Genomic DNA, 43,218 nt, shown 5'->3' with positions numbered 1-43,218 from the left:
GCACGCGCGAAAACCTCATGCAGGGGGCCACGCAGATCAAGCTGATGGCAGGCGGCGGCGTCACCTCAGCATATGATCCGATCCACACGATCCAGTTCACGGACGACGAATTTAAGGCCGCTGTCGAGGCGACGGAAGCCTGGGGCACCTATGTGACCACGCACGCGATCAACAATGAAGCCGTTGTTCACTCTATTGAAAACGGCGCAAGAAGCGTCGAGCACGCTCATATGTCCACGCGCGAGACGTTGCAGCTCTTCAAGGACAAGGACGTGTGGCTCAGCATGCAGCCCTTCCTTGACGACGAAGACGCACCTGCCCTGAACGAGTTCCAGAAAGCCAAGTACAAGTTCGTCACCGACGGGACCGATTTTGTCTATCGCACCGCCAAGGAACTGGGCCTCAAGATCGCCTTCGGCACCGACACGCTGTTCAGTGCGGACCTCGCGAAACGGCAGGGGGCCGTGCTTGCCAAGATGCAGCGATGGTTCACTCCCTACGAGACGCTCAAGATGGCCACCTGCGACAACGCCGAATTGCTGAAGATGTCGGGTCCGCTGACGCCGTATCCGCTCGGCCCGCTGGGAGTCATCGAGGAAGGTGCCTATGCAGACATGATCCTCGTGAACGGCAACCCGCTGGAAAATCTCGACCTGATCAGCGACGCGAAGGCGAACTTCGGCATGATCATGAAGGATGGCGTCATCTACAAGTACGACATGGAGTAACGGAAGATGCTGTTTAGGACACTTATCGCGTCTTCCCTTGTCCTCGCGGCTTCGGTCGCGGGGGCACAGGAAGATCCCGCTGGCCCGATCTTGATCACCAACGTCAACGTCTTCGACGGACTGAACGAAGAGTTGATCGAGAATGCCAACGTCGTCATCGATGGAAACCTCATTACGCAAATCACGACCGATGAGGTTGCGGTCGCTGGCGGTCAAGTCATCGACGCTGGCGGGCGTACCATGATCCCGGGGCTCACGGATTCGCATTGGCACATGAGCCTTGCCGAACTGCCACAAACCGCAGCCCTCTTCGGAGATGCCTACGAAGTTGGCGCCCGCACGGTGATCGCGGCAGAGCGCACGCTGATGCGCGGCTTCACGACGGTTCGCGATCTGGGCGGCAACTCCTTTGCCGTGCACAAGATGATCGAGAAAGGTGAGGCCGTTGGTCCGCGTATGCTGGTCTCAGGTCCTCCGCTCAGCCAGACGGGCGGACATTACGACTACCGCCTGCCTTATGAAGTCCCGGCGCCGGTGGGCGACACACTCGACTTCTGGGGACGAAATGGCCTCGTGGTGATCGCCGATGGTGTTCCGCTGGTGCAACAGCGCGCGCGGGAAGTCTTCCGCATGGGAGCCACCCAACTGAAGATGGCCGTGGGCGGAGGCGTGGCATCGGTGTTTGATCCCCTCGATGTCCGGCAATACTCGCTGGACGAGGTAAAGGCCGCCGTCGATGTCGCGGAAAGCTACAACAGCTATGTTGCCGTCCACGTCTTCACTGACAATGCCGTGCAGATGGCGATCGAGGCCGGCGTCAAAAGCATCGACCACGGCTTCCTTCTGGGGCGCGAGACACTGGAACTGATGAAGGAAAAAGACGTCTGGCTGAGCATCCAGCCGTTGCTGGACGACGAGGACCGCATGACCTTCCCCAATCCTGAATCCACCAAGAAGTGGCTTCAGGTCACCAGCGCGACCGAGACCATCTATCCGATGGCCAAGGAGATCGGGGTGAAGATCGCTTTCGGCACCGACGCTCTGTTCGACAAGGCAACGACAGACCGTCAGGGCAAACTTCTGAGCAAGCTCGAAAAACTTGGGTTCACGCCTTTCGAGGCGCTGAAAATGGCCACATCGGACAATGCCGAACTCTTCGAACTGGCCGGTCCGCGGCACCCGTATCAGGAAGGTCCGCTGGGTCAACTCACCGAAGGCGCCTATGCCGACCTTATTCTTGTCGATGGCAATCCCCTGAAAGACCTCAGCCTCGTCGCCAATCCTTGGGACAACTTTGATCTCATCATGAAGGATGGCGTCATCTACAAGTACGACATGGAGTAGCGCCTGTTTTTTGGCTAGACTCAAACATCTTCGGATCGTTTCGGCGACTTTGGTCGCCGGAATGAAAATGCGCCGAAGCCGCTGGCTGGCTCGACGGGCCCCACTGCGGCATCCAGTGTTGCTAGTTCGGGTCGAGGACGAACGAATAGCTTCCTGCCACTTTGATTGAAACGAGAGCCATTTCAACAGGTCCAACTCAACGCCACCTCAACCGAAATACGCCGTTTTTCTCCGTCGTTTGCCCCCGAAAGCCGCCCAACGTCACCCAGCGCCGAGATAGGAAATTCGCGAAATCAAAGGCTTGCCGCACAAGTGGCTGATTTTTATAAGTTATTGGAATCTATCAATTATCGGCTCATAACCTGAAGGTCGTAGGTTCAAATCCTACCCCCGCAACCATCGATACCTGCCTACCCTGGGAGGCGCTGTTCAAGCGCATCTCAGAGGTGGCAATAACAGACTCCGCTCTCTCGATTTCCTTTCTTTGCTGGTTAGTCATCTGATCAAGCCGACGAGGCTTGGCATGGGGGGCACTTGGCCCCGCCATGCTCAAGATCGCAGCAAGATCACCCTTCATATCAGCGACCAACGCGGAGCGATCCGCATTGGGAGTTAATATGATCTCGTCCACCAACGTCCGAATGATCTTCGCACTCTCTGCGCGATGCTCATCGTCGTTGAGTGATTCCATCAGGCTTCGGATCGCATCTGCATATCGATGCGCCATGTTTGGGTGGATAAAGACTGGCACCTCTTCCTTCGCATCGAGAGTCGCTTCCAGAGCTTCCTTCCGCTGTTGAAGCGCGGAGACTTCATCCTTCAGGAACTTGACGTCCATCCCGTCCAGGATCGCCTGCATGTACTTCTTCATGTCACGTTCGATCTTAGCGATCTCCCGACGGTTCCGTTCAATCTCCGCGTTCTGTTCCATCCGACTACGATTCACGTGTTCGGTGTACTCCTTGCAGAAAACATCGACCAAAGCCGGGTTCATCAGCCGTGAGCGAAGGGCATCAAGCACCAGATACTCGATATGGTCCTTGGCAATCGTCGTCCGGTTCGCACAAGTGCCTTTGTTGCGTGACGTAGAACACCCGTAGTGAGACCGCGAGATCATCGACATGCCGCCGCCGCACTCACCACACTTCAACAGGAACGACAGCAGATTCGCCGGGCGACGTTGATTGCCATAGCCCTGCCGCTTGTTCAAAACGCCTTGATACTCTTTAACCTTGTCCCAAAGTCCTTGCTCGATTATACGCAGCTCCGGCATCTCGACGGTGATCCAATCCGACTCTGGATTGAGCCGCGCGACCTTCTTCCCAGTGCTCGGGTCTTTCATATAACGCAGACGGTTCCAAACCTGTCGCCCGATGTAGAGCTCGTTATTGATGATCCCCGTCCCACGTTGGCGATTGCCGTAGATCGTGCTTGCACCCCAACCTTTCCCTGAAGGACCCGGCACGCCATCCTTATTCAGATCGAACGCGATCTTCCTGGGCGACTTACCCTTCACATATTCTTCGAAGATGCGGCGGACGATTGAAGCTTCATATTCATTGATCGTTCGCTCGCCTGTGATGCGCTCACCGCGTTCGTCCAGCGATTTCACGGTGTCATATCCATAGGATTTCCCGCCCGCGCTCTTTCCGGCAAGTACGCGCCCTTCAAGCCCACGGTGCGTCTTGCGGCGAAGCTCTTTCAAGAACATCGAGTTCATCGTGCCCTTGAAGCCCACCATCATATCATCGACTTCCCCTTCGCTGCGCGTCACCAGACGCACATCACAGAAGCTCAGCTGCTTGTAGATATGGGCGGTATCTTCCGTGTCCCGGCTCAAGCGGTCCAGAGCTTCAGAGACTACGATATCGAATTGACCATCGCGCGCATCGGCCAAGAGTTTTTGAATGCCTTTGCGCGTAATCATGCTGGCACCAGAGATGCCAGCATCCGAATAACAGTCTACAACCGTCCAACCCGCATTGTCGGCATATTGTCTGCAAACTCGAACCTGATCTTCAATTGATCTTTCGTCTTGCAGTTCAGATGAATATCTTGCGTAAATAACAGCGCGTTTCATAAATCACTCTCCTTTTGTTGATCTGCCATTTTACGCGCAACCTCATTTCATCGTTAGTTTTTTCTGATCCTTATCCGCAGAAATTCTTGCCAGGTGCCGGACCAACTCCAAAACACGTTCGTCCTGACCCTTCGACGCTTGATCGAATTCGGTTCTGCATGTCCTTATTGGCTCTCTGGCTTTTGTATTCATTACCCCAATTAACCTTGTCTTTTCTTTCCATAATATCATTATTGGCTTTTACTCCGCAAATTTCTGCGGGGGTTCCAAAGAATAGCCATCCGAAAAGAGACAGGATCATGAGCCAGAGTCCTCGTGCTTTTTGTGTCGTGATCGGCTTCGCCGACACCCTTCACATGGGCACGCTTTCTTTGCTTATCTTGCTATGATATGTAGCAGATACAATCATTTGAGCAAGCATGAGCAACATGCGCGAGCAGGGTTTCACAGGACGGCTTGAAGAACGAAGGGCGCTCAGAAGCGCACTTCAAGCCCTTCATGCCCAGAGAATAAGTGATCAGCGTATCGCCGACCTTCTCTCCGCCTACCTCGAAGGCGACCGCATCCCAGGCTATCCCAAGGCATCCACAGCGCCCGTATCGCGCCCGACGATCCAACGTATCCGCGTTTCCGACGACCGCACCCTGATCAGCATGCGGCCATCGACAGTCGGGACGCTCTACACATTCCTTCGTCACTGCGCAGAGCTTCCGACCGAGTTGTTTGATGACAGCATCCGCATCCATTCATCCCACGCCTACGCGCCGCTCCTAGAGGCGCTGGAACGCCATGTCGGTGCCAATGACGGGCCGCTCTCCAACGCATCTCTCAGGAGCCTGGAGGGCACGTTCCATCTCTATCGCAAGGCGTGGACGTCGCCGTCATCGCCGACGTACCTCCGATGCGTCCTGCGCTTCGAGTGGGTAGGTGACGCGCTCTTCTATACCGAAGAGCAGCGCTTCACTGACACGGTTGCCCGTGTCCCCGTGGACGAGATCGATCAGGGCGTCGTTATGCCCTACGGGATGAACGTCGTGTTGATCGGCAGGGGGCAGTCCAAGGACCTCCTGAAGTTCTTCTCGATCCACGAATTCGAGCCCTTCCCTGACGGGCATCTTCATGTGCATGCCTTCGCGGGCAACTTCATTGCCGTCTACAGCAAGGGGCCGCACCCCGGCTTCCGTGCCTACGCCCAGCGTGTCGTGGACAGTGACGAGGCGTCCTGCGCCTTCATCACCGAAGATGAGATGGACGAAACCATCCTCGGCCATCTGACACGGTAAGCGCGCGGTACTACCATCGCGCCCGTGGTACTACCGGGCTTGTGGGCCGCAATCTCGGCAACCAAGAATCCCGAGAGGGTGGAGAGCGAGGCGGTACTACCAAGCGGTACTACCAACCTTCCCAGACCTGTCTGGTACTACCAGTTTTCTGCCACTTATCTCTGGCCGCAAGATGTGTACGGTAGTACCGCACCATCTTGGCAAGGGGACCCGCTGCGCGCCCCCGTTGCATCCCCCCGGCTGTGGCTCGACCTGGGCCTTGAACCCAAACCGAGCCAGCAAAACGTATCGCCGTTTCATCACTCGCGGGAGACTTCGCTCTCCCTGCACCCATCGACCAAGGGGCTATCGCGACCCCTTGGAACCCACTCGCAGGACTTGGAGACATCCCTCTCCACCTGCACCGAACCATGGACAATCTGACGCCCGATTGATCACCGATCAGGGGAGCGTTCCTGCTACCCCCGATACCCCCATGACCACCGTTTCACCGCTGGACCAGATCAGGGGCTATCGCGCCCCCTGAACCCACTCGCAAGGAGACATCAGCTCTCCCTGCACCCATCGACTTGGAGGGTGTTCCTGCCCCCAAGACCCCTGACCATTTCATGGAGACCAATCCTGCGCAGATTGGATGGCGTCTACATACCCGCATGGAACATGACCGGGTTCCCGCACACTGCGCCGACAATATGTAAATATGGTTGTGACTTGCGCACAGATCGACCATATCTAGTGCTAAACCGCAACGTCGGGTGCGAGTCGGTCGTTCTGGCCTTCCGCCGACGTGAGCCATCAAGAAGCATCTGTCACGGGGGATGGAGCAAGTGTCGTCGGACGTATTCGTGGGAAAACGCGAACGACTCCGCTCCGGCAAGCCCGCCCGTGTCCTTGATCTGTTTGCTGGCTGCGGCGGTCTCTCGCTCGGCTTTCACTCTGCTGGCTTCAAGATCGTGGGCGCTGTGGAGTTCGATCCAGACGCGGCACGCTCGCACGGGCTCAACTTTCACCCCGGCCAAGCGGCCCATGCCCAGGCCATCGACATCACGGAAACAGGTCCCGACGCGCTGGCTGCAAAGCTGGACCTTGGCCAGACCGATCAAGCGGTCGATATCATCATCGGCGGGCCACCCTGTCAGGCTTTCGCGCGGGTCGGACGTCCGAAGCTTCGCGAGGTGGACGAGCACCCCGAAGCCTTTCGACACGATCCACGTGCGCGGCTCTATCAGGAATATCTGCACTACGTCGAAGCCTTCAAACCCATCGCCGTCCTCATGGAGAATGTGCCCGACGTACTCAATCACGGCGGTCAGAACCTCGCGGAAGAAATCTGCGAAGTGCTCGAAGCGAAGGGTTACGTCGCAGGTTACACGCTCCTGAATGCAGCCTTCTATGGCGTTCCGCAGATGCGCGAGCGCATGTTCTTGATGGCGTATCGCCGTGAAGTGGTGGATCGGATCGTCTTTCCCGAGCCGACCCATTGGGTGCAACTGCCACCTGGATATGAAGGCTCGCGCGCCGTTGCCTTGAAGTTTCTCAAGAAAGACGGGCTCCTTGAAGATGCTTTCGATTATCTTCCGCCGCCTGAAGCCACGCCTGATCTGACGCCAGCCGTGACGGCGGAGCAGGCCCTTGGTGACTTGCCGCCAATCGACGCCCGTAAGGAATTGGCCGAGGGGCGGCTCAAGCGCGGCGCGCGGCGCTTCGATCAGGTTATGCCCTATGGCGAGGCAGCGAAGCTTTCCGCCTATGCGCAGCTCATGCGATCCTGGCCGGGCTTTGAAGCAGGCAACGGCCTCACCGACCATGTGATCCGCTACCTGCCACGCGATTATCCGCTCTTCGCGCGGCTCAATCCGGGCGATCAGTATCCAGAAGCCTTCCAGCATGCCAATGCCATGTTCGAAGAAGCACTCGCCGCCCGAGCCGCAGAGGGCAAGCCCTTGCGCAAAGGATCAGCGGCCTATGAAGCGCTCAAGAAATCTATCGTCCCGCCCTATGATCCAGGCAAGTTCCCCAATAAGTGGCGCAAGATGTGGGCAGACGCGCCCGCACGGACTTTGATGGCCCATCTTGGAAAAGACAGCTACAGCCACATTCATTACGACCATGATCAGGCGCGGACGATTTCTGTTCGCGAAGCAGCCCGCTTGCAATCATTCCCTGACGGCTTCACCTTCTCAGGCACAATGAACCCCGCCTTTAGGCAAATCGGCAATGCCGTGCCGCCGCTCATGGCAAAAGCAATCGCAATGCAAATGGCCGCAACCCTGAAAGAATCCGAAGAGAGTGATTATGGACATTGCGCAGCGGCAGGACCTCTACAGGCAAGCGCTTAAAAAAGAGCCTGGCGCAACAGCCAAGACAAGCTTTCGGGATGCCTTTGGCGTATCCAACAGCGCCAAGATTATCGGGCGCGGGCTTTTCTGCTTTAATCTGAATCTCGAAAATCTCGCTGCCGACGTCGATCAGCTTGTCGTCCACTGCCTCTTGCGCTTTCCGCCCGAGGACGAGATTTACTTCTCGATCTTCATCAAATCGGACATGCCACAACTGCGCGCGCGGCTCGCCGAGATGAAGGCCGTTGGCACGTCGAAGCCATGGAAACGCAAGGGAAGCGAAGACGACGACGAAGACAGCGCACAGGCCGAGGCGGCACAGTCCGCAGAGGCAGGCTCAGACACGACCGCCGCTGCAAGCGAAGACGACGGCAGCTCTGAGGGCGGTGACGGAGCTGGCGGCGCAGCCGCCGCGCCTGTCTCACCCGATGGGCTCGACTACGCCGCGACCAACAACAACGTCAAAGGCTATCTGGCGCAAGACGGGCAACTCTATCTGCGCAATAAGAGCTTCTTCGATGAAATGCCCGAAGACCTCAGCACGATCAGCCGTCCGGTCAAGATCGAGAAAATCGTCTTTGGCATCTATCCCCCCGCAGCCGCCGCGCGCCGTTCCCTTCTGGCCCGCGAGTTTGTTGGCTATCTCGGAAGCCTGATCGGGCGCGAGCGCATCCATGAAGTGCGAACGGTTTGGCCGGAAACCAATGCGGTCAGCCCCGAGATGGCGCGCATGCCGACAACCCTGGCGCTGGCCGATATTGACAAGGCCGTGAGCGACCTTGGCGGCTTTTATCCCAATGGTGAGCTGACCCGCTATCATGCCGGACTCAACTTCCTCACGCACAAGCACTTCGTGATCCTCTCGGGCCTGTCTGGCACTGGCAAGACGCAGCTTGCCTTGCTCTACGCCCGCGCGATCCACGGCAAAGACAAACGCGACGCCGACGATCCCTTCTTGTTCGTCTGCCCTGTCAGACCGGAATGGACCGATCCCACGGGACTCACAGGGTATTACGACGTTCTGACTGACCGCTATGTCGTGCCGCCCTTCCTTGAAGCGGTCCTCGTGGCGACCGCGTTCAGGGATTCCCCTGTTTTTGTCATCCTCGATGAAATGAACTTGGCCCGCGTCGAGTACTATTTCTCCGACGTCTTGTCCGCTATCGAGACAGGCGAAGCGCTCCCGCTCCATTCCAATGGTGTGCCGCTCGAAGGCACGACGGGCAGCAGCATCCCCGCTTCTTTGCCCCTGCCACCCAATCTCTACATCACAGGCACGATCAATATTGACGAGACCACCAATCCCGTCAGCGACAAGGTTCTGGACCGTGCCATCCTGATCGAGATGAACGACGTCGATGTGGACGGCTACATCACCAAGATCGAGGCCCAAGAGCCCGCTCTTGCCCCGGCATGCGCCCATTGCCGTCCACACCTTGTCGCCATGCAGGGCGTGATGCACCAGCACCGTCTTGGCTTCGGGTATCGTTTGATCCGCGAAGTCGTGACCTATCACCATTTTGCTGTCGGGAGTCTCGGACAGGGGGCCGATGATGTGCTCGATCAGCTCATGGTGCAGAAGCTCCTTGTGAAGCTGCGCGGCTCTGAAGCGCAGCGGTCTTTGCTCAATGACCTCGGGACACAGCTTGCCGCCATGCCGCGCTCGAAAGCTCTTCTCGATCAGCTCGGGGCTGATCTTGATGAGTATGGCGCGTTCCAGGCCAGCCGATAGGTGCGACCGTGCCTTCGCTGCACATTCGATCCGAAGACACCGGGGACGCATGGCAGGTTTGGCCGTCAGCAGACAGCATCCCGCCGGGCACGATTCAAGAAACCCGCAGCTATATCTTCGAACTCCAGGACGCTGAAGGCGCACCCGAAACGGATCTTCTGATCGATGACGTACCGCTTGAAGGGCTGCGCTCGCGCGGCGAGGGCACTGCGCGTTGGCGTTGGCAGACGGGCTTTCATGCGGGAGAAATCTCGGCCGAGCTACGCCCGCCGGGTCAACGCCCGATCCGCTTCGAGCTTGTCACCGATCCTGACCGCAACAAGCTGACCCGCAGTGACTTCGACACGATGCTTGTCGATATCATGCGAGACAGCTTCGCGCTGTTCTCACTGACCAATTTTCACAAGGGCATCGCGCAAGGGACAAAGGGGAAGCCGCCTGCAATCGCACGGCTGGAATATCTGCGCTCACGCATGGACGCACTGGAGCGCGTCGTGCGGGAGATCGAGCGCAGGCCCCGCCGCCATCTCAGATCGGAAGAGCGCGTCGTGCCATATCACCAAGTGCGGCGAGCGACAGGCGACGAGGTAATCCGATCCTTCGCGCGCGGGCGTGCCGCCCGCGTTCCCCCAAAGGTGACACGCCTGCCAAGCGCACTTCGTGGCTTTCTGCCGACCGAATTTCGTATTCGCAAACGGTTCAGCTCTTTCGACCTGCCTGAGCATCGCCAGATGGCAGCGGTCCTATCGGCGTGGGCAGCATGGCTTAGCGCATCCGCCGAACAGCTCGACAAGGTTGCCACGAAGGATGACCCCGAGACGCGATCCGTTGCCAGCCTATGGGCCAATCGATGCCGCCGTCTTGCGCGCCGCCTGCATGCTCTGCGGCAGGCAGAGCCGTTCGCCGATCTGCCTCCAGCTCCGCCGCAATTGCATCTATCCTCGCTCTTTCGCAACGACCCAAATTATCGGCAGTTCTACAAGCTGTATCAGGACTTCAATCTTGGCCTAGCTGCGATCTTCGGGGACTTCCTTGATCTTCCGCTTGCCCGCACATTTGAGCTTTACGAGCTGTGGTGCTTCCTGCGCTTGATCCATGCAGCGGTGAAAGAGTCCGGCCCCGCCGCCGTGGATTTTCGGACACTGTTCACGCGGGACGCGGCGGGCGGACTGACTATCGCCGCCAGCGCCGTGACCGTGAAAGTCTCCGCCTCATGGGAGATCATGTTCCAGAAACGCTATGAGGAATTCTGGAAGGCCGATGACGGGCGCGGTTCGTTCAGCCGCACCATGACGCCTGATATCGTTCTCGCGGGCACGACTGGCGGCGATGGAGCGGAGGCGCAGCTCATCGTGCTCGACGCAAAATATCGTATCGACACCGCGCTCAATGATGCAATCAGCTCCATCCACACCTACCGCGATGCTCTGGTCGAAGACGCAGGCGGCGGTGACTTTCGCGGGATCGTTCAAGCTGCCTATCTTCTGACACCTCATATCCCGCAGCCGGGCGCAGCCTCTTACCAGAAAACGGCCATGCCGGGACGGCTCTTCCATCCCGATTATCGCTCGACCTTCCGCTTCGGCGCAGCGACCCTCAAACCGGGCATGAGCCTATCTGATATCTGTGCAGCCCTACGCGCCATCATAGCAGATGCGGCGGGCAAAGCCGCCTCTCCATGAGGCAAGGCAGGCCATTATGGACGTTCTGACGCCTGATCAACGCCAGAGGAACATGAAGGCCATTCGCGGGCGCGGCACGAAGCTTGAGCGCCTTATCGGGCACGGCCTTCACGCGCGCGGCTTCCGCTATCGTCTCAATGTGAAGCGGTTACCCGGAACGCCCGATCTTGTCTTCACACAGCATCGCACCGTGATCTTTGCCCATGGGTGCTTCTGGCACGGTCATGATTGCCACCTGTTCAAACTCCCTGCGACACGGCGGGATTTCTGGCTGACCAAGATTAAAGCGAACGTGGCCCGAGACGCGCGGGATGCCGATGCCTTGGCTCAACTAGGCTGGCGCGTTCTGACCGTTTGGGAGTGTGCGCTACGCGGGCGGACCAAGCAGCCGCTGGACACAGTGCTCGATCAGTGCGCAGCGTTTCTTTTTGGCGCTCGCCAACGGGCCGAAATTCGTGGTCTGGAAGACTAGAGCGCCAGCCACAAGAACATCACGTCGGCTGTTTGTTGCGTCAGGAGATGGACACTTTAACTCAGAAATACTTTGAAATGACTGCGCTAGGCATCCTATTGCTTCCTCCAAAAAAAGAAAATTTGCCGTGATATGCGGCAGAGTTCATTGTGAAGGTTGATCAATATCTCTTAATCTCGATTTCTTTGTTTGCCGCCGTCTTAAATTTTTGCTGTCGCCAATCACATCGAATCTCTATAAAATCCACGTATCCTTCTCCAAGGATAGTCGTGGCAGTTTTTAGATCGGTGCATATTTTTAAGCTGCCACGACTTATTCTCGATATGCCTATGCTAATAGTTTTTTGCGTGACAAACTAAAACGAATCAATAGACTATTCAGTGGCTGAGAATTGTGGCCAATGATTCTCGCCAAGTAAGATCGTTCTACCCGCGAAGCCAACGGTCTTATGCGCACTTACAGCGTGAGGACGGGCTATCTCGCAGAAAACCCGTCCTCCGCTTCGGTGCACATTTGTTCTGCATAGACAAAAGGCACGAATAGTTATCGGCGGGTAGTATGGTTTGGGCATTATGCGCTCCCCAATGTGCATCATGCCCCTCTGTGACTTGTTTTTGGTCTACATACATAGATCCGAAGCAGTTCGGAGCATCCCTTTAGGGCGGCGGCGGTTTTAGCAATCATCGCCGTCGCCTGGGAGGGGGAGTACGATGCAGATCAGCACTACCATCCAAACTCAGTTTGGTCTGCATCGCCCTCCGTGAGAACGGAATATGAACCTGATATCTAACTTCCTATTTTGCAGCGCCCAATTCGGCGCTGCAATTTTTTCGCGCCTAAAGAAATTTTTAAGAAATAACAGTGATAATTAACTTAGGGGCGGTGCCGTGAATTACAGAATATTGTTTCTCACATTTATTTGGTGCGGCGCGCGCCTCAACCCTGATCGGTCAAGCTACCCTTCCATCTCTTGGCCGTCATGTTGATCTTAGTATTACTTCTTTGATCGGCAGAGACCAGTATTTCTGCCGATCATTTTTTATTGTCATTTTTTTATATATTGATATCCTTTGGTTTTTAATAATTTGTATTGGGGTAATAAGTATGTTTTCAGCATCAATGTTTCGGGAGAGATTTGAGCTTGTCGATTTGCACAAAGAGCACAGAGGGGAGGATGAAGCGGTTCAATCTCTGGCGCTCAGCAACCGTATCGCCTTTCCGCTCGATGGGCGCAAACCCGAAGAGTCGCAGTTTCTTGTCGTGATCCGGGCTCAGTCCATGCACGGTACGGCCCGCATGGCCGGACGGCTGGTGCAAGAGCTGATGCCGCAGAGCGATTCTACGGAAGTCATTCTCGATATTGATTGGGCGAAAGCCTGGGAAAAGGCGCGCAGTCACTATGAGAGAGAGCATAACCCATCCGCGTGGTGCGCTGTCTACATGAATGGCGAGCCTGTGTTTCAAGACGGGGAGTATGATCCGCTTCTTGACGCCATCGAGCGCTGCTCCGCCAGCAACAAGAATGAGTATGATCAAGCCGTTGAGATCGTGGAATATGCCTTCTGGGAGTACGGCAAGGCCGTCCGCTTGCAAAAACAATCGGTTCCGGCGCTGACGATCCGCCGCGAACGAGATGACGCGCTGCGCTGTAGCCTCATCATTCGCGCCATGCGTCAAACCTCAACGTTCAATGTGACAATGCGCCCGCCCATCGTGGAAGGGCAGCGCAAAGGTCATGTCACCGCGCATGGAGCGCTGCATATCTGCGCGAGCTTTCTGGAGAGCATCCAGCTCGCTTATCAGATCGGGCGTCTGAATACGGAAGTCCGACAGTTTAAACTCGGACCAAGCTCCGAGAAGGCGCATCAGGCAGAAAATGCACACAACCAGATGCTTCTGCTCAAAGACGAATTGGAAGAGTATGAAACGCTATATGATATCGTCTATCGCCCTGATAAGCCGGATTTACATCGGATCATACGGGAAACAGAGAATACAATTATATTATAATATAGTGATCTAAGCGAAATGCATTGAGTGAAAAGAGTGTGATTATGTGTAAAAGAGTATCCGGGAATATCCTATTTATAATATTGATAGCCGTAGTGTTGTTTGCAGCATTGAGTTATGCGGTATCGCGTTCGATGCAGGGGGGGAGCACGTCTATCGAGAACGAGCAGGCGCAGATCGATCAGGCTGTAGTGGATAACTACACGGCGGCGCTGAATGTCGGTAAGATGCGCCTGGAGATGGCGGGGTGTTCGTCTATCGATTACACACCGCCCGCCGATCAGGTGGCCGGGGACAAGTCCTGCCACATGTTCCATCCCGATGGGGCGAATGTGTCGTATCAGGACTTCAGCGCGACATGCCCGACCGAGATACTTGAAACCGCGCTCGGCAATCCTGGAGACCGATGCGGTTTGATCATTTATGCGGGGACGAGTGGCGGAAACCGTCTCTACACCACGCCCGCTGATCTTGGGCAGATTGCGTGGAACAATGGCACGAGCAATTGGACGGGAACTGGAGCCACAAGCACAAGCAACGGTGTCACTAATACCGATACGCTGGTGGCGTTATCCGATGCAGGCACTCCGTACCAAGCCGCAGCGGCCTGCCGTGGTCTCGGCCCGGAATGGTATCTCCCGGCGCAGGAAGAGTTGAACGTTCTCTACGTGAACCGCTCCGCTATCGGGGGCTTTAACGAAAGCGGCTCGCTACCTGCGGGCTACTATTGGTCTTCTACGGAGTACGCCAATAGTCATGCCCGACACCAACGCTTTAATGATGGAAGTGTGTTTACCCATCCTCCAAAGGATACAGCATTGTCCGTTCGCTGCGTCAGGAGATGATTTGGGAATCTGAGTCAAAGAAAATTTTTAATTCGACAGAAATAATATACTTAAAGATTCAGCAATGAAAGCCAGTTCCAAATTTGTAACATCGAAAGCAATCGTCCTCGGCGCTATTCTGATTATACTCGTTGCGTGTGGCGTTATCTACGCTCTACGCAGCGGGATAGAGCGCGGATCAATGGAAAAGACTGAGTTTGATGTCGCGGCGCTCGATAAGGCCATTCTGGCAGTGAGAAAACCACTTCGCGACGCAGGTTGTCTATACATTGATCTCACGCCACCTCAAGATCAGATTCACGGAGACAAGTCTTGTCATGCCTTCCACGCTGATGGGGGCGATCTGTCCTACAGCCTGTCCATCGAAACGTGTTCCACCAAGTTGTTGTCATCGATTTTCAATGAACCCGGCGACCGTTGCCGGGAGATCGTCTTTGCCGGTTGGCACGCAGACATGAAACTCTATACCACACCCACAGATGAAGGCATCATCACATGGAACAACGGATCACAGAATTGGGTCGCGACAGCGGTTCTCGATACAACTGATGGGCTCGCCAATACTGAACGACTTGTGAGTCAGGTGGACGAAGGAGCGCCCTATAAGGCCGCACGTGCATGCCGTGATCGAGGTCAAAACTGGTATATGCCCTCGCGGGACGAGCTGCACGTCTTGTTCAAGAACCGAGCCGCTATTGGTGGGTTCAACGAAACCGGGTCACATCCCGATGGTCGTTACTGGTCATCCTCGGAAGGCAACCAATACTTGGCCTGGAGTCAAAGATTTAGCGAGGGTCACGTATATTTCGATAACAAGAATTCGATGTTATCGATCCGGTGCGTCAGGAGATAATCGTGACTCTTCCCCGCTCACCTAATGCGATCCCTATATCATGTTGCAGGATGCGAGAAATCAAAGCTCGCGGTTGAAGGGCAGGCCGCTAGTCCCTTTTGCTAGTTCGAGGGCGTCGGCTTTGGTTTCAGCAACGGCATAGCCCCAAAGGCTTGGATGCCACTGACCGTCCTTGCAGGCTTCGAGTTTCCAGACACGCATGGAAGCAGTCTAACGCCGATACATTGCCAGATGTTTGACGTTTAGGAGCGGTCAGCTCTCCATCGGCGCGTATTCCTTGGCCTTGGCCAGCACGCGAGCAGAAGCTGGCAGATACCATGCGTTCATACGCTTGTCCCAGGCGCGGTTCTCCACGAAGCCGTTCCAGTCAAATTCATAGACGCGGTCCAACGTCCAGTCATCATTGAGCTTCACGACCAGGATGAATTCGAAGAGCTGCTTATCGGGCGCGTCCGTGTCCGGGTAGACGGTTCCCGTCTTCTTGCCCTTACAGACCGTCTTGATCGAATAACGCTCGCCCTTGCGCGAGATCGCATCGATATTCGCCGTGCCCGTGGGCGCGGCGAGCAAATTCGGGCAGCCGGGCGTGACATTGAACAGGTCAATGGCCAGCTTTTCGCCGACCGCGCCCACCGTCAGGGCGAGCCCGCGCGCCCGCATCTCGACTTCGAGCGCAGTGCGGAGTTGAAGCAACTCATCATCGGGTAGATGCGTCAGATCATCGATCGACCACAGCCCGAGCTGTTTCAACTCCTGCGCTTTTCGTGCGTTTTTCTCGGTCGCCAAGCAGCTCTGCCTTTTTCATTTTGGCCTACACCGCCGAATGATCGGCCAGTGCAACGCATCGTCCTGATACAGTTCGGATTTCTTCTCGGCTACGCTATGGTGTGCGCTGCAACAGGTCAAACAGGATCACTACGTCGCGGCGTGCATTCAGGTGGCATCGACCAGCGGCTTTGCGCTGTGAGGCCGAACCAGGAGCACGAAGCTGCGCGCTCGCGTGATCCCAACGCGCAACAAACGGCGCGATGGCGCGAAGTCGGGTGCTTCGTGGCTGAGAAGGAAGTGACTTGAGTGAATTCCTTCCACCATCACCACAGCGTCGAATTCTTTTCCTTTGGATTTGTGCAGGGTCATAAGCGAGATGCCCTTTGGCTCACGCTCCAACCCGATCAGCCTCTCCTGATCCAGCACGCTGCGGAGCATGCGGGCCGCGCCTTCATAGGTCGCGCGCTCCATCCAGCGCCCAGCCAGTGCCGTCGCGAGCGTATCGGAGGCGCGGAACAGTCTCACCATCCGAGCATCCTGAAAGATCGCCTTCAGATCATCATGCGCTTGGAACGCGGTTCTCACCACCTTCCAGTCTCGAACCGGATCACCCGTCAAAGCGGGAATGGCCGAAAGCGCAGCCTCGAAGGTCTTCGGCGAGCCCTGCGTCAAAGCCTTGCCGTCTGCGACCTTGACCTTTGCTTTGCCAAAGCGGTCCGCCTTTGTACCTGCCGCCTTCGCGCCGCGTCCGCCATAGCGCTGGCAGAAATCCTTCTTGATCAGGAAGTACTCTTCGATCTTGGCGTGCATCGCTTCGCGCGCCGATGCCGTGCCCAAAGAGACGAATTCTAGCGCCGACGCCATAGCGACACCTGCCGATGCTGACAATTCCTGATCCCAGACAATGTCATGCGGGATGGGTTTGAGATTTCTCGTGTTATAGACGTGCGAATGTTCAAGAATGTCGGAGATTTCTGCGACTAGGTCATTGCTGCGGGCCAGAACCGCGACGGTCGGATCATCAATCCCGCGTTTGCGCAGCGTGCCAAGGGTTACTGCCACAGCAAAGTGAACCGTTGCCGCGAATTGGTTCCTGTACTCGTATCGGAGGGCCTTCACGTCCTCGCTCTTGGGTAGCGGCCCTTTTCCGCTGAGCACGCAATCCGCAACGGCGAGAATATCGCTGTCTCCGCTGCGATAATTGTCATCGCGAAGATCGACTTCACGTAATTCGATAGCGCCTTTAAGAATATCCAGCCTGTCCGCGCGCACGCCGGGCCGGAACGAGCCTTCGAATATCCGTTGCTCGGTATCAGCGAGAAACAGCGTTTGCGTCACATCGCTGAGTTGCTGGACAAAACGCCATTGATCGTCATCGGAATCCTGGAACTCATCAAGGATCACCAGCGGGAACAGTCGTCCCATCCATGAGCGCAGATGTGTGCTGCCCTCGAAGAGCTCCGCCGTCGCAGCGGCGAAGAGATCGAAGCAGACCATCCCGTCTTCGTCCTTCAACCGCTTGCTTTCCGCAGCCCAATCGCCATCGAACTGCGTGCGCCGCGTGCCTTCCTCGGACGGGGCCATCATCTTGAGAGGCCGTCCGCCCAGCAAGCGCCCATGGCAATGCAGGATATCCCAGCAAAAGGAATGATAGGTGCGCACGTCGATGCGCTTCATTTCTTCTTTGGTGAGAATTTCACGGCAGCGCTTCAGGATTTGTTGCACGGCGGCGCGCGAAAAACTCAAGAACAGAATGCTTTGACCGGGCGCGAGCGTGTCCAGAATGCCCTTGCTCTTGAGCAGCGCGAGTGTCGTCTTGCCTGATCCCGGCCCACCAATGACCAGCGCGTGCCCCTGTTCATCAATGACCGATTGGCGTTTTTCGCAGATCGTAAAGGCCATGACCTACAGAATGTCTTCGATATCAATATCAAGCGGATCGGGCTCGTCGGGTCCGTCTTCGCCGTCCCCTGCATCGTCTCCCGCATCGCCATCCGTATCGTCCAGCTTGGGGAGTGCCATGTCGGCGGCGACCTTTTCCAGAAAGCTCTTCACCGTCGCGGGCATCTCATCCAGCGTCTCGCATTGTTCGATCAGCATGGCCGCGAAGCCCGAGCCTTTCTTGGCTTTCAGGACTTCCTTGGACAGCGCGATCACGTTGTCATCGCTTTCGCCGCCTTTCAGATACCCCTTATCGGTCGGATAGTCGGGATGGTCCTTGGCCTGATCCAGAAACCGCCGATGGACCGCAGGCGGCACTTCGGCGGCCAGCAAGTCTTCCGTGCCCTTATACGCGCTCTCGAAATTGTAGTGGTAAGTGTCCAGCTTCTCGGTCTGGTCTGCCGTCCAGGCTTTCTTGGGCTGATCGTGGAAAGCAAAGGTCGTTTTTTTCAGTGCGCCGAAAAACGGTCCCCATTTGGGAACGTCGGACTGCGTTCCTGCGTCGAATACGCTCACGCCGATCAAGTCAAGCGGCGCGTAAGCATCTGATTTATCAAGGGCTTCATACATATAGCTTGCCGCTGAAAGCATCTTGGTTTCGGTGTCGCCTTCGGCGACGATCACGCCGCGCGCCAGGACCGCTTCCGCCAATTGCCTGCGATTGGTGCGCAGCGCGCTGTGTTTGATCACGCCCGCCGGAATACTATCCGATGACAGTACCCCTGCTGTACGTGAGATGGCCCGGAGATTGGCCATATCGAACTCTTCGATCACGTAAGGAGAGTGCGACGTGATGATGGCCTGTCCCATGTTCTTCAGCAGGTATTTCGCGATCCGGCGCTGCGCATGGGGCGGCAAGGCGATCTCAGGTTCTTCCATCGCGAAAATGATGGCGCGGTTGCCCCGCAAATCCGCGATATGGGTCAACAGGGCAAAGACCAGCGCGTTCACCGCCCCCGTTCCGAGGCGATTGAACGGCACGGCATGGTTGCTGTCCTGGCTCTTCAGGAAGAGCTGGACCACCTCCCGCAAATTTTCCCGCGTCAGGTTGGAGGCATAGAAACCCGTCGCATCCTTGTCGGCAGACAGGCCGACAAAGCGCGCCATGCGATCCTTGATCTGTGTTTGAATGCCTTCGAGCTGGGGAATGTCGCCAATCGGCGGATCAAGCGCGCGCAGTTGCTTCAGCGTGCTTTCCCACATCGACTCCTTTCCGGTGTCGCCGAGCCGCAAGATCGTATCGAGCAGCGAGCCGCGTTCCAGGCTGAGCGCGCGGCGTCCGGTGCGCAGGGTCCGCAAATAGATGAAGCCGCACTGGATTTTCCACTCGCGCGGGAAGAAGCTCAAGCCCGCAAACGGCTTCCCATAGTGTTCGTCATCTTCGCCCAGCTCTTCAACGGGGTGTGCGAAATACGTCGTCCCAACGAAGTCATCTTCTTTGCGGTCATAATAGCCGATGAAGGTCAGTGGCAGGGCGCGGACAACATCTTCGCCATCTGCGTCCTCGGGCGCTGCGCCATCTTCATCGACAAACCCGCCTTTGGCGTCGCTCCATGGACGGGTCTTGGAGAAGAGTTTCTTCTCCATCTCTTCAGGCAGGTGCAGCAGCACGACGTCAATCTTGATGTAAACGGGGTTGCCGTCTTCATCGAGATAGCGGCCTGCATGAAAGTCATGCTCATTTACGATGGGACGGCGATAGGCACGCTCTGGACCGAGAACCAGTTCCAGCGCTTCGCAGATCGTGGACTTTCCTGCATTATTGCCACCCACCAGGAGTGTGTGGCCTTGGAAATCGACCGAGCCTTTTTCGACGCCTCGGAAATTCTCGATGGTCAGCCGCCTGACAATCAACGGCTCGCGCTCTTCTTTCTTTTTTTCTTCTGCCTCTGACATTCAATATCCCATTCAAAATTCAGCACTTATTCTCGCACAGTTTCACGGATTTACGAAATCCGATGGTGCTGTCCCCGCTCGGCGCGCCTCGATCCTCACCATAGGCGTAGCACAGCCACAAGGCGAACCTTCAGTGTATCGCGCCCCCGCTAGGGCGGGCTGTCGTGAACGGAGCCTGCATAGGCAGTCTCCGCCTTCCGGCGTCCATCCCTGGCGCAGGTCAGGCCAGCCCGTTGGGCTGACAACACCTCTTTGGGTTTTGGGGCCTGCGGCCCCCTTCGCCGTCAAGACCAAGCCCTTCGCATAGGCTTCGGGCGCAGCCAGCGGTCTCCCCGTCCTTCCGCGCCTTCGGCTTGTGCAGGACGGGCGATCCCCCTCCGCTGGCTGCGGTCTGTGACGGTCTCCCCCCTCTCTTCGCCAGAGGGGCAGTTCGGTTGCATGCGCAACCAAACAAAGGAGAAAAGACAAATGAAACAAGACATTTACCAGCGCGTCACCGACAAGATCATTGCCGATCTGGAGCAAGGGCAACTGACATGGATGAAGCCATGGAGCAGCGGCAACATGGATGGAAAAATCATTAAGCCGCTACGGCATAACGGTCTGCCCTATAACGGGATTAACATTCTGATGCTCTGGGGCGCAGCCATGGAGCATGGGTATTGCTCCCCCTACTGGATGACCTATCGCCAAGCCAAAGAACTGGGCGGGCATGTGAAGAAAGGCGAGCGCGGCAATCTTGTTGTCTATGCCAACACCATCACCAAGACCGAAGAGCAGGACGACGGCAGCGCAGAGGAACGCAAAATCCCCTTTATGAAAGGCTACAGCGTCTTTAACTGCGATCAGATCGAGGGCTTGCCAGAGCACTATACAGTGACCCCCGAGCCGATCATTGATCCCGCGCAGCGGATCGACCATGCGGAAGACTTCTTTGCCTCTACGAAGGCTGACATTCGGCATGGCGGGAACAGCGCGCATTATGCCTTGGGCAGCGATCATGTGCAGATGCCAGTCTTTGAGAGCTTCCGCTCCCCTGAAAGCTACTATGCGACCTTGGCGCATGAGCTGACCCACTGGACGCGGCACGCAAGCAGGCTGGATCGGGATTTCGGGCGCAAGAAATGGGGCGATGAAGGCTATGCACGGGAAGAGCTTGTTGCCGAACTTGGCGCGGCGTTCCTATGTGCCGATCTGGCGTTGACGCCCGAGCCTGGGACGGATCATGCGGCCTATATTCAAAGCTGGCTGAAAGTGTTGAACGACGACAAGCGCGCGATCTTCTCAGCGGCAGCCCATGCACAGCGCGCAGCGGATTATCTGAATGGATTGCAGCCTGTCATCGAGGAAGACGCGGAGGCGGCAGCGTAGAAGGAGGGGACATCAGAGGAAATTTCGCGGCGGGCCTTCGGCCCGCCGCACCCTTTCCGGGGGATCAGCTCTTCTCGTGCAGGGACGAGAAGAGCGAGGAAAAAAGTAGTCGGCGCTGCGCGCCGCAATTAAGTGGTTTTGCGATAATCATCGAAATAATTGGCGTTATTGTTGAGTGAAAATGGAAATATCTGATATACTTATCAAATTGATTTGTTAAACGAATTTCAGAGTGTTTTATGGGTAAAGGAGTTTCCGGGAATGTATTGTTTTTGATTTTGATAGCGGTCGTTTTGTTTGCGGCACTGTCCTTCGCGGTGTCGCGGTCGATGCAGGGTGGGAGCACGTCCATCGAGAACGAGCAGGCGCAGATTGATCAGGCTGTAGTGGATAACTACACGGCGGCGCTGAATGTCGGTAAGATGCGGCTGGAGATGGCGGGGTGTTCGTCTATCGACTACAAGCCGCCCGCCGAGCAGGTGGCCGGGGACAAGTCCTGCCACATGTTCCATCCCGATGGGGCGAATGTGTCGTATCAGAATTTCAGCGACACCTGCCCGGATGAGGACTTGCTCAGTGGTCTGGCCATAGGCGGTCGCTGCGGGACGTTGATCTATGCTGGGACGAGCGGCGGGAACCGCCTCTATACCTCGGCAGCGGATCAGGGGCAGATTGCGTGGAACAACGGCACGAGCAACTGGACGATGGCTGGGGCAACGAGCCCGAGCGACGGTGTGGCCAACACAGATACGCTGGTGGCCTTGTCTGATGCAGGAGCGCCGTATCAGGCGGCGGCAGCGTGTCGTGGCCTGGGGCCAGAATGGTATCTGCCCGCACGGGACGAGCTGAACGGGTGGTGTCAGAACAACTTGGCTTGTCGCAGGGCAGGGGGCTGAGTAGCGTCCCCGGATGACCAAACGCGACCCGTTCAAGTACTTCAAAACATCGCCGGAGATCATCCGCCTTGCCGTGATGCTCTACGTTCGTTTCCCGCTGTCGCTGAGGAATGTCGAGGACCTGCTGCACGAACGCGGCATCGACATCAGCCACGAGTCAGTTCGGTTTTGGTGGAATCGGTTCGGCCCGATGTTCGCCTCTGAGATACGCGAAAAGCGCGCTGAACGTCTGCGATCTGGGCCGCAATGGCGCTGGCACCTGGATGAGGTGTTCGTGAAGATCAACGGCGAACGACACTATCTCTGGCGTGCTGTTGATCACGAGGGCGAGGTCCTGGAAAGCTTCGTCACGAAGGCGCGGGACAAGAAAGCCGCATTGAAATTTTTCAAGAAAACAATGCGGCGTTACGGTCGGCCTGCGTCCATAGTCACCGACTTGCTTCGGTCCTATGGCGCGGCCTTGAGGGAGATCGGCGCGGCAAACCTGCAGGAAACTGGTCGCTGGCTCAACAACAGGGCGGAGAATTCGCACCTGCCGTTTCGACGACGAGAGCAGGCAATGCAGCGCTTCCGGCGGATGCGAAGTTTGCAGATGTTCGTTTCCGTCCACGCCTCCGTCCACAACCATTTCAACCAAGAACGCCACCTCTACTCACGACAGAATTTCAAACTCAACCGTGAAACCGCTCTCGCCGAGTGGCGCCAACTTGGCGCGGCATAAGGGGCAGGGCTACTGTCCGACCTGAGACCAGTTCGAATCTGTCTGACAGCTCCCCGCCCAGGCATCAAGCGTGCCGAGCAGCCGATTCATCTTCAGATCCGAGAGGGCGCAGTGATTGGCGAGCCCGCCGGAGAAGAGCGCCGTGCCGTCGCGGAGGGCACCGAGGCGGCCGACGATCTCCACCCCCATTTCGGCCAATCCGCCGAGGTCGAAAAACCTGTGTTCGCGTGAGCCGACAAGCTGCAGCGAGGGCACGTTCCGGGCGCGCCGCATGTCGTCGACCTCGTCGATCCTGGTGGCGTGAATGCCGGCATGCTCCATCCACCACTGGATGTCCCGGCCGCGATAATGGCGCGGCATGCGGATATGCTCGCCGGCCGACAGGATGACGTCGTGGCCAGCGGCGCGGATCTCCGCGGCCAGTTGAACGCCCGTCGCGGACGCACCGACGACGAGGACGCCGCCCGGCGCAAGCTGGCCGGGATTGCGGTAGTCGATGGCGGTGATCTGTTCGATTCCGGCCGGGACCTGCGATGCCAGCGCCGGAACCGACGCGATGTTGCAGGCGCCGCTGGCCAAAACCAGCCTGTCGCAATGCCATTCGCCACGGTCGGTCTCGACCCGGTAGCCCGCGCCGGCGGCGGTGACGGCGTGAACGCGCGTGCGCTCTTCGACAGGCGCGCGGCTCGCTCCGGCATAGTCGCGCAGGTAGCGCACCACTTCGGGCATGGTCATGAACTCGTCCGGGTCCTTGCCTTTGTAGGAAAAGCCTGGCAGCCGGCTTTGCCAGTTTGGCGTGAGCAGCCGCAGGCTGTCCCAACGCTCATGGAGCCAGGAATTCGCCACCTCTCCGCGCTCCAGGAGCACGTGGCGGATGCCACGGTCCGACAGGCAGCGGCTCATCGCCAGTCCGGCCTGGCCGGCACCGATGACAATGGTTCCAATCTGTTTCATGGATCTGCCTCCTGTCGGACCCCTGGGGCTCAGGCGACCGTTACGTTAACGTTCGTCGGGTTGGTCAGCATGTCGAACAGGGCCGAGCGCTTCTGCGACTGAGCGACCAGCGCGCGGATTTCGTCCGGCGCCGCATCGGCTTCGATCTCGAAGGTGACTCGGATATCGGAGAAGCCGTTGCGGATCTCCGGATCCATGCCGAGGATGCCGCGCACGTCCACGTCGCCTTCGACCACGGCGCGCATCTTGTGGAGCTGGATGCCACGATGCTGGGCGACGGCGGCGACGCCACCGCTGAGGCAGCTGGCCAGCGCGGCAATCGCGATCTCCGGCGGGGTCGGCGCACGGTCGGCAGCGGCAAAGACCTCGGGGTGGTCGCTCTCGATCCGGAACGTTTCTTTGCGGTCGTGCTCCTGACCGAGGCCGAAATAGCCGTTGATCGCGTTGGTGCTGTGGGTGCCTTCGTTCCACTCGCAGGTACTGCGGAAGGTGAAGGCAGCGGCTTCCGGCATCTGCTCGAAGGCGTCACGGGCGCCAATCAGGGCTTCGGTGTTGACGCCATTGGATACGATCTTGGTAACATGTGGGGTTTGCATGATGTTTCCTTTCTGATGGGTGTTGGGTGGAAAGTTCGCTTTGATGAAGAAACGGCCGGAGGGCCGCAGGGTTGGCGGGCCGTCAGGCCCGCGCATTCGGTTTTGCCAGCCAGTTGGCCGGTCGGCAGTGGTTAGACATCTTCGAAAAGTACCGGCGGCCGGAGACGTCCTTGGCGGTGATGTCGCCCGGTTCGTCAAAGCCATTGCGACATTCCAACGACCGAGATCCCTTACATGTGCCGTTCATGTCGGTCTCCTTTGCGGGTCCATCGGTTTGTGCGCCGATGAACCAGCAATAGCGGAAGGTATCGCTGGTGGTCTTGAGCGGGGCTTGAGTATTTTATGGGGATAGTCTGAGTATCGAGTCTGGAAGGTGTCTGACGTCTTCACCTGCCTGACAGGTGATGTCAGAGCAAACTGGCCTGAGTGGGGCAGGGGCCTTCATGGCTATCTGCGATGACCAGGCGCAGCCCATTCCGCTATCGCAAGACATCGCCCGAGATCATCCGCCTCGCGGTCTTGATGTACGTCCGTTGCCCGCTTTCGCTTCGGAACGCGGAAGACCTGCTGCACGAGCGCGGCATCGATGTCAGCCACGAGTCCGTGCGGTTCAGGTCTCGTTGTTTCGCTGCCCGGGTCCGTCCGGTCTTCACCAAGGGACCGAACGGCGTCGGGTGGAGGCCAACGGCTTTTGGGTTCAACCGTTGCATATGGCTGAAGTATTTTGGCGTTGGGTGTCGGCGCTCGGAGATCACGGCGACAGCTTGCTGACCGCTCTTCTTGTCGTGGTGTGTTCGGTCAAGATGCGCGACCGGACGGCGTCAAATCACCGGCGCAGGACCGGACGTTCGAAGAGGACGCCGCGAACGAGGATGAAGAGCCCGGACCGCAACACTTTGGGTCGAACCGGCGCCACACTTTCGAAGGGGGGGCTTCTACATTGATGTACGTCATGGAAAGACGCTGGCCCGCCTACGAAAGTTAGCTTGCTCAAAATAGATCGGCCGCGGGCTCGCGGGTGGGGGGTGGGGCTTTGCTACGGACAGAACGCGTCGAATCCGCAATACAGATCAACCGAGGTGAGCTGTTTCGTTTTGGGACAGCGCTGATTTTCATCATCGGGATCATGCTTTTTACCATTGTCCGGACAGACGGCGGTATCGACGGCATATTGCTGGTGATTGCCGCAATGATCGGCGGCTACATGGCGATGAATATCGGTGCGAACGATGTTGCCAACAACGTCGGCCCCGCAGTCGGCAGTCATGCGATCACTCTGTCCGGCGCGATCATTATCGCTGCGAGTTTCGAGGCTGGCGGTGCGCTGATTGCTGGTGGCGATGTGGTTGGAACGATCAAGAACGGAATTATCGATCCGGATATGGTGGCCGACCGTGACACGTTTATCTGGCTGATGATCGCCGCACTTCTTGCAGCGGCGGTATGGCTCAACTTCGCAACTGCTGTGGGCGCGCCAGTATCTACCACGCACAGCATTGTCGGCGGTGTCCTTGGCGCCGGAATCGCTGCCAGCGGTTGGGGTATCGCAGACTGGAATCAAGTCGGCATGATTGCTGCGAGTTGGGTAATATCGCCGGTTCTCGGCGGCTTCATTGCCGCGGGCTTCCTTTATCTGATCAAACGAACGATCACCTACAAGTCCGACGTACTTGGCGCAGCCAACCGGATGGTGCCCATTCTGGTTTCGCTTATGGCATGGGCCTTCGGAACCTACCTGATGCTCAAGGGCGTGAAGAAGCTGGTCAAGGTCGATTTTCCGGTGGCGGTCGTGATCGGCTTAGGGGCCGCACTTGTCGTATTCCTGATCATGCGTCCGTACATTGCGAACATGACCAAGGCGCTCGAGAACCAAAAATCAAGCGTCAATGAGCTCTTCACCATTCCTCTGATATTCGCCGCCGCGCTGTTGAGCTTTGCGCATGGAGCCAACGATGTCGCCAACGCCGTGGGCCCGCTTGCGGGTATCAGCGAGGCGATCACCGGTGGCGAAGTTGCTGAAAAGGCGTCGATCCCAATTTGGGTCATGGCCATTGGCGCCGTCGGCATCTCGTTGGGACTGGCACTTTATGGCCCCAAGCTGATCCGCACCGTCGGCAGCGAGATCACCGAACTCGACAAGATGCGAGCATTTTGCATTGCGATGGCAGCCGCGATCACCGTCATCCTTGCCTCGCAACTCGGTTTGCCGGTCAGTTCAACGCATATCGCCGTTGGTGGGGTGTTCGGCGTCGGGTTCCTGCGAGAATACATCAAGTCGAGCTATGCGCGGACTCTGCAGGACATTCGCGACCACCACGCTGAGCACGACCAGGAGGCAGTCGATGCTTACCTTGCCAAATTCGAGGCAGCGGACGTCGAGACCAAGGGCAAGATGCTGCGGGAGATGAAGCAACTGGCGCCCGGTTCCAAGCTTCTCGCGAAGCGAGAACGTCGCGGCCTTGGCAGAGTTCACCGCATCGAACTGGTCAAGCGCTCGCTGTTGCTGCGTATCGCTGCGGCTTGGGTCATCACGGTCCCTGTGGCCGGAGGGATGGCAGCGATGTTCTTCTTCATGATCCGCGGCATGATGTTGCCTTAGGCGTTTGGAGTGGCGACAGCAGGCCTCGGCACCGTTTCCCTTGCGGCAGAGTCGATTGGCGATTGGATACTCGTCGCGCAAGTGATGGGCGAATGTGCAATTGGTGTGTTGCCGCAATCGCCGAGCGACGCTGTAATCCGAGTTGAAAGACAGTGGGGAATGTCGGCCGTGTAAGAACGAGTCCAGTGGAACGGGGCGGGGTCGCCTCGTAGCTTCGCGGGAAAACGGACGACGATCCAACCAAGTATTTCCGGATCAGCCTCGAGATCATCCGCAGCGCGTCCACAGATGTCGGTACCTTTCCCGAAGTCGCTCCGGAACACCGAGGACTTGCTGCACGCGCGGCATCGATGTCAGCCACGAGTCCGTCCGTTTCTGGTGACAGCGCTTCTGTCCGGTGTTCGCCGCCCAGCTCCGCCAACCATTTCAACTCGGAGCGCAGCTTCTACTCGAGGGCAAATATCAAGAAGACCCGCGCCGCCGCTCTCGCCGAGTGGTGTCTACCCGGCACCGCATAAGGGGCAGGCTCATTGCCCATTCGAAGACGAGTTCGAATTCGTCTGGCACCCCCCGGCGAGTGAAGTTACCTTTCCACAAACGTCAGGATTGGCCCAACTCCATATTTGCAGACAGTTCAAGCAGCCTGCGTCGAGCATCATCGACTTTATGCTCCAGACTGAAAACGTCGTCCGGAGAAAGGGTCTTGTCGCCAACTTCTGCTCTTGCTTCGATTTTGCGCGCGCATTGCGAAATTTCCTCCAATCCAAGAACTCCCGCGGCCCCTGCAAGAGCGTGCGCGGCTGAAGAAACTCCCCGCCAGTCACCTGTGGAAACGCAGTCGTGCAAGTTCGCCATGTGGATCGGAGTGGAATGAGTGAAAGCCTCGATAATTCTCCGAGTGCGCTCCGGACCGAGGCAGGACATGTGCTGGCGAAAGATGGCGAGTTCCCTGTCCTCTTGGGGCGCGGTCATCGGATCGGCAGCCATTTCATGCAAATGTGACGGGCTCGGTTCTGGCAACAGGCTCCGGAGGACGTGCGACAGGTCTGCTATGTCATACGGCTTGCCAAGCACCCCGTCCGGTTCCGCCGCCCCAGGTCCTGTCGCTTTCACATCACCAACCGAGGCTGTGACGATGACGACGGGAACCGTGGCATTGCGGTCTGCCGGCAGCGCACGGATCCGGGTCAAGAGTTCAAGTCCTGTAACGTCCGGCATCCGGTTGTCGCTAAGAACGAGGTCGAACGGTTCCGAATTGAGCCTTTCAAGGGCTTCCGATGCAGAGGGAACAGAGGTTGCGAAATGGCCCAGCTTTTCGAGGTACCCTTCGGCCACTGCCCGATTGGCCATGTCGTCATCCACGACAAGGACCCGTGCCCGCGCGACCTGTGATTGTGGTGAGACCTCCTCGACAACCGAAATGGCCGCCTGCAGCGGCAGATCCACCTGGAACACACTTCCGCTTGGGCGGTTGGCGCAACACCGGATCTCGCCTCCGAGCGAGGCAACGATCTTCTTGCAGATCGCAAGGCCAAGACCGACACCGCCCTTCAGCGAAGCGCCCCCACGATCATGCTGTGTAAAGGGATCGAACAACCAGGCTTTAGGGCCGTTCGGGAGGCCGATGCCTGTGTCGATGACTTCGAAGCGGACGAGATCGGGACCACCCGCCCGTTGCAGCGGCGCGACCCGGACGGTGATCTCACCCGTGTCGGTGAACTTCACAGCGTTATGGGCGAGGTTGAGCAGTACCTGCCGTATCATGGACGTATCGCCGCGCAGCTGTTGCGGCAGGTCTGGGTTGATCTGCGTAACCAATTTGAGACCCTTTTCGGATGCCGCCCGCTCCACAACCAAAAGAACCTGGCTCACCAGGCCAGCGACATCGAAATTCTTCGGCAACGGAGTCCGCCCACCGATCTCTGCCTGCGAGAAATCGAGAATGTCACTGACCACTCCGGCCAGCAGTTCCCCCGAGGAGAGAATGCCATCGACATGACGAGACTGCTCCGACGTGAGCTCGGTGTCCCTCAGAAGTCGCGCCAGCCCGAGTACTCCGGCGATCGGGGTTCGGATCTCGTGACTCATCGCAGCAAGGAACGTCGATTTGGCCTGGTCGGCAGCTTCTGCGCGGCGCAAGGCGCGTTTGTACTCCGAAACATCGTTCAGGATGATGACTGTTCCGTCGAACTTGTGGCTGACATCAAGCATCTTCTGGGTGTTGACGTTGAACTCCCGCGGCCCGGAAAGGGTCTTGATCACCGCGTCATGGCCGCCGTCCGGGGAGCCTTCGAGCATCGATGTGATCTGTGTATTCAGGAGCGGGCTGTTCGAGGCGCCGTAATAGGATGCGCCCGGGGTGACCTCGCCGCAGAACAGCAGGTGGGCCGCGTGATTGAGATGGGTGGGATGATGGTTTGCGTCCAGCAGGATAACCGGTTCCCGGATGCTCTCGAAGATCGTCAGGTACTTGTTTTTCTCGTTGGTCAGGCTCTTGGCCCGGTTCTGAAGGTCGCGCAGGCGTTGGACATCGGAGGCCGAGATCCATTCGCCGCACAGGCCGATTTCCATCTGATCGAAGAAATCCAGAATCCAGCCGCGCAGGCGCCGGGCATCGGAATCCGGCATCGAATGCTCATCGATCAGATCGAGATACGCCCGTCGATAGTACTTCAGCAGGCCGAGGAAGTCTGTCAGTTGAATGCCGCGGGCGCGATGCTTGAGCGCCTGATCCACTCCGAAGGCCACGATGGACTCGCGGGCTTTTCCGAAACCGGTCTGGGAGTTCGACGTGTCGCCGGCAGCGGCGATCGCTTCGAGGATCGGGGAGGAGAGACCGCAGATCGATGCTCGCCAGGCTTCCCGCAAGGTCGACGTGTACTCGGAGAACCCTTCGGCGACGGCGTAGTAGACTACGCGGTCGACCAGCCAGTCCTCGTTCTCCAGGATCAAGGCCTCAAGTCTGTGCATGATTACCTCCCGGGGGCGATGACCGCGCCGGTGCGGGTGTTCGGACGTAGGACGATGGTATCGCTGGCATGGTGCTGGAGGAAGGCCAGAATGAGCATCTGCTCCTCCTCGGGCAGCCCGGTTCGGGGTCCCATGACCTTGATCAGGCTGCGCCACTGGTTGGCCGTGTAGTGGTCGGGAACACGACGCTGATGGCACGCCGTACAGCGCTCGGCAAAGAGGGTCCAGGCCGCGGACCAGATCGGGTCTATCTGCGGTTCCGCCACCGCTTCGGGTATCCAGCCTTCGATGCGCATCCGGTTCCAGGTGATCCCGGTGTCCGCATCGACGAGCTCACCCGTCTGTTCGAGCGTGTCGACCTGGTCCTTCGCGATGCTGGCCACGAGGATCCTCTTGCCGGGCAGGGCAAAGAGCACACGGGACGCCCCGGCGCGCGCCCAGCCTTCCAGCGCAACCCTGTGAAACCCGTCGAGGGTCTCCAATCGCTCCACTCTGGCGGCAACCGAAACGGTGGCGAGAGTCGAACTCTGACCCGAGGGGGCCGCCGACAACGCGGCGGACGAAGAGAGAAAGAGAGGGTCGGCCAGGGCCATGGTTGCGCCTGCCAGGACGCCGAGCGCGAACGAGGCAAGGCCGCGCCGAAGCGCGACCAAGCCCGGGGAGGTTGCCGTGTTTGTAGGGAAGCCCATGCGTCTTGCCGTGTTTGCGAGGGCCGCTCCCGGCCCTCGCGATTGCGCATGTCAGCCTTCAGCGGGCGTCGTGAAGACCACCGGGTCGCCTGCTTCGCCGGTGTACTTCTCGACATCGACCAGCGCGGTGTGGCCGCAGTTGCCCTGTGCGAGGCTGGAGGTGCCCATGCCGACCGTCAGCATGTTGACGTCGCCATATTCGCAGAGCGTTCCGGCCTCGCTGCCGGCCGCCGGGCTGTACCAGCCGCCTTCCGATACCCGGATCACGTTCGGCCGGATCTCGTCGGTGACGATGGCACCGGCAAGGATCGCCCCGCGATCGTTGAAGACCCGGACGATATCACCGTCGACAATCCCGCGGGCTTCGGCGTCCGCCGGGTTGATCAGGCAGGGTTCACGCCCCGCGACCGAGTAGGTGTCGCGCAGTTTCGTGCCGCAAAGCTGCGAGTGCAGGCGCGAGTTCGGGTGGGCGGTATCGAGGTGGAACGGGAATTTCGACCCGTTCCCGAGCCTTTCGATCGGTTCCAGCCACATCGGGTGCGGCGGGCAATCGTCATAGCCCATCTTCTCGATGTTCCTCGAGTAGATCTCGATCAGGCCGGAGGGCGTGCCGAGCGGTTCGAGCAGCGGATCCTCGCGGAAGTCCGAATAGCGCACGAACTGCTTGTTCTCCTCGGGGATCTCGAACTCGACGATCCCGGCCTCCCAGAACGCGTCGAACCCGGGCACCTCGATACCGCGTGCCGGTGCCTGCTCGGCAGCGGACTCGTAGAAGCCCTTGATCCAGGCCATCTCGTCCTTGCCTTCCGTGAACTTGTCGCGTGCGCCGAGCTTCTCGGAGAGATCCGCGAAAATGTCGAAGTCGTTGCGGGCTTCGTACATCGGCTCGATGACCTGCTTCATCGCCACGATGGCGCGGGCCGAGTAGTCGCCGACATTTTCGATGTCGTTGCGCTCGTAGGCCGAGGTCGCGGGCAGGACGATGTCGGCCATGCGCGCGGTCGGCGTCCATTGGAAGTCCTGCACGACGACGGTTTCCAGCCGCTTCCAGCCCTCGATGAGCTCCTGGGTGCTGGGGTGGTGTGCAAACGGGTTGCCGCCGACCCAGTAGACCATCTTCACATCGGGGAAGGTCTGGGTCTTGCCGTTGAAGTTGAACTCCTTGCCGGGGTTCAGGATCATTTCGGCAACGCGCGACACCGGAATGGAGGCGGCACCGGCTTCGGTGAGCCATGCCGCGCCTTCGACCGCCGCGCCGCCATCGGAGATGCCAGGAAGCACGATCGAGTTGGCTGAGGGCGCGCCGCCGTTGGCGTAGTGGTAGGAGAGGCCGAAGCCGCCACCCGGCAGGCCGATCTGGCCAAGCATCGAGGCGAGCGTGACCAGCATCCAGTGCGACTGCTCGCCGTGGTGCTGCCGCTGGATCGACCAGCCGGAGCTGAGCATCGTGCGGTTCGACTGGAAGAGGCGCGCCAGTTCCTTGATCTTCTCGGCCGGTACCTCGCAGATCTCGGCGGCCCATTCGGCCGTCTTCGGCGTGTCGTCCGTCTCGCCCAGCAGGTAGGGCAGGAACTTGTCGAAACCGGTGGTGTATTCGTCGAGGAAGTCAGCGTCATGAAGCTCCTCGGTGTAGAGCGTATGCGCGATGCCGAGCATCATTGCCACGTCGGTATGCGGCCGGATCGGGATCCACTCGGCGTCGAAGAACTTCGCGGTGTGCGACCGCCACGGGTCGATGCAAATGACCTTCTTGCCGGTCTTCTTGAACTCCTCCAGGCCGATGTAGCCGTCGTGGTCGGCGACGGTCCATCCGATCTGGTTGGTGCGTACCGGGTCCGCTCCCCAGAAGACGAGCAGATCGGTGGACTCCACGACCACCGGCCACACCGTCTGCTGTTCGTAGACTTCCAGCGTGCCCATGACATGCGGCATGATGATCTGGCTGGCGCCGGTGGAGTAGTCGCCCGACGAGTTCACGAAGGCGCCGTTCAGGCCCACGTTCAGCATACGCCGCAGCAGGCTCTGGCAGTTGTGAAGCTTGCCGGAGCTTTTCCAGCCATACGAACCGCCGAAAATCCCGGTGGGCCCGTAGGTGTCGGAGACGCGCTTCAGCTCGCCGGTGACCAGTTCGAGCGCCTCGTCCCAGGTCACGCGCACGAAGTCGTTCATGCCGCGGGTTTCAGGCTTCGCGCCCGGACCTTCTTCAAGGAAGGCGCGGCGGACCATCGGGTACTGGATCCGCGTGGGCGACATGACCGAATCCATGATGCCCGGAAGCTGGTGCGACGGGTGCGGGTCGCCTTCCCAGGGACGCACGTCCACCCATTTGCCGCCTTCGACCTTGGCGTAGAATGCACCCCAGTGCGAGCCTGTCAGAACCTCGCCATCGGCAATCGCGGCCCGGGCCGGGTTCACCCAGGCCGACGGGGCCAGCAGCCCGAGCGCGCCGAGCGCCGTCGCGCCCTTCAGAACGCCGCGTCTCGAGATTTCTGTTCGATGGTGTCCGGACATGATCCGCCCTCCGCTTGTACGGTATGTTTCTCCCGCGCGGCCCTGGGTTCGTCGCCAGGGAAGCCTTGTGGTTCGACTCCACAGCCGCGCGCACGCGAGGAGCATATTGCGGGGGTGTAAACAGCGTTCCGGAAGGCGGTGAACCGGCTGTAAAATTCTGTGAACGGGTTGTAAACGGCGCGGCCCCTGGGGGCTGCCGAGCAGGAAATCGGCCGGCGGGATGCACGCCGGCCGACTGCTGCTCGGTCCCTCTGTTTCAGTGTGCTTCGCCTACGGGGCGGTCAGTGGCTGGCGCCCGCGCCGCCGGTGTCGCTGGCATGCATCTGCAGGTATTTCTGCAGGAACCGGTATTGTTCCTTGTCCAGCGCGATGAACCGTTCCATCGCCTTCAGCGTGCCGATCCACTGGTTGGCCAGCAGGTGCTCGGGCGGCACGGCAGAGTGGCAGATCCCGCAGCTGGCGTTGTTCATTTCCGCGCCGTAGGCCCAGAGGTCTTCGATATTGTCGAGCAGATCGGTCTTGTCCACCCAGGCATCCAGGCTGACCTGGTGCCAGACCAGATCGGTATCCGGGTCGGTCTCGGTCGCGTGACGTTCGATCTGTTCGGCGGCGCCGGCCTTTGCGGTCGCGGTGAAGATCCGTTGTCCACGCAGTTCATATATGACCTTGTCCACGCCGTCCTGCTGCCAGCCGTCGATCCGGACCTTCAGAGCATCGCCCTCGCGTTCCAGCACTTCCAGATGCGTAGCGGCGAGGATCTGACCGATCGAGTCTTCACCGGACTTAACGGTGTCGGCGCTGCCGAAGTACGGTTTGGTCTGCAGCACGTAGAGTTCCTGGGCTTCCGCCCCCTGGTCCATTGCTTTCGCCGTCAGGTCCTCGAAGGTCTTCTTGTAGCCTTGCGACATGTCCGGCAGCTTGTGGGCGATGCCCTTGTGGCAGTCGATGCAGGTGTCACCATTGGCGAATCCCGCCTGCATCGTCTTGGCGGCTTCGGGAGATTGTTTCGCGAAATCCATCGCATGATCGACATGGCACGACCGGCATTCTCGCGAGTCGCTCGCCTTCATCTCGCCCCAGACACGTTCGGCCATCTCGAGCCGGTGTTCCTCGTATTTCTCCGGCGTGTCGATCTTGCCGGTCCAGGAACTGTACGCCTCGCCGAGCGCCTTGTAGTGGTCGACAACCCAGGGCACGAATGGCTCGGGAACGTGGCAATCCGGGCAGCCGGCCTGAACGCCAGACGCGTTGGAATAGTGCAGGGAGAGCTTGTATTCCTCATATGCTGGCGCGAGATCGTGGCAGGATACACAGAACTCCGTTGTTTCGGTTGATTTGATCGCGGCATGCCCACCGACCAGAAGGACCGCCGCAACGAACCCGCCGATCAAGAGAAGGAAACCGCTCGAAAGGAACCCTGAAGGTGTCCTCAGCCAGTTCCAGATCCGTCTCATACCGCAATTCTCCCGAAGACAGTGCGACGGCACGTCCGTCTGCGCTTACGTCGAGGACTGGATAGAGGATCGCTGTAAATCCGCTGTTTTCCATATTTGAACGGGCTGTAGAAAATTGTAAACGGGTTGTGAACGAGGGAGGGTTGTGGATGGATGCGCCAAAGCGCGTGCTTATTGTCGAAGATGACCTGACCAGTCTCGAGCTGATGGCCAGCTACTTCGAGGTCGAGGGGTTCCGGGTTCTTCGGGCAAGCAATGGCGACGAAATGGACGTCGCCCTGCGCAAGGCCAACGTGGATCTGCTCTGCCTCGACATCAGACTTCCAGGCCGGGACGGCCTGAGCCTCCTGCGGGAGTTGCGTCGGACCTCCGATATTCCCGTCATCGTCATCAGCTCAAAGACCGAAGACATCGACAAGATTGTCGCGCTCGAGATCGGCGCCGACGATTACCTCGACAAGCCGTACAATCCTCGCGAACTTCTGGCCCGTGCCAACAATATCCTGCGCCGTGTCGCGCGCAGCGTGCAGCCGGCCCGGGACAGTTCAGATCAGGTCCTCCGATTTGAGGGCTGGGCCCTGACACCAGCTTCACGCCGGTTGACCGCACCCGATGGCAGCAATGTGCACCTGACGCGCGGCGAGTTCGAACTGCTTCTCGCGCTACTTCGCCATCGCGGCCGGGTGATGCAGCGCGACGCACTGCTCGACGCGCTGAGCGGTCGGGAAAGAGATCCGTTCGATCGGACGATCGATGTCCTTGTCGGACGGTTGCGCAAGAAGATCGAGCGCGACCCGAAAAACCCGGAACTGATAATCACGGTCCACGGCATCGGGTATGTGTTCCTTGACCGGGCGAGTGGCAAACCGGGTTGATCCAGCATGGAGCAGGCCCCTTGGGCCTGACGTGATCAGGCGACGTCATTGACCGGAGGCCGGGTGGATTGCGTTTCATACTGATCGGGGCTGAGAGAGCCAAGCGACGAGAGAGGGCGCTTGGCGTCGTACTTTTCAATGAAGATCGGGAACTGTTTCGCGACATCCTCGGCGGTCTCGAACGCCAGCGGATAGACGCATGCGACCTTCAGCGTCTTCATCACCCTCTCCATCGATGCATGGTCGCAGGGGGTGCCGCGCCGTCCTATGGAGCCGACAAGTTTCGCCTCGCAAAGGCGATCGCGGTACTTCTCGGCAGAATATTGCGATTCACGGTCGCCGTGGCGCACGCAGCCGGGCGGCGGTTCGCGCATCGTGATTGCCACGTTCAGTGCCGCCAGCGTCAGCCGCGTCAGACGGCTTGCTCCGTGGGATCTTCACTTGAGGAACAGCACCGAAGGTCTATCCTGTGGTGTCGGCAAGCAGATAGGCCATGCATGGGAGGGGGCACACATGGAATTTTCGGATAGGTTGCGAAATGAAACGATCAGGGTAGGCTTCGGCGCGCTCCTGATCGCGGTGTCTCTTGGAGCCGCGAATGCCCAGCCGTCATTCCTTTCCGCAGAGGATTCCGATCCCCGAGTGATGGGTTGGATGCAAGGTTTTCCGCCGTCGCCGGACAAACTGATTACGCAACCGGATTCCAACTACTTCAGCTTTCCGAAGCTCCGATGGTCGGTGTGCCACTTGCGGGAGTTCCTGCCCACGTAGGAAATCAGTCGCGGCCTCGACGATGCCGCCCCCCTCCCGTATCTCGCTCCGGCCGAGTTTGCAGATGTGGGCCGCCAGATCGACGCCCTGACGTTCCTGCCGATGGACAGCGACCGGGAAATGACCTGGGAGCAGTCGCTCCATGCCAACTACACGGACGGAATGCAGATCCTGCACAAGGGGGAAGTGGTCTACGAACGCTACTTCGGATGCCTTGAGGAAGACGGAAAGCACGCGATCATGTCGATGACGAAGTCGATCACGGGCCTGCTTGCCGAGATCCTGGTCGTAGAAGGCGCGCTCGATGACACGCGGCTGGTGCGCGACATCATCCCCGAGATCGGCGATAGTGCGTTTGCCACCGCGACCGTTCGGCAGGTCATGGATATGACCACCGGCGTCAGGTACTCCGAGGACTATTCCGATCCGAACGCCGACATCTGGCTCTACAGCCGGGCCGCGAGCCCGCTGCCCAAGCCCGAGGGCTATGACGGGCCCGACGGCTATTGGGAATACCTCCAGCAGGTCGAGGCCGAAGGCAACCACGGCGGCGCCTTTCATTACAAGACGATCAACTCGGACATGCTGGGCTGGATCATCAGCCGGGTTTCCGGAAAGTCTGTGACGGAGCTCGCCTCCGAACGGCTCTGGCGCCGAATGGGCGCAGAGCAGGACGCCTACCAGACGGTCGACGGCAAGGGTGTGCCCTTTGCGGGCGGCGGCGTCACCGCGGGGCTGCGCGATCTCGGCCGTTTGGGCCTGCTGATGCTTAACGAAGGCGAGATCAATGGTGAACGGCTGTTCCCGGCGGAGGTTGTGCGCCGGATTCGTGGCGGCGGCGACCCGTCGAAGTTCGCCGGCTTCCCGACCATTCCGAATGGCAGCTACACCAGCCAGTGGTGGGTGTTCCACAATGACCATGTCGCGTTTGCCGCGCGCGGTGTGCATGGTCAGACGATCTATGTGGACCCGACCGCCGAGATGGTGCTGGTGCGACTGTCTTCGTTCCCACGCGCGCAGAACGGCTTCATCGACCCCACGTCGCTTCCCGCCTACCAAGCCGTGGCGAAATTCCTTATGAATCGAGAATGAGTTGCGTATCATGCCTCCGAAGACAGCAGTCGCCTTTCAACTCAGCCGGTCGGTAGCATAAACCATGGACGCGACATCGGATCATCACGAAGCAACCGGATGGCAGCGGCTCGACAGGGCCGCCTTCGGGATCATCTATGGCGCCATCATGGTGCTCAGCATCCTGATCGCAGCGGGGCATCATCCACAGGCCCCGTTCGAGACGGCAGCCGTTCTGTTCGGATCGGTCTTCGCCATCACGCTGGCGAAGGCCTTTGCCGAACTGATGTCGCAGGCACTCAATACCGGAGAACGGATTACACGGATCTCATGGCGAAAGGCCTGGGCACACAGCGCCCCGACGCTGGCCGTGGCTAACTTCCCCACGCTCTTCTTCGTGCTGGCCGGTCTCGGGTGGTTTTCTGTGGATGTTGCCTCATTGCTTTCCCAGGTGACTGCGATCCTGCTGTTGGCCGTTCTGGGAGCCCGTCTTTAAGCCGCGCGAGTGTCTCTTCGCATTGAGTGGCGCTGCCGACGACCTCTGTCCCTTCAGGTATCCCTTCACCCTCGCCGAGATAGGTGGCGGCCTGTGTCAACACCTGGTCGACCTGCTCGGCGGTCATGAAGTTCATCTCCTGCGCCGCCTTGACGGTGGAGCAAAGTCCGGCGGAAAGACCCACCGCAATGCCGGCCCCGGCTCCGGCACCGACGGCGGCCCCCATGGTCATGAATGCACCCAGACCTCCCATCACGAGTCCGATGATCGCGCCGATCAAAAACTTGCCCATGTCGTCCTCTCCTGTGTTTCCGGCGTGTTGACCGGTCCGCCAGCCGCGCCGTGGCGCACGCCTGGCGGGCTGACGTCTTCCTGGTCAGCAGACCCCTGATGGCAGCATGTCGATCTGCGAGTACCGGCCGTCGGACGTGACGATCCGCGCGCAGGCGCCGGTGTCGGGGTTGAACCATCAGGTTGTCAGCCCGTCCTGGCGGATGGTCTCGTAGCCCATTTTCTGAATTCCCATCTCGGCCTGACCTGCGCGCGCGCCCTGAAACGACGTCAGGTCGGCTTCGCTTCCGACCATCGGTCCCAAAGCTTCGTTCGCGCTGTAGGCGGAGGCGTCGACGCACCCCGCCAGCGCAGCGAGGCAGATGATCGCGCCAAGGCTTTTCATGCCGACCATGTGGGATCTCGTCCGTGTTGGTCCATCGGAGACGCTTCGCGACGGCATCACTTGACGTGGAATTCCACTGTAAAGCTCTCGGTCTGCTTGCCGCGGTTGATCAATTCCACGACATGATCGCCGGATTGCCAGAGTTGCCCGCGGTAGGGGGTCTTGGCGGGGATCATGTCGAGCAGGGAGGTGCCGTCCGGGTTCCAGATCTGGTAGGACATGCGACCGTTATGATGGCGGATGTTCACGTCGAGGAACTGGCCGTTTGCAGCGCCCAGGACGTAACGCACCGTGCTGCCGGGCGTGAGCGTGCCGTCATAGGTTGCGCCGCTGGTCCCCCTGGCGAATTGCACCCTGTGCGTCTTGGTGGAGCTCCCGTGAACCGGCGCCTTGTTCCCCGCCATCGCGCCTTTGCCATCGTCCATTGCATTGACAAGGGTCAACTCACCGACCCGTCCGTCGGACCAGACGATGCACTTGTACTCGCTGCCCCCTAGATCGCGGAGCATGACAAGCGTGCCGGCTTCGGAATAGGAGGAACTCAGCACCTCCCCACCCTGGGCGTCAGGAGTCCCGGTGGCGCGCAGGGCGTCGATACAGGCATCCGATGCCTCCGACATTGCGTAAACCAGGGACGGCATGGCCAGAGCGGCCGAAAACAGTGCTGGCTTGAGAAGCTTCATGCTAGGTGCCTCCTTCTCAGCGATTGGGTTCCGGCAGGATGGTCGTGCCAAAGTGTCCGTTTTTTCGATGGGGCACGGGGGGCCGGAACGGAACGATGTTTCCTAAGTGCCCTGCGTCATGTGTCTCGTTAAGAGGATGTCGAAGCCAGATTTGGCTGGCAAGCCAATTTGCGAACCCATCATCCAATTTTCGAAATCCCCGCGAAAGATTCAAGCTATTTTCCGCGACAGCGTTTCGGACGGCTGCTCGGCAAAACGCTGCCGTCCAAAGCTTGATGCTGTCGTCCAATGGTCCACTCATCGCTACGTTTTACTCCTTGTAGCATGAGCAGGATTTCACTGGGTCGGCACATGACCGACCCGGCACTCCCGACAACCGAGGATCGACCGTTTGCCTGACCGACGAGTCCACGACTATCTCCGTTATCAGCTCCGTCCAGCTGCGTTCGGCGCTCGGCCGCTCAAGCAATCCGGCGCCGGCGTGCAGTTCATCCGGGAGAAGCGCCTCCATGCGGATTGCCTGGGCGTGGAGTTTCGACCGCGATCCATTGATCGCTAACGTCGCACAGACGCTCCCGGAACCTCCCCGCATCTCGAACTCGGACCTCGACAGCAGGATTGGAAGTCCGACAAATGGAACGCCATAGGCCGGTTGGACTCGCGTGTGACGATTGCCCGTCGGGATCAGCAGGGGCTCCGGGGGCGATGCATGAACTTTCCGAGGCGACAGGCGAGTGCTGGCTCGGCTTCCTGCTCGGGGGAACAATCTACTGCGTCAAAGCTCTTCTCGTCGGACTGTTGCCCGGCGGAAGGATCCTGGGCTGGCTTCGGGCCAAGCTCGCCAGAAAGCATGTTTTGGTGGAGTGGACTTGCATGGGAAGAAGGCACCGAAACAGCCGAAAGCGTTGCAACACGCAGCCGAATCGGAACCAATGGACATCGGGCGTGAGCAGAGTGCCTGTGTCGCGCGAGCGTCCAGACGCTTCGCTGGGTAATTACCTCATCGCAGAGGTAGCGAGAAGATGAGACTCTGTGACGAGTATCTTGGCGAGCCGACGATAACGCGAGATGCGTCGCCGGCCGCGACGGTAGGGGTTCCGGTCTGCAACGGAGAGAACTACCTCGTGGAAGCGATAGGGTCTGCGTTGCGCGGGACCGTCGATGACCTCGAGGTTCTGGTGTGCGACAACGCCTCGACAGACCGGACGGCCGAGATTGTCAGGTATCTGGCGGCCTCGTACCGCCGGGTCGCCTATCTCCGGAATGAGACGAACATCGGGGCCGCAAGGAACTACAATCGTGTCTGGGCTGAAGGCTGCGGCCGATACTTCAAGTGGCTCACCCATGATGATCGGATGAAACCGGAATATCTGAAGCGGACGACAAAGGTACTGGACGACAGCCCCAAAGTGGTTCTGTGCAACAGCCGAGTGGACTACATCCACGCAGCGGGGGCTGTCTTCGATCAGCACGACGGTATCCTCGCCGTGGCCGATTACGCCCGCCCATCGGACCGTTTCGCCGCGATCGTGCTGAAATCCCATTCCTGTGTCGATCTCTTCGGCCTTGTCCGGCGAGACGCAATGGAGAACTCGCTGCTGCATGGCACATTCCACGGCGCAGACCGGGCCTTTCTCGCCCAAATGGCACTGCGGGGTGGTCTCGCGCATTTGCAGGAGCCGTTGGTGGAGTTGCGCGAGAATCCCAAACGCCACACGCGACAGTATATCTCCGTGCAGGCCCGGTATACCTGGCACGACGGCGATCAGGGACGCCGGTTCGAGGTGCCGTCTCTAATTCTCTACCGCAAGTATCAGGCAATCGTGGCTCAGGAGGAATCGCTCACGGCCGATGAACGCAGCCGATGCAACCGGGTGCTGAAGCAGTGTTGGTTCGTCAACTGGAACTCGCTGCGGGTGGCTGTGGATGGAGTTTCCAATGTCATCCTCGGGTTTTCCACGTTCGCTGAAAATGCGAAGGGTCGGCTTTTCGAAGCTGCATCCGGTCATTTTACGAAGCGGCGGGCAAGTTGACCGGGCTTGAAGGATCGCTGCTTCGGAGGAGCCCATGGCGGACCGCTGTTTCAGAATAACCGTCGTCGCAGCGTGTCCCTTTCCAGCGCGCAGAGGAACGCCGATCCGGGTCGAACGGCTGACGGAAGCGTTCCAGGACCTGGGCAACGATGTGGAGCTCGTGACATACCACATCGGCCAGGACGAGTATCCGATGGCGTTTCCGATCCACCGGGTGTTCGGAGAACTGAAACCCGGCACGATTGCGCCGGGGCCGACGGTCGCAAAGCTGATGCGCTACGATCCGGCGATGGTCAGGCTTCTGAAACGCCGTCTGCTGGCGCGCCATCCGGATTTGATCTATGCCCATCACTTCGAAGGTTTGCTGGTGGCCCTCGCAGCGCGCGGCCGACGTATGGTCCCAATCGTCTATGATGCCCACACGATGCTCGCCAGTGAGTTGCCGACGTACCAATCGGGCCCGATGAAAGCCGCCTCGTGCCGATTTGGCGCGTTCATGGACCGCGCATTGCCGTCCCGGGCCGATCATGTGGTCACCGTCACCGAAGACATCCGGACCGCGCTTGTGGAGCGCCATGGTTTCGACCCGGACAAGGTCACCGTTGCCATGAATGGCGTTGAGGTCGACGAATTTGCGCCCATCTTGCGCGATGAGGTGGAACCCGACACGCTCGTCTACACAGGCACCCTGTCTCGGTATCAAGGGTTCGGCGATCTTCTCACCTCGTTCTCGATCGCGCGCGAGACCTGTCCTCAGCTGAGACTCAAGGTCTACACGAACGGCGATTTCGACAGCCTGGGGCGACAGGCCGAAGCGCTTGGCATTCGTGGCTCCATCGACGTGGAACCCGACACCTTCCAAGATCTGCCCGACCGCCTCGCCCGCGGAGCGATCGCCGTGCTTCCGCGTTCGGTTTGCGACGGAATTCCTCAGAAGCTGCTGAACTACATGGCAGCGGGGATGCCTGTTGTCGCCTATCGGGGATCTGCAAAGGTGATTGAGCACGAAGCCAACGGCCTGGTTGCAGAGAACGGGGACACCGAAGCGTTTGCCCAGTACATTCTGCGCCTCGTGAACGACCCGGAGAATGCCGAACGACTTGGCGCCAATGCGCGCGACAAGGTGCTCGGGACGATGAACTGGCAGGCCGCCGCCAGAACGTGTCAGGGCATTTTCGACGGGATTGCAGGTGGTTGATGGCCGTTCCTGCGTCAGTTTCTCAATGCGCCGGAGGGCGCAGACCCGGTCGATCTTGGTCAGCAAAGCTCCGGACGGAGCGTTCACCAGGAACACGAACACGGCCCCGGCACGGGCGAGCGGCGCCGGCAGAAAACCTTCTGGCGCAGTTCATGGCATGTCACCGGTCAGATGCCGCACAGGGTGCTCTGGATTGTTCCGGCGCGACCGGGGCAGACCCGTCAAGGTGCTACGCCCCGTGCAGCACCCGGCGAAGGCTGGAACCGGCGCGGCGGGCGGGGTCGATGGGAAGGATCGCCATGAGCCGAACCGCCAGATCTGCAGGGAAAACCCTCGGCAGGAGGACCGCGCCACTCCGTTTGCCAAACCGGTTCGGCGGGTTTGCGGCATCGCGTAGAGACAGCGGGACATGAACCCGGAGCGCACCGAAAACGGATCGTCTCTTCAGCGGTCTTTATGAATGCTAACGGATGATGTCTCAGGTCTTGCTCGCGGCCGCGACTGCGCCCTGTTACCCTTGCCGATAAAGGCTTTTTCGGCATGCTCGACGTTCGTCATTTGTGATTAGGAAGGCCGGCGATGACAGGCACTCACCAGGCTGAGATTCCGCCGAAAGTCGACATCGTGATTGCCGCGTACAACCGCGGCCGGGTGCTTTCGCGGGCGCTACGAACTGTCATT

Annotated in this window: 33 protein-coding genes and 2 pseudogenes; 22 read left to right on the top strand and 13 right to left on the bottom strand. The window is 59.0% G+C overall.

The genetic code is table 11. From position 1 onward, the window contains the following. The coding region (locus tag ACFQ2S_RS11825) for an amidohydrolase family protein (RefSeq protein WP_386074685.1) at nucleotides 1-728 on the top strand (728 nt) is incomplete at its 5' end. Nucleotides 729-734: 6 nt separating this feature from the next. Then, nucleotides 735-2,072 carry a metal-dependent hydrolase family protein gene (locus ACFQ2S_RS11820; protein WP_386074683.1) on the top strand — a complete coding sequence of 446 codons (1,338 nt, stop codon included), beginning with the start codon at nucleotides 735-737 and terminating at the stop codon, nucleotides 2,070-2,072. A 355-nt stretch (nucleotides 2,073-2,427) separates the two neighbouring features. Here the strand turns inward: ACFQ2S_RS11820 and ACFQ2S_RS11815 are convergent, their stop codons facing one another. Further along, nucleotides 2,428-4,152, bottom strand: a complete 1,725-nt coding sequence (locus tag ACFQ2S_RS11815; protein WP_386074681.1) for a recombinase family protein — start codon at nucleotides 4,150-4,152, stop codon at nucleotides 2,428-2,430. A gap of 419 nt (nucleotides 4,153-4,571) precedes the next feature. On the opposite strand from ACFQ2S_RS11815, the gene ACFQ2S_RS11810 reads away from it, so the two are divergent. The 8 genes from ACFQ2S_RS11810 to ACFQ2S_RS11775 all read left to right on the top strand — a co-directional run bounded on the left by ACFQ2S_RS11810 (nucleotide 4,572) and on the right by ACFQ2S_RS11775 (nucleotide 15,368). Beyond that, nucleotides 4,572-5,435, top strand: coding sequence for a hypothetical protein (locus ACFQ2S_RS11810; RefSeq protein ID WP_386074680.1), 864 nt, complete (start codon nucleotides 4,572-4,574; stop codon nucleotides 5,433-5,435). A gap of 845 nt (nucleotides 5,436-6,280) precedes the next feature. After that, nucleotides 6,281-7,774 carry a DNA cytosine methyltransferase gene (locus ACFQ2S_RS11805; RefSeq protein ID WP_386074678.1) on the top strand — a complete coding sequence of 498 codons (1,494 nt, stop codon included), beginning with the start codon at nucleotides 6,281-6,283 and terminating at the stop codon, nucleotides 7,772-7,774. Next, complete coding sequence (locus ACFQ2S_RS11800) at nucleotides 7,731-9,506, top strand: McrB family protein (RefSeq protein ID WP_386074677.1); 1,776 nt, start codon at nucleotides 7,731-7,733, stop codon at nucleotides 9,504-9,506. Before ACFQ2S_RS11805 ends, ACFQ2S_RS11800 begins: the two co-directional genes overlap by 44 nt. Before the next feature lie 8 nt (nucleotides 9,507-9,514). Next, the gene (locus tag ACFQ2S_RS11795) at nucleotides 9,515-11,188 is read left to right on the top strand and encodes a DUF2357 domain-containing protein (protein WP_386074675.1); all 1,674 of its coding nucleotides are present in this window, start codon (nucleotides 9,515-9,517) and stop codon (nucleotides 11,186-11,188) included. 16 nt (nucleotides 11,189-11,204) lie between these two features. Beyond that, the gene (locus ACFQ2S_RS11790; protein WP_386074673.1) at nucleotides 11,205-11,660 is read left to right on the top strand and encodes a very short patch repair endonuclease; all 456 of its coding nucleotides are present in this window, start codon (nucleotides 11,205-11,207) and stop codon (nucleotides 11,658-11,660) included. A 1,002-nt stretch (nucleotides 11,661-12,662) separates the two neighbouring features. After that, entirely contained in the window at nucleotides 12,663-13,670 is a 1,008-nt protein-coding gene (locus ACFQ2S_RS11785) for a hypothetical protein (RefSeq protein WP_386074672.1), read from the top strand. Nucleotides 13,671-13,765: 95 nt separating this feature from the next. Beyond that, a complete protein-coding gene (locus tag ACFQ2S_RS11780; protein ID WP_386074670.1) occupies nucleotides 13,766-14,515 on the top strand; it encodes a hypothetical protein in 750 nt (249 codons plus the stop codon). Between the two features lie 64 nt (nucleotides 14,516-14,579). Then, nucleotides 14,580-15,368: an Lcl C-terminal domain-containing protein gene (locus ACFQ2S_RS11775; protein ID WP_386074668.1), complete on the top strand. Its 789-nt coding sequence runs from the start codon at nucleotides 14,580-14,582 to the stop codon at nucleotides 15,366-15,368. 252 nt (nucleotides 15,369-15,620) lie between these two features. Here ACFQ2S_RS11775 and ACFQ2S_RS11770 read toward each other — a convergent pair whose 3' ends face one another. The 3 genes from ACFQ2S_RS11770 to ACFQ2S_RS11760 form a co-directional block, all read right to left on the bottom strand. After that, the gene (locus ACFQ2S_RS11770) at nucleotides 15,621-16,154 is read right to left on the bottom strand and encodes a hypothetical protein (protein WP_386074666.1); all 534 of its coding nucleotides are present in this window, start codon (nucleotides 16,152-16,154) and stop codon (nucleotides 15,621-15,623) included. 147 nt (nucleotides 16,155-16,301) lie between these two features. Continuing rightward, nucleotides 16,302-18,038 carry a UvrD-helicase domain-containing protein gene (locus ACFQ2S_RS11765; RefSeq protein ID WP_386074664.1) on the bottom strand — a complete coding sequence of 579 codons (1,737 nt, stop codon included), beginning with the start codon at nucleotides 18,036-18,038 and terminating at the stop codon, nucleotides 16,302-16,304. A 3-nt stretch (nucleotides 18,039-18,041) separates the two neighbouring features. Continuing rightward, nucleotides 18,042-19,973: an ATP-dependent nuclease gene (locus ACFQ2S_RS11760; RefSeq protein WP_386074663.1), complete on the bottom strand. Its 1,932-nt coding sequence runs from the start codon at nucleotides 19,971-19,973 to the stop codon at nucleotides 18,042-18,044. 468 nt (nucleotides 19,974-20,441) lie between these two features. On the opposite strand from ACFQ2S_RS11760, the gene ACFQ2S_RS11755 reads away from it, so the two are divergent. The 3 genes from ACFQ2S_RS11755 (at nucleotide 20,442) to ACFQ2S_RS11745 (ending at nucleotide 22,961) form a co-directional block, all read left to right on the top strand. Next, nucleotides 20,442-21,344 carry an ArdC family protein gene (locus ACFQ2S_RS11755; protein ID WP_386074662.1) on the top strand — a complete coding sequence of 301 codons (903 nt, stop codon included), beginning with the start codon at nucleotides 20,442-20,444 and terminating at the stop codon, nucleotides 21,342-21,344. Nucleotides 21,345-21,583: 239 nt separating this feature from the next. Continuing rightward, complete coding sequence (locus tag ACFQ2S_RS11750) at nucleotides 21,584-22,240, top strand: hypothetical protein (RefSeq protein ID WP_386074660.1); 657 nt, start codon at nucleotides 21,584-21,586, stop codon at nucleotides 22,238-22,240. A gap of 13 nt (nucleotides 22,241-22,253) precedes the next feature. Next, nucleotides 22,254-22,961: an IS6 family transposase gene (locus ACFQ2S_RS11745; RefSeq protein ID WP_386074658.1), complete on the top strand. Its 708-nt coding sequence runs from the start codon at nucleotides 22,254-22,256 to the stop codon at nucleotides 22,959-22,961. Between the two features lie 9 nt (nucleotides 22,962-22,970). On the opposite strand, the gene ACFQ2S_RS11740 is transcribed toward ACFQ2S_RS11745, so the two are convergent. Both ACFQ2S_RS11740 and ACFQ2S_RS11735 read right to left on the bottom strand, forming a co-directional pair. Continuing rightward, a complete protein-coding gene (locus ACFQ2S_RS11740; RefSeq protein WP_386074657.1) occupies nucleotides 22,971-23,915 on the bottom strand; it encodes an NAD(P)-binding domain-containing protein in 945 nt (314 codons plus the stop codon). Between the two features lie 29 nt (nucleotides 23,916-23,944). Beyond that, entirely contained in the window at nucleotides 23,945-24,511 is a 567-nt protein-coding gene (locus tag ACFQ2S_RS11735) for an OsmC family protein (protein ID WP_386074655.1), read from the bottom strand. 456 nt (nucleotides 24,512-24,967) lie between these two features. On the opposite strand from ACFQ2S_RS11735, the pseudogene ACFQ2S_RS11730 reads away from it, so the two are divergent. From ACFQ2S_RS11730 to ACFQ2S_RS24815, 3 genes and pseudogenes are all read left to right on the top strand, one after another. Continuing rightward, nucleotides 24,968-25,153, top strand: a pseudogene (locus tag ACFQ2S_RS11730) (IS6 family transposase); the annotation flags it as partial. Nucleotides 25,154-25,544: 391 nt separating this feature from the next. After that, nucleotides 25,545-27,110 (top strand): inorganic phosphate transporter, encoded by a 1,566-nt coding sequence (locus ACFQ2S_RS11725; RefSeq protein WP_386074653.1) that lies wholly within the window; start codon nucleotides 25,545-25,547, stop codon nucleotides 27,108-27,110. Nucleotides 27,111-27,364: 254 nt separating this feature from the next. Next, nucleotides 27,365-27,489 (top strand): annotated as a pseudogene (locus ACFQ2S_RS24815) (IS6 family transposase); the annotation flags it as partial. 221 nt (nucleotides 27,490-27,710) lie between these two features. Here ACFQ2S_RS24815 and ACFQ2S_RS11720 read toward each other — a convergent pair. The 4 genes from ACFQ2S_RS11720 to ACFQ2S_RS11705 all read right to left on the bottom strand — a co-directional run bounded on the left by ACFQ2S_RS11720 (nucleotide 27,711) and on the right by ACFQ2S_RS11705 (nucleotide 34,734). Further along, a complete protein-coding gene (locus ACFQ2S_RS11720; protein ID WP_386074652.1) occupies nucleotides 27,711-30,080 on the bottom strand; it encodes an ATP-binding protein in 2,370 nt (789 codons plus the stop codon). Between the two features lie 2 nt (nucleotides 30,081-30,082). Continuing rightward, nucleotides 30,083-30,673, bottom strand: coding sequence for a hypothetical protein (locus ACFQ2S_RS11715; protein ID WP_386074650.1), 591 nt, complete (start codon nucleotides 30,671-30,673; stop codon nucleotides 30,083-30,085). Nucleotides 30,674-30,820: 147 nt separating this feature from the next. Continuing rightward, nucleotides 30,821-33,280 (bottom strand): trimethylamine-N-oxide reductase TorA, encoded by a 2,460-nt coding sequence (gene torA, locus ACFQ2S_RS11710; RefSeq protein ID WP_386074648.1) that lies wholly within the window; start codon nucleotides 33,278-33,280, stop codon nucleotides 30,821-30,823. A 281-nt stretch (nucleotides 33,281-33,561) separates the two neighbouring features. Continuing rightward, nucleotides 33,562-34,734 (bottom strand): NapC/NirT family cytochrome c, encoded by a 1,173-nt coding sequence (locus ACFQ2S_RS11705; protein WP_386074646.1) that lies wholly within the window; start codon nucleotides 34,732-34,734, stop codon nucleotides 33,562-33,564. Between the two features lie 149 nt (nucleotides 34,735-34,883). Here ACFQ2S_RS11705 and ACFQ2S_RS11700 point away from each other — a divergent pair, with 149 nt between their 5' ends. Continuing rightward, the gene (locus tag ACFQ2S_RS11700) at nucleotides 34,884-35,609 is read left to right on the top strand and encodes a response regulator (RefSeq protein WP_386074645.1); all 726 of its coding nucleotides are present in this window, start codon (nucleotides 34,884-34,886) and stop codon (nucleotides 35,607-35,609) included. A gap of 35 nt (nucleotides 35,610-35,644) precedes the next feature. Here the strand turns inward: ACFQ2S_RS11700 and ACFQ2S_RS11695 are convergent, their stop codons facing one another. Continuing rightward, nucleotides 35,645-35,983 (bottom strand): integrase core domain-containing protein, encoded by a 339-nt coding sequence (locus tag ACFQ2S_RS11695; RefSeq protein ID WP_386074643.1) that lies wholly within the window; start codon nucleotides 35,981-35,983, stop codon nucleotides 35,645-35,647. A gap of 139 nt (nucleotides 35,984-36,122) precedes the next feature. On the opposite strand from ACFQ2S_RS11695, the gene ACFQ2S_RS11690 reads away from it, so the two are divergent. The 3 genes from ACFQ2S_RS11690 to ACFQ2S_RS11680 all read left to right on the top strand — a co-directional run bounded on the left by ACFQ2S_RS11690 (nucleotide 36,123) and on the right by ACFQ2S_RS11680 (nucleotide 37,947). Beyond that, nucleotides 36,123-36,380, top strand: coding sequence for a hypothetical protein (locus ACFQ2S_RS11690; RefSeq protein WP_386074641.1), 258 nt, complete (start codon nucleotides 36,123-36,125; stop codon nucleotides 36,378-36,380). 66 nt (nucleotides 36,381-36,446) lie between these two features. Continuing rightward, nucleotides 36,447-37,472 carry a serine hydrolase domain-containing protein gene (locus tag ACFQ2S_RS11685; protein ID WP_386074639.1) on the top strand — a complete coding sequence of 342 codons (1,026 nt, stop codon included), beginning with the start codon at nucleotides 36,447-36,449 and terminating at the stop codon, nucleotides 37,470-37,472. Nucleotides 37,473-37,536: 64 nt separating this feature from the next. Further along, nucleotides 37,537-37,947 carry a hypothetical protein gene (locus tag ACFQ2S_RS11680; protein WP_386074637.1) on the top strand — a complete coding sequence of 137 codons (411 nt, stop codon included), beginning with the start codon at nucleotides 37,537-37,539 and terminating at the stop codon, nucleotides 37,945-37,947. Between the two features lie 469 nt (nucleotides 37,948-38,416). On the opposite strand, the gene ACFQ2S_RS11675 is transcribed toward ACFQ2S_RS11680, so the two are convergent. Both ACFQ2S_RS11675 and ACFQ2S_RS11670 read right to left on the bottom strand, forming a co-directional pair. Next, a complete protein-coding gene (locus tag ACFQ2S_RS11675; RefSeq protein ID WP_386074635.1) occupies nucleotides 38,417-38,632 on the bottom strand; it encodes a hypothetical protein in 216 nt (71 codons plus the stop codon). Between the two features lie 47 nt (nucleotides 38,633-38,679). Next, nucleotides 38,680-39,306, bottom strand: coding sequence for a hypothetical protein (locus tag ACFQ2S_RS11670; protein WP_386074634.1), 627 nt, complete (start codon nucleotides 39,304-39,306; stop codon nucleotides 38,680-38,682). Between the two features lie 1,022 nt (nucleotides 39,307-40,328). Between ACFQ2S_RS11670 and ACFQ2S_RS11665 the strand changes: the two genes are divergently transcribed. Beyond that, entirely contained in the window at nucleotides 40,329-41,339 is a 1,011-nt protein-coding gene (locus tag ACFQ2S_RS11665; RefSeq protein ID WP_386074632.1) for a glycosyltransferase family 2 protein, read from the top strand. Between the two features lie 34 nt (nucleotides 41,340-41,373). Continuing rightward, nucleotides 41,374-42,537, top strand: a complete 1,164-nt coding sequence (locus tag ACFQ2S_RS11660) for a glycosyltransferase family 4 protein (RefSeq protein ID WP_386074630.1) — start codon at nucleotides 41,374-41,376, stop codon at nucleotides 42,535-42,537. Nucleotides 42,538-43,218 lie beyond the last annotated feature (681 nt).

The sequence above is a fragment of the Tropicimonas aquimaris genome (assembly GCF_042676185.1).
Classification (GTDB): Bacteria; Pseudomonadota; Alphaproteobacteria; order Rhodobacterales; family Rhodobacteraceae; genus Tropicimonas; species Tropicimonas aquimaris.
Note: the sequence above shows the minus strand (reverse complement) of the source record. Positions and strands in the feature narration are given on the sequence as shown.

What these genes read in the sequence shown, in the direction of transcription:
- ACFQ2S_RS11670 (WP_386074634.1), bottom strand. Translation starts at nt 39,306, where the DNA reads ATGAAGCTTCTCAAGCCAGCACTGTTTTCGGCCGCTCTGGCCATGCCG.
- ACFQ2S_RS11750 (WP_386074660.1), top strand. Translation starts at nt 21,584, where the DNA reads ATGGGTAAAGGAGTTTCCGGGAATGTATTGTTTTTGATTTTGATAGCG.
- ACFQ2S_RS11745 (WP_386074658.1), top strand. Translation starts at nt 22,254, where the DNA reads ATGACCAAACGCGACCCGTTCAAGTACTTCAAAACATCGCCGGAGATC.
- ACFQ2S_RS11775 (WP_386074668.1), top strand. Translation starts at nt 14,580, where the DNA reads ATGAAAGCCAGTTCCAAATTTGTAACATCGAAAGCAATCGTCCTCGGC.
- ACFQ2S_RS11705 (WP_386074646.1), bottom strand. Translation starts at nt 34,734, where the DNA reads ATGAGACGGATCTGGAACTGGCTGAGGACACCTTCAGGGTTCCTTTCG.
- ACFQ2S_RS11735 (WP_386074655.1), bottom strand. Translation starts at nt 24,511, where the DNA reads ATGCAAACCCCACATGTTACCAAGATCGTATCCAATGGCGTCAACACC.
- ACFQ2S_RS11715 (WP_386074650.1), bottom strand. Translation starts at nt 30,673, where the DNA reads ATGGCCCTGGCCGACCCTCTCTTTCTCTCTTCGTCCGCCGCGTTGTCG.
- ACFQ2S_RS11680 (WP_386074637.1), top strand. Translation starts at nt 37,537, where the DNA reads ATGGACGCGACATCGGATCATCACGAAGCAACCGGATGGCAGCGGCTC.
- ACFQ2S_RS11720 (WP_386074652.1), bottom strand. Translation starts at nt 30,080, where the DNA reads ATGCACAGACTTGAGGCCTTGATCCTGGAGAACGAGGACTGGCTGGTC.
- ACFQ2S_RS11660 (WP_386074630.1), top strand. Translation starts at nt 41,374, where the DNA reads ATGGCGGACCGCTGTTTCAGAATAACCGTCGTCGCAGCGTGTCCCTTT.
- ACFQ2S_RS11695 (WP_386074643.1), bottom strand. Translation starts at nt 35,983, where the DNA reads ATGCGCGAACCGCCGCCCGGCTGCGTGCGCCACGGCGACCGTGAATCG.
- ACFQ2S_RS11800 (WP_386074677.1), top strand. Translation starts at nt 7,731, where the DNA reads ATGGACATTGCGCAGCGGCAGGACCTCTACAGGCAAGCGCTTAAAAAA.
- ACFQ2S_RS11760 (WP_386074663.1), bottom strand. Translation starts at nt 19,973, where the DNA reads ATGTCAGAGGCAGAAGAAAAAAAGAAAGAAGAGCGCGAGCCGTTGATT.
- torA (WP_386074648.1), bottom strand. Translation starts at nt 33,280, where the DNA reads ATGTCCGGACACCATCGAACAGAAATCTCGAGACGCGGCGTTCTGAAG.
- ACFQ2S_RS11690 (WP_386074641.1), top strand. Translation starts at nt 36,123, where the DNA reads ATGGAATTTTCGGATAGGTTGCGAAATGAAACGATCAGGGTAGGCTTC.
- ACFQ2S_RS11790 (WP_386074673.1), top strand. Translation starts at nt 11,205, where the DNA reads ATGGACGTTCTGACGCCTGATCAACGCCAGAGGAACATGAAGGCCATT.
- ACFQ2S_RS11765 (WP_386074664.1), bottom strand. Translation starts at nt 18,038, where the DNA reads ATGGCCTTTACGATCTGCGAAAAACGCCAATCGGTCATTGATGAACAG.
- ACFQ2S_RS11700 (WP_386074645.1), top strand. Translation starts at nt 34,884, where the DNA reads ATGGATGCGCCAAAGCGCGTGCTTATTGTCGAAGATGACCTGACCAGT.
- ACFQ2S_RS11675 (WP_386074635.1), bottom strand. Translation starts at nt 38,632, where the DNA reads ATGGTCGGCATGAAAAGCCTTGGCGCGATCATCTGCCTCGCTGCGCTG.
- ACFQ2S_RS11755 (WP_386074662.1), top strand. Translation starts at nt 20,442, where the DNA reads ATGAAACAAGACATTTACCAGCGCGTCACCGACAAGATCATTGCCGAT.
- ACFQ2S_RS11810 (WP_386074680.1), top strand. Translation starts at nt 4,572, where the DNA reads ATGAGCAACATGCGCGAGCAGGGTTTCACAGGACGGCTTGAAGAACGA.
- ACFQ2S_RS11665 (WP_386074632.1), top strand. Translation starts at nt 40,329, where the DNA reads ATGAGACTCTGTGACGAGTATCTTGGCGAGCCGACGATAACGCGAGAT.
- ACFQ2S_RS11740 (WP_386074657.1), bottom strand. Translation starts at nt 23,915, where the DNA reads ATGAAACAGATTGGAACCATTGTCATCGGTGCCGGCCAGGCCGGACTG.
- ACFQ2S_RS11815 (WP_386074681.1), bottom strand. Translation starts at nt 4,152, where the DNA reads ATGAAACGCGCTGTTATTTACGCAAGATATTCATCTGAACTGCAAGAC.
- ACFQ2S_RS11820 (WP_386074683.1), top strand. Translation starts at nt 735, where the DNA reads ATGCTGTTTAGGACACTTATCGCGTCTTCCCTTGTCCTCGCGGCTTCG.